Origin of the sequence: Bacillus sp. FSL L8-0099, assembly GCF_038006385.1 — a bacterium.
Lineage (GTDB): Bacteria > Bacillota > Bacilli > Bacillales > Bacillaceae_G > Bacillus_A > Bacillus_A toyonensis.
Genome location: NZ_JBBOVC010000001.1, coordinates 2929630 through 2987300, shown reverse-complemented (window position 1 = coordinate 2987300; position 57671 = coordinate 2929630). Strand labels below are relative to the sequence as shown.

The 57671-nt window shown below is 33.8% G+C and carries 53 protein-coding genes, 6 pseudogenes and 1 other annotated feature (1 of these 60 running past the window's edge); of the genes and pseudogenes, 45 read left to right on the top strand and 14 right to left on the bottom strand.

The window, feature by feature from the left end; translation table 11 throughout:
- A protein-coding gene (locus MHH42_RS15145; RefSeq protein ID WP_097838345.1) for a DUF4240 domain-containing protein crosses the window boundary here: on the bottom strand, nucleotides 1–67 show its 5' portion. It extends 725 nt beyond the left edge of the window; 67 of the gene's 792 nt are visible here — the first part of the coding sequence; its start codon is at nucleotides 65–67; its stop codon lies beyond the left edge, outside the window.
- Between the two features lie 194 nt (nucleotides 68–261).
- On the opposite strand from MHH42_RS15145, the gene MHH42_RS15140 reads away from it, so the two are divergent.
- A complete protein-coding gene (locus MHH42_RS15140; protein WP_070173396.1) occupies nucleotides 262–729 on the top strand; it encodes an NUDIX hydrolase in 468 nt (155 codons plus the stop codon).
- Between the two features lie 22 nt (nucleotides 730–751).
- The gene (locus tag MHH42_RS15135; protein WP_070173395.1) at nucleotides 752–1396 is read left to right on the top strand and encodes an alpha/beta hydrolase; all 645 of its coding nucleotides are present in this window, start codon (nucleotides 752–754) and stop codon (nucleotides 1394–1396) included.
- Nucleotides 1397–1442: 46 nt separating this feature from the next.
- Here MHH42_RS15135 and MHH42_RS15130 read toward each other — a convergent pair whose 3' ends face one another.
- Complete coding sequence (locus MHH42_RS15130) at nucleotides 1443–3386, bottom strand: elongation factor G (RefSeq protein WP_070173394.1); 1944 nt, start codon at nucleotides 3384–3386, stop codon at nucleotides 1443–1445.
- 264 nt (nucleotides 3387–3650) lie between these two features.
- On the opposite strand from MHH42_RS15130, the gene MHH42_RS15125 reads away from it, so the two are divergent.
- The 23 genes and pseudogenes from MHH42_RS15125 (at nucleotide 3651) to colA (ending at nucleotide 23966) form a co-directional block, all read left to right on the top strand.
- The gene (locus MHH42_RS15125) at nucleotides 3651–4079 is read left to right on the top strand and encodes a MarR family winged helix-turn-helix transcriptional regulator (RefSeq protein WP_000204162.1); all 429 of its coding nucleotides are present in this window, start codon (nucleotides 3651–3653) and stop codon (nucleotides 4077–4079) included.
- A gap of 18 nt (nucleotides 4080–4097) precedes the next feature.
- Nucleotides 4098–4736: a nitroreductase family protein gene (locus MHH42_RS15120; protein ID WP_000185391.1), complete on the top strand. Its 639-nt coding sequence runs from the start codon at nucleotides 4098–4100 to the stop codon at nucleotides 4734–4736.
- A gap of 38 nt (nucleotides 4737–4774) precedes the next feature.
- A complete protein-coding gene (locus MHH42_RS15115; RefSeq protein ID WP_070173393.1) occupies nucleotides 4775–5068 on the top strand; it encodes a putative quinol monooxygenase in 294 nt (97 codons plus the stop codon).
- 213 nt (nucleotides 5069–5281) lie between these two features.
- Nucleotides 5282–5557 (top strand): TIGR04197 family type VII secretion effector, encoded by a 276-nt coding sequence (locus MHH42_RS15110; RefSeq protein WP_097838343.1) that lies wholly within the window; start codon nucleotides 5282–5284, stop codon nucleotides 5555–5557.
- Between the two features lie 40 nt (nucleotides 5558–5597).
- On the top strand, nucleotides 5598–5960 hold the full coding sequence (locus tag MHH42_RS15105; RefSeq protein ID WP_070173391.1) for a DUF3958 family protein: 363 nt from the start codon (nucleotides 5598–5600) through the stop codon (nucleotides 5958–5960).
- Nucleotides 5957–7600 carry a T7SS effector LXG polymorphic toxin gene (locus MHH42_RS15100; RefSeq protein ID WP_070173390.1) on the top strand — a complete coding sequence of 548 codons (1644 nt, stop codon included), beginning with the start codon at nucleotides 5957–5959 and terminating at the stop codon, nucleotides 7598–7600. The genes MHH42_RS15105 and MHH42_RS15100 overlap by 4 nt, the downstream gene beginning before the upstream one ends.
- A 27-nt stretch (nucleotides 7601–7627) precedes the next feature.
- Entirely contained in the window at nucleotides 7628–8875 is a 1248-nt protein-coding gene (locus MHH42_RS15095) for a PoNi-like cognate immunity protein (protein WP_070173389.1), read from the top strand.
- A gap of 297 nt (nucleotides 8876–9172) precedes the next feature.
- The gene (locus MHH42_RS15090; protein ID WP_240515298.1) at nucleotides 9173–9889 is read left to right on the top strand and encodes an HNH endonuclease; all 717 of its coding nucleotides are present in this window, start codon (nucleotides 9173–9175) and stop codon (nucleotides 9887–9889) included.
- A 14-nt stretch (nucleotides 9890–9903) separates the two neighbouring features.
- The gene (locus tag MHH42_RS15085) at nucleotides 9904–10371 is read left to right on the top strand and encodes a DUF6985 domain-containing protein (RefSeq protein WP_016108672.1); all 468 of its coding nucleotides are present in this window, start codon (nucleotides 9904–9906) and stop codon (nucleotides 10369–10371) included.
- 489 nt (nucleotides 10372–10860) lie between these two features.
- The gene (locus MHH42_RS15080; RefSeq protein WP_306472114.1) at nucleotides 10861–11100 is read left to right on the top strand and encodes a GH-E family nuclease; all 240 of its coding nucleotides are present in this window, start codon (nucleotides 10861–10863) and stop codon (nucleotides 11098–11100) included.
- Between the two features lie 16 nt (nucleotides 11101–11116).
- Nucleotides 11117–11656, top strand: a complete 540-nt coding sequence (locus tag MHH42_RS15075) for an ankyrin repeat domain-containing protein (protein WP_016108671.1) — start codon at nucleotides 11117–11119, stop codon at nucleotides 11654–11656.
- Nucleotides 11646–11979: pseudogene (locus tag MHH42_RS15070) on the top strand (DUF2185 domain-containing protein); the annotation flags it as partial. The gene MHH42_RS15075 and the pseudogene MHH42_RS15070, both read left to right, overlap by 11 nt.
- 107 nt (nucleotides 11980–12086) lie before the next feature.
- Nucleotides 12087–12818 carry a PoNe immunity protein domain-containing protein gene (locus MHH42_RS15065; RefSeq protein WP_016108668.1) on the top strand — a complete coding sequence of 244 codons (732 nt, stop codon included), beginning with the start codon at nucleotides 12087–12089 and terminating at the stop codon, nucleotides 12816–12818.
- Nucleotides 12819–13116: 298 nt separating this feature from the next.
- Nucleotides 13117–13819 (top strand): annotated as a pseudogene (locus MHH42_RS15060) (cytoplasmic protein); the annotation flags it as partial.
- Between the two features lies 1 nt (nucleotide 13820).
- Nucleotides 13821–14255 (top strand): SMI1/KNR4 family protein, encoded by a 435-nt coding sequence (locus MHH42_RS15055; RefSeq protein ID WP_033668590.1) that lies wholly within the window; start codon nucleotides 13821–13823, stop codon nucleotides 14253–14255.
- Between the two features lie 526 nt (nucleotides 14256–14781).
- Nucleotides 14782–15162 (top strand): annotated as a pseudogene (locus tag MHH42_RS15050) (sugar-binding protein); the annotation flags it as partial.
- 5 nt (nucleotides 15163–15167) lie between these two features.
- Entirely contained in the window at nucleotides 15168–15665 is a 498-nt protein-coding gene (locus MHH42_RS15045) for an SMI1/KNR4 family protein (RefSeq protein ID WP_016108665.1), read from the top strand.
- Nucleotides 15666–15800: 135 nt separating this feature from the next.
- A pseudogene (locus MHH42_RS15040) lies at nucleotides 15801–15974 on the top strand (signal peptidase II); the annotation flags it as partial.
- Between the two features lie 183 nt (nucleotides 15975–16157).
- On the top strand, nucleotides 16158–16664 hold the full coding sequence (locus MHH42_RS15035; protein ID WP_000843837.1) for a DUF3902 family protein: 507 nt from the start codon (nucleotides 16158–16160) through the stop codon (nucleotides 16662–16664).
- A 258-nt stretch (nucleotides 16665–16922) separates the two neighbouring features.
- Nucleotides 16923–18089 carry a serine hydrolase domain-containing protein gene (locus MHH42_RS15030; protein WP_016108664.1) on the top strand — a complete coding sequence of 389 codons (1167 nt, stop codon included), beginning with the start codon at nucleotides 16923–16925 and terminating at the stop codon, nucleotides 18087–18089.
- Nucleotides 18090–18445: 356 nt separating this feature from the next.
- Entirely contained in the window at nucleotides 18446–20200 is a 1755-nt protein-coding gene (locus MHH42_RS15025; protein ID WP_097838342.1) for an adenine deaminase, read from the top strand.
- Nucleotides 20201–20313: 113 nt separating this feature from the next.
- Nucleotides 20314–20826 (top strand): hypothetical protein, encoded by a 513-nt coding sequence (locus MHH42_RS15020; RefSeq protein ID WP_070173387.1) that lies wholly within the window; start codon nucleotides 20314–20316, stop codon nucleotides 20824–20826.
- 503 nt (nucleotides 20827–21329) lie between these two features.
- A complete protein-coding gene (gene colA, locus MHH42_RS15015) occupies nucleotides 21330–23966 on the top strand; it encodes a collagenase ColA (RefSeq protein ID WP_070173386.1) in 2637 nt (878 codons plus the stop codon).
- 218 nt (nucleotides 23967–24184) lie between these two features.
- Here the strand turns inward: colA and MHH42_RS15010 are convergent, their stop codons facing one another.
- Complete coding sequence (locus MHH42_RS15010; protein ID WP_001003627.1) at nucleotides 24185–25564, bottom strand: catalase; 1380 nt, start codon at nucleotides 25562–25564, stop codon at nucleotides 24185–24187.
- Nucleotides 25565–25838: 274 nt separating this feature from the next.
- Here MHH42_RS15010 and MHH42_RS15005 point away from each other — a divergent pair, with 274 nt between their 5' ends.
- The 3 genes from MHH42_RS15005 (at nucleotide 25839) to MHH42_RS14995 (ending at nucleotide 30214) form a co-directional block, all read left to right on the top strand.
- Nucleotides 25839–27056 carry an aspartate aminotransferase family protein gene (locus MHH42_RS15005; RefSeq protein ID WP_070173384.1) on the top strand — a complete coding sequence of 406 codons (1218 nt, stop codon included), beginning with the start codon at nucleotides 25839–25841 and terminating at the stop codon, nucleotides 27054–27056.
- A 238-nt stretch (nucleotides 27057–27294) separates the two neighbouring features.
- The gene (locus MHH42_RS15000; RefSeq protein ID WP_001186948.1) at nucleotides 27295–28746 is read left to right on the top strand and encodes an MFS transporter; all 1452 of its coding nucleotides are present in this window, start codon (nucleotides 27295–27297) and stop codon (nucleotides 28744–28746) included.
- Between the two features lie 98 nt (nucleotides 28747–28844).
- Nucleotides 28845–30214, top strand: a protein-coding gene (locus MHH42_RS14995; RefSeq protein WP_087949097.1) for an IS3-like element ISBth167 family transposase whose coding sequence is annotated in 2 segments (ribosomal slippage) — nucleotides 28845–29310 and nucleotides 29310–30214 — 1371 coding nt in all. Because the reading frame shifts where the segments join, the coding sequence is not laid out codon by codon here.
- 57 nt (nucleotides 30215–30271) lie between these two features.
- Here the strand turns inward: MHH42_RS14995 and MHH42_RS14990 are convergent.
- The 3 genes and pseudogenes from MHH42_RS14990 to MHH42_RS14980 all read right to left on the bottom strand — a co-directional run bounded on the left by MHH42_RS14990 (nucleotide 30272) and on the right by MHH42_RS14980 (nucleotide 33447).
- The gene (locus MHH42_RS14990; RefSeq protein WP_016108659.1) at nucleotides 30272–31381 is read right to left on the bottom strand and encodes a DUF4018 domain-containing protein; all 1110 of its coding nucleotides are present in this window, start codon (nucleotides 31379–31381) and stop codon (nucleotides 30272–30274) included.
- Nucleotides 31356–32519, bottom strand: coding sequence for a DUF58 domain-containing protein (locus MHH42_RS14985; protein ID WP_070173383.1), 1164 nt, complete (start codon nucleotides 32517–32519; stop codon nucleotides 31356–31358). The genes MHH42_RS14990 and MHH42_RS14985 overlap by 26 nt, the downstream gene beginning before the upstream one ends.
- Nucleotides 32516–33447, bottom strand: a pseudogene (locus MHH42_RS14980) (AAA family ATPase). Before MHH42_RS14980 ends, MHH42_RS14985 begins: the two are co-directional and overlap by 4 nt.
- A 206-nt stretch (nucleotides 33448–33653) precedes the next feature.
- Between MHH42_RS14980 and MHH42_RS14975 the strand changes: the two are divergent.
- Both MHH42_RS14975 and MHH42_RS14970 read left to right on the top strand, forming a co-directional pair.
- Entirely contained in the window at nucleotides 33654–33971 is a 318-nt protein-coding gene (locus tag MHH42_RS14975) for a PadR family transcriptional regulator (RefSeq protein ID WP_016108656.1), read from the top strand.
- Between the two features lie 7 nt (nucleotides 33972–33978).
- Entirely contained in the window at nucleotides 33979–34515 is a 537-nt protein-coding gene (locus tag MHH42_RS14970; RefSeq protein ID WP_033668588.1) for a DUF2812 domain-containing protein, read from the top strand.
- 349 nt (nucleotides 34516–34864) lie between these two features.
- Here MHH42_RS14970 and MHH42_RS14965 read toward each other — a convergent pair whose 3' ends face one another.
- Nucleotides 34865–35113 (bottom strand): hypothetical protein, encoded by a 249-nt coding sequence (locus MHH42_RS14965; RefSeq protein WP_000433610.1) that lies wholly within the window; start codon nucleotides 35111–35113, stop codon nucleotides 34865–34867.
- 284 nt (nucleotides 35114–35397) lie between these two features.
- On the opposite strand from MHH42_RS14965, the gene MHH42_RS14960 reads away from it, so the two are divergent.
- The 6 genes from MHH42_RS14960 (at nucleotide 35398) to MHH42_RS14935 (ending at nucleotide 38426) form a co-directional block, all read left to right on the top strand.
- Nucleotides 35398–35781 (top strand): VOC family protein, encoded by a 384-nt coding sequence (locus MHH42_RS14960; RefSeq protein ID WP_001049858.1) that lies wholly within the window; start codon nucleotides 35398–35400, stop codon nucleotides 35779–35781.
- A 14-nt stretch (nucleotides 35782–35795) separates the two neighbouring features.
- Nucleotides 35796–36341, top strand: a complete 546-nt coding sequence (locus MHH42_RS14955) for a GNAT family N-acetyltransferase (RefSeq protein ID WP_000395622.1) — start codon at nucleotides 35796–35798, stop codon at nucleotides 36339–36341.
- The gene (locus MHH42_RS14950) at nucleotides 36338–36919 is read left to right on the top strand and encodes a kinase (RefSeq protein WP_340893532.1); all 582 of its coding nucleotides are present in this window, start codon (nucleotides 36338–36340) and stop codon (nucleotides 36917–36919) included. Before MHH42_RS14955 ends, MHH42_RS14950 begins: the two co-directional genes overlap by 4 nt.
- Nucleotides 36920–36943: 24 nt before the next feature.
- Entirely contained in the window at nucleotides 36944–37522 is a 579-nt protein-coding gene (locus MHH42_RS14945; RefSeq protein ID WP_001024225.1) for an HAD-IA family hydrolase, read from the top strand.
- A gap of 226 nt (nucleotides 37523–37748) precedes the next feature.
- The gene (locus MHH42_RS14940) at nucleotides 37749–38021 is read left to right on the top strand and encodes an Mpo1-like protein (RefSeq protein ID WP_000347330.1); all 273 of its coding nucleotides are present in this window, start codon (nucleotides 37749–37751) and stop codon (nucleotides 38019–38021) included.
- Nucleotides 38022–38114: 93 nt separating this feature from the next.
- The gene (locus MHH42_RS14935) at nucleotides 38115–38426 is read left to right on the top strand and encodes a hypothetical protein (protein ID WP_000845545.1); all 312 of its coding nucleotides are present in this window, start codon (nucleotides 38115–38117) and stop codon (nucleotides 38424–38426) included.
- 40 nt (nucleotides 38427–38466) lie between these two features.
- Here the strand turns inward: MHH42_RS14935 and MHH42_RS14930 are convergent, their stop codons facing one another.
- Both MHH42_RS14930 and MHH42_RS14925 read right to left on the bottom strand, forming a co-directional pair.
- Nucleotides 38467–38682 carry a helix-turn-helix domain-containing protein gene (locus MHH42_RS14930; protein WP_000974611.1) on the bottom strand — a complete coding sequence of 72 codons (216 nt, stop codon included), beginning with the start codon at nucleotides 38680–38682 and terminating at the stop codon, nucleotides 38467–38469.
- Between the two features lie 10 nt (nucleotides 38683–38692).
- The gene (locus tag MHH42_RS14925; protein ID WP_000809100.1) at nucleotides 38693–39175 is read right to left on the bottom strand and encodes a DUF2975 domain-containing protein; all 483 of its coding nucleotides are present in this window, start codon (nucleotides 39173–39175) and stop codon (nucleotides 38693–38695) included.
- A 320-nt stretch (nucleotides 39176–39495) separates the two neighbouring features.
- On the opposite strand from MHH42_RS14925, the gene MHH42_RS14920 reads away from it, so the two are divergent.
- The 4 genes and pseudogenes from MHH42_RS14920 to MHH42_RS14905 all read left to right on the top strand — a co-directional run bounded on the left by MHH42_RS14920 (nucleotide 39496) and on the right by MHH42_RS14905 (nucleotide 43197).
- Nucleotides 39496–41169, top strand: a complete 1674-nt coding sequence (locus MHH42_RS14920; RefSeq protein ID WP_340893531.1) for an alkaline phosphatase — start codon at nucleotides 39496–39498, stop codon at nucleotides 41167–41169.
- A 167-nt stretch (nucleotides 41170–41336) separates the two neighbouring features.
- Nucleotides 41337–41552: pseudogene (locus tag MHH42_RS14915) on the top strand (VanW family protein); the annotation flags it as partial.
- 352 nt (nucleotides 41553–41904) lie between these two features.
- Entirely contained in the window at nucleotides 41905–42936 is a 1032-nt protein-coding gene (locus MHH42_RS14910; RefSeq protein ID WP_000174972.1) for a fatty acid desaturase, read from the top strand.
- A 117-nt stretch (nucleotides 42937–43053) separates the two neighbouring features.
- Complete coding sequence (locus tag MHH42_RS14905; RefSeq protein WP_000058621.1) at nucleotides 43054–43197, top strand: hypothetical protein; 144 nt, start codon at nucleotides 43054–43056, stop codon at nucleotides 43195–43197.
- Between the two features lie 10 nt (nucleotides 43198–43207).
- Here the strand turns inward: MHH42_RS14905 and MHH42_RS14900 are convergent, their stop codons facing one another.
- Nucleotides 43208–43555, bottom strand: a complete 348-nt coding sequence (locus tag MHH42_RS14900; protein ID WP_016108653.1) for a VOC family protein — start codon at nucleotides 43553–43555, stop codon at nucleotides 43208–43210.
- A 382-nt stretch (nucleotides 43556–43937) separates the two neighbouring features.
- Nucleotides 43938–45362: an amino acid permease gene (locus MHH42_RS14895; protein WP_070173380.1), complete on the bottom strand. Its 1425-nt coding sequence runs from the start codon at nucleotides 45360–45362 to the stop codon at nucleotides 43938–43940.
- A gap of 264 nt (nucleotides 45363–45626) precedes the next feature.
- Between MHH42_RS14895 and MHH42_RS14890 the strand changes: the two genes are divergently transcribed.
- A complete protein-coding gene (locus tag MHH42_RS14890; RefSeq protein ID WP_000250754.1) occupies nucleotides 45627–46376 on the top strand; it encodes an IclR family transcriptional regulator in 750 nt (249 codons plus the stop codon).
- 76 nt (nucleotides 46377–46452) lie between these two features.
- Nucleotides 46453–48093, top strand: a complete 1641-nt coding sequence (locus MHH42_RS14885; RefSeq protein WP_070173379.1) for a M20/M25/M40 family metallo-hydrolase — start codon at nucleotides 46453–46455, stop codon at nucleotides 48091–48093.
- A gap of 218 nt (nucleotides 48094–48311) precedes the next feature.
- On the opposite strand, the gene proC is transcribed toward MHH42_RS14885, so the two are convergent.
- The gene (gene proC, locus MHH42_RS14880; RefSeq protein ID WP_070173378.1) at nucleotides 48312–49130 is read right to left on the bottom strand and encodes a pyrroline-5-carboxylate reductase; all 819 of its coding nucleotides are present in this window, start codon (nucleotides 49128–49130) and stop codon (nucleotides 48312–48314) included.
- A 340-nt stretch (nucleotides 49131–49470) separates the two neighbouring features.
- Nucleotides 49471–49681: a binding site (T-box leader), on the top strand.
- A gap of 143 nt (nucleotides 49682–49824) precedes the next feature.
- Between proC and proB the strand changes: the two genes are divergently transcribed.
- Together proB and MHH42_RS14870 are read left to right on the top strand one after the other, a co-directional pair.
- Entirely contained in the window at nucleotides 49825–50928 is a 1104-nt protein-coding gene (proB, locus tag MHH42_RS14875; RefSeq protein WP_000744733.1) for a glutamate 5-kinase, read from the top strand.
- A gap of 105 nt (nucleotides 50929–51033) precedes the next feature.
- Complete coding sequence (locus tag MHH42_RS14870; RefSeq protein WP_016108649.1) at nucleotides 51034–52281, top strand: glutamate-5-semialdehyde dehydrogenase; 1248 nt, start codon at nucleotides 51034–51036, stop codon at nucleotides 52279–52281.
- A gap of 80 nt (nucleotides 52282–52361) precedes the next feature.
- Here the strand turns inward: MHH42_RS14870 and MHH42_RS14865 are convergent, their stop codons facing one another.
- Both MHH42_RS14865 and MHH42_RS14860 read right to left on the bottom strand, forming a co-directional pair.
- Nucleotides 52362–53555: a NupC/NupG family nucleoside CNT transporter gene (locus MHH42_RS14865; protein ID WP_340893526.1), complete on the bottom strand. Its 1194-nt coding sequence runs from the start codon at nucleotides 53553–53555 to the stop codon at nucleotides 52362–52364.
- A gap of 212 nt (nucleotides 53556–53767) precedes the next feature.
- Nucleotides 53768–55003, bottom strand: coding sequence for a helix-turn-helix domain-containing protein (locus MHH42_RS14860; RefSeq protein WP_000995839.1), 1236 nt, complete (start codon nucleotides 55001–55003; stop codon nucleotides 53768–53770).
- Nucleotides 55004–55139: 136 nt separating this feature from the next.
- Between MHH42_RS14860 and MHH42_RS14855 the strand changes: the two genes are divergently transcribed.
- A complete protein-coding gene (locus MHH42_RS14855; protein WP_097980536.1) occupies nucleotides 55140–57431 on the top strand; it encodes a glycoside hydrolase family 3 C-terminal domain-containing protein in 2292 nt (763 codons plus the stop codon).
- Nucleotides 57432–57671 lie beyond the last annotated feature (240 nt).

Here is a 57671-nt window from a genome sequence, read left to right as displayed (position 1 = left end):
TTTCTTTCACAACGATTTTCCAAAACTTATTCGATTTCTCATTTTGCTGGATTAATAACGTTTCCATTCGTACCCCAATCATGCTTTTCTAGTGTGCACTGTGATTGTAACATATGCATATACACTTGTAATGATGAAGAATAAGAGTTTAGAAAATTCAAAAACGATTGAATGAAGTGAATAAATTTAGTAACCTTATTTGTACAGTAATTACATAATTGTTTTGTAATAATTGGATATTTATATAAAGGGGCGTTACGGATGGATCTTACGTTTAAAGTAGAGGAAACATGTTTTAATTACCGCGTTGGAGCAATTTGTAAACAGGATAATAAAATACTTATTCTTCAAAACAAAGGGGAAGATTATTGGTATGTACCAGGCGGAAGAGTGAAAATGCTAGAAAATAGTGAAGATGCGTTAAAACGAGAACTTGCAGAAGAACTAGGCGTTCCTATTAAAGGGAAGAGATTAATATGGTCAGTAGAAAATTTCTTTACACTTTCTGGACGGAAGTTTCATGAGATTAGTTTTTATTACGAAGTAGAATTGCATGAATTACCCGCGAATGGAGCGGATCAATATATTTTGGAAGAAGAGGGTAGAACGTATTTGTTTAAGTGGGTGCCAGTAGAAGAATTACATGCATATAACGTACAGCCAGCGTTTATAAAAGAGAAAGTAAAGGATATAGCAGTTCATACAGAGCATATTGTTTTACAAAAATAAACCGTATTCGGAGGGGAAAACAGTGAAGGGGACTAAAAAAGAGATACGTATAGACGGAACAGTAATTCCATATACACACATTGAAAACGGTTCTAATACAATGTGCTTTATGTTATCAGGCTCAGGTTACAATTATGATAAACCGTTATTTTATTATGCAACGATGCTTATGCTTGAAAATAAAATAGATGTAGTACATATTCATTATTCCTACGATGGACAATTATTGGAAAAACCAATGGAAGAAATAACGAAAGTAATGATGGATGATATAAATCCCGTAATAATTGAAGTGTTAAGAAGTGGGCAATATAGCAATTCAATGTTTTTAGGAAAGTCACTCGGAACAATTCCAATTGCAAATGATTTAATGAAGAGAGAAGAATTTTCACAGTCAAAAATGGTACTACTTACACCTTTACTAACTTTTGATTTCGTTTTTGATTCTATTTTACATAGTCGTCACGAAGGGCTTTTAGTAATTGGGGATAAAGATCACCAATACAATGCGGAGCAAATTGATCAGTTACAAAAAACGAATTTAACGATTGATGTTGTTAAAAACGCAAATCATTCTGTAAATGTTGGGGAATATGAAACAAAGAATTCAATTGAAGCGATAGCAAATATAATAGAAAAGCTTAAAGAAGTTGTTAGGAAAAACTAACTTATCAATACATGCAAAAAGAGGTGCGAATTGCACCTCTTTTACTTTAATAAGCCTTCAACACATGAAGTAAATAATCCTTACGATGCAGCGGATTATAATCAACACGTTTTCGAGTAGGGAAGGGAGCCATAAGCTTTGTGAAACCAGCTGGCTTCGTTGTAAATATGCCTTCTCCTTCTGTAAATGAATGTAGTATTCGTTTGAAACTCTCTGTTTTCGCAACAGGTAATGATCCTGTTAACTGATAAGAATTATTATTGAATATAGGCTCTGCAAAAGTTGCTGGAACGGCAGCGAGTTTATACATTGCAGTACTAATTGCGTACTCCGGTACAGTTAATTCAAACTCATTTACTGGTTCATATACATATGTTTCAGCTTTCTTTAAAGCATCCATTAATACGAGTGGTGTTAAGTTTCTAAAGTCACTCGCTGTTGTAACAGGACTAGCATAACCAGTATGTGTTAACGTGACGATAATATCTGTAACTTCCCATCCATATAATCCTTGTTTTAACGTTTGAAATACCGTATCCTCAATCGCTTTATGAAATGCTAAAGGTAGTGAGCCGAGTTCAACGCCTAATGTATATGTTATGCCAGAATTAAGTTCACCACGTTCAACTTTGAATCCGACTGTTGCGTAAAATGGATTCGCTTTTTCATCCATTACTTCGACGGAATTTCCAATGCCAATTGGTTTTTCAATACATACAACTCGCGTATTTGAAAAAGTAACCTGCAAATTATATTTCTCATAAAGTGTTGTTTCAATTACTTCTTTTTGTACCTCACCGAAAAGGCGAATGTATAGTTCATTATGAACATCATCTTTCCACACTTTAATAAGTGGATCTTCTTCACATAGTTCCATAAGTGCAGTGTATAAATCATGAATTCTTTCTTTTGATACTGCATCAATGGCCGCTTCCATTTGTGGTTCGGCAAAGTGAATATCTTTTATATAATCCGTACGTTCACCAATAATATCACCAATTTTAATATCATTCAGTCCCCACACTTTACAAAATTCACCGCTAGGAACGGTAGAAGTTTGAACGGCATCTCCATTATGAAACAGGCACATTTTTTTTATCTTTTCTTTATGGGATAGAGACTTACTGCGCTGTATATCAACATATTTTCTAACATGTAAGCTACCTGAAAAAACTCTTATATAAGCAACCTTTTCTCCAGAAGGTTCACGTTCAATTTTAAAAACAACACCGGATAATAGTTCCTCTTGTGCCGATGTAAGAGCTGGCATTAGGGCCGGAAGTTTTTCAAGTAGTTCAGTTACTCCTATACCTGTCATTGCTGAACCGAAAAAGATTGGATACACATTTGCTTGCTGTATTTGCTGTTCTAGTTTTTCTCTTAATAGTGCGTCCGGTATTATTTCGTTATTTACATATGATTCAAGTAATGATTCATTAAATGGTGCTAACAGTTCCATACAATCGTCATATGATTTGTATTCAATGATCCGGGCTTCTTTCGTTCCTTCGTTTAGAACAGAGTAGAAGGGGAATGCTTCATTTGAAAGAACCTCTTTTATTTGTTTCATAACTTTTTCAGTGTTTGCGCCACTACGATCAATTTTATTAACGAATAAAATAGTCGGTATGTTTAGTTTCTGTAATGTTCGCATTAAAATTTTTGTTTGTGCTTGCACACCTTCAACGGCAGAGATAACTAAAATCGCACCGTCTAGAACGCGGAATGATCGCTCCACTTCAGCGATAAAATCAGCGTGTCCAGGTGTATCAATGACATTTACTTTTACATCATCAATAAAGAAAGAAACGACAGATGCTTTAATCGTAATTCCGCGTTGTCTTTCTAATTCCATTGAGTCAGTTTGTGTATTACCACTATCTACTCGGCCAATTTCTTTAATCACATTCGTTTCATAAAGAATACGCTCAGTCAAACTCGTCTTGCCAGCGTCTACGTGCGCGACAATCCCTATATTTATTGTTGTCATTTGTGAATATCCTCATTTCATTTTCCATTTTCATTTCCTCATTTCTATTTGTGTATTGCCGCATTACAATCACTCTCCAGTCATTTAAATTATTACTATTATAATGTAATTTACATTTTTTGTAACGCTACAAAGCGCCTTAATTTGGAAAAAATAAAATGAAAACAAAATGCTTGCATTCTAAATCGATATAGATTATATTGATTGACATATCAACTATTGATACATCAAATGTTTTTATTTTGATTGTAAAGGAGGGTTAATTTGACAAGTTCATGCTCAAAAGAAGCGATTATTTTATATAAATTACACTTTCTAAATAAAGAAGTAAGTTCGAAATTTGAAGGGTGTACGGGTATGAGCCAGTCTCGATTAGAGCTTATACTTCAATTATTTGAAGTAGGTGAAATTAGTCAAAAAGCACTTCAGCAAGAAGTGAATATTGATAATGCTGCGATAACAAGGCATTTAAAGCAGCTTGAGGCCAATGAAATGATTGTAAGACGTAAAAATCCAGATGATAACAGAATTACGTTAGTTTCTCTTACTGAAGAGGGACGAAATAAAATTCAGGCGTTTCAAGAGGAAAAAGAACGTTTTGCAGCATCTGCATTTAAAGGATTAAGTGAGGAAGAACGCGATAATCTTTTAAATATGTTAAATCACATTCAAGAAAATATAAAAGAATTATAAAAAAGGGAGAATTCAACTATGACTAACTCAGTAAAAACAAATGATTTTAACGAAATTTTAACAGGACGTCGTTCAATTCGTAAGTACGACCCTTCAGTGAAAATTAGCAAAGAAGAAATGACAGAAATTCTTACAGAAGCAACACTTGCACCATCTTCAGTAAACATGCAACCATGGAGATTTGTAGTGATTGAAAGTGACGAAGCGAAAGCAACACTTGCGCCACTTGCGAAATTTAATCAATCTCAAGTAGAAACGTCTTCAGCAATGATCGCTTTATTTGGTGACTTAAACAACTTTGATAACGCAGAAGAAATTTACGGTACAGCAGTAGAGCGTGGACTTATGCCAGCAGAAGTAAAAGAAGACCAAATGAAAAAACTTTCAGCTTACTTCTCAATGGTTACACCAGAAGTAATGAAAGATACAGTATTAATTGACGGTGGTCTTGTAGCGATGCAATTTATGCTAGCTGCTCGTGCTCACGGTTATGATACTTGTCCAATTGGTGGATTTGAAAAAGACCAAATTGCAGAAGCATTTGGACTAGATAAAGAACGCTACGTACCAGTAATGCTAATTTCAATCGGGAAAGCTGCTGACAGTGGTTACCAATCAGTACGTCTTCCAATTGAAAAAGTTGCTGAGTGGAAGTAAATTTAAAGAAATAAGTGGAATATGAGAGGGGAAGCACCATGATTATTATTCACGCAATATTTCAAGTAGATCCAGCAAAACAACAATCATTTTTAGAAGAAATTCAGCCACTCATTCACGGTTCAAGAGAAGAAAGTGGAAATGTATCTTATGACTTATATAAAGATACAGAAAAAGAAAGTGTTTATACGATGGTAGAAGTATGGAAAGATGAAGAAGCAGTTGCGAGTCATAATACGAGTGAACACTTCACATCTTTCGTTAGTAAAGCAGCACAATTTTTAACTGCTCCGCTTGATATAAAAGCTTATAATGGAGAGTTAGTGAAATAATAAGTTAGAAAAAGATGACTTTAGCGAATGGCTGAGGTCATCTTTTTTTGTATAAGTGGAAGCGACTTTCGAAACAGTTATGTTGAAAGATAAGTGTTGCTTTTCTCCTTACTAACATCGATGAATTGAATGTCAAGTTCGAACATTCAGTTTATTAGAATATTTTTCCATGGTATAATTTTCTTGTGAATAAAAGGTAGAGGGGAGTAAGTGATGGGAGAATTTCAAAGTAATTTGCATAGAGCAACGCAACTTGCAACGAAAATGAGAACTGCTTCAAATAGAATGCAAGGTGCTACTAGTCGCTCTATAAATAAGGCAACGCGTACTACACTATCTGTGAACTTCAAAGCACAAGAAGCAAATCAACAAAATTTGCAGATCACGAAACAATTTTGTGCTGCTTTTCAACAAACAATTGATAATATCCATTCCGTAGCAAATGAATTTGAGAAAATGGATACAGGACTTCAAAAGACTTTTCAATAATGTAACAGCCTACGTAAAGGGGAAAAGATAGGGAGAAAAGATGAGTCAAGAAATTGAAACGAGAATGAGTCAATGTAATCAAAAATTACGAATTATGTTTGAAGAACAAAATGAAAACCGAATTGCGCTGCAAAATCAAGAACGAGCTGAGGCTAGTTTTCATGAATGGAAAAATAGAAGTAATCGTTTATTTAACCGAATACTAGAAACTTGGCACGGCGACAAAGAAGTGTTTCACCTTTTTACGAATATGCGGCAAGAAATCGGACAGTATGAAAGAAAACTTACATTCGAATTAGAAAATGAAAAAGAGACGTTGCTTAAAGAAAAACGGCATCTCAGTGAGAAAGAAAACGACCTTTCCTATGAACAGCAGCAACTACAAAGGGAGGCCAATACATGAGTTTAAACATGTATTTGGGAGAAGTACAAAGTCAAACTCAAAGTATGAACGCTATATGTAATGCTACGATTCAAAGTATGGAACAAGCCATTCAATCTATTGATGCATTTGCGGTAGATACAGTATTACAAGGACAAACATACAGTAGTGCAAAAGCCTACCTTGTCCAAACATTTCGGCCATTAGCGCAAGGAATCATATGCTTATGTGAAGAATTAATTCGCCAAAACGAAGCATTTCCAAACGAGTTCCAAGCGAAAGTTGCTTCGACAGATGTGATTGAACAAGAAATAAGAGAACAAATACGGGGAATTAATCAATCGATTACAAGTATAGAAGCAATAGAAGTACTTACACCAATGCCCGGAGTAAGTGCGATTGTAACGGTATTAGGTGCAATGAGAAAAAAACTGGAAGAAAAACTAGAGCATTTATATGAATTCAATCATTCATCCAGCAACAACTACAGCACCGCTCTCCAATTAGCAGCTAGCATCACAGCCGGACTCGCTGAAGTGCAAAGCGGGAAAGGTTTTAGTCCTGTGAGTGGGACGTTTAGTACACAAGGATTGAATATGAATTGGGTGAGTTCGATTCAGGGGATTATTGAAGAAACAGCACGAAAAACCGAGATGAAAGAAATTACTTTGCAAAAACAACAAATGAACTTACAAGAACAGGAAGACGATAGATCATGGCATGAAAAAACAGCCCTTTATGCGCAATCATTTTTGCATGGAGTTATCGAATTTTTTCAAGGTGCTGGTGATGCAGCACTAGAAAACTTTGTTGGACTACAACCGCATGAGAATGATAAATTAGAAAGTAAGACAACTTACCAAGCTGGAAGGTTGGCTGGAAATGTTATATCAATAGCCGGGTCCATTGTAGAAATGTTTGAAGGTATCTCGCTCATAGGCGGATCTAATTTCTTAACTATCGTGGCAGAAGTAGGAACTGGGGGGTTAGCATCACCAATTGTTATCCCATTAGATATAGCTGCAACAGCTGCTGGGGCTAGTCTTTTTGCACATGGTGGATTTGTATGGGATAAATCGATTCAAAATGCTAAGGATACTCTTCAAAAAATCCAGTCTTCTGGTGGAGGTAAGGGTGCGAGTAACGGTAAACCTAGCAGTAACAAAAACACAACTGTAGATAATTTTGATGCAAAAACAGCTACAAATAAGCAAAAAGGTAATTATGGTGAAATAAAATCTAGTGATAATTTATTGAATAATCAAAGTTTAAAGGAAGCTGGATTTGATTTAAAGCCAGTCGGAAAAAGTGCGCCATCAGGCATAAATGATAAAATAGTAAAAGGAATTGATGGATTATACGAAAATGCAAATCCAAATTCAAATATTAAATATGTTATTGATGAAGCAAAGTTTGGTAGTTCACAATTGGGGAAAACTAAAGATGGACGACAAATGTCAAATGATTGGTTGAAAGGTTCTGAAACTGGAAAAAGTAGAATATTAAAAGCTGTTGAGGGAGATGAAGTATTAGCTGAACAGATTACGAAAGCCTTGCAAAGAGGTAAAGTTGAAAGAGTATTATCAAAAGTTGATAGTAGTGGAAAGGTTAAAACATTTAAGATAGATGCAAAGGGTAACATCGTTGGAGAGTGGCCATAATTTAGAAGCGAGGAGGAATTAAAAAGAATGAGAGATCATTTATGTATAGAAGAAAAATGTAAAAGGGGAATAGAATATCATAAAGAGTTTATCGAAGAAAATAGAGAAGAGATTAAAAGTTTAGAAGAAGATGAAAAAAATGGTATTCAAAGATATCCTAATGATAACAAAAGTATTATATTAGAAAATTATTTGTCGAACTTTATACATGAGATGAACGACATTAGGGCAATGTATTCTTTAGGAGAAGACATTAGTAAAATGGAAGTGTATTTTTATAATGCGATAGATGATTTAGAGCATACAGGGACTAGCAAAGTGGGTTATATATATATGCTTTGGGTAATCTCTTTAGGAATTTTGTTAGAAACGAATAAAAAGAATATAGAAAGATTAAAAAAGATAGTTGATAAAAAAAATATGAACGACGCAGTAATTGATTTCCTCTTATGCGCTAGTGATATCGGATACACAAACATGACGAACAGATATTATAAAGAAAATCCATATGCAAAAACGAAAGAGATTATAGAACTTGCACAAACAGATAAAAAAGAAGCGTCTAAAAGATTACAAACGTATATGGAGAAAGAATGGTTTAAAGGCCATTATGATTATGAATGGAAAAATGCACACAAAGAACCTGGATATGTGGGGTACTGGAGCTTTGAGACAGCTGCAATAGTAAAGATACTCGAACTTGATGATATAAGTTTAAAAGATAATAATCATTATCCATATGATTTGGCACATTATAAAAATGAAATGAAATTTAAGCATATAGACCTAAGTGAATATCACTATGAAGATGAGACAGAAGAAATTGAGGAAATAGTAGGAGGAATTGAAAATAATCCTGCATTGAAAAATATTATTCCACCAAAATGGCATTCATTGGTCAATGAATTGATCCATGACTATGAGAATATGGAGGATAGTAGTTTTTATGAAAAATACAAAAAAACGATAGGAATAGGTCAAGTGTGGTTCTTACCACAAGAGTATGAAGAAGAAAATGAGCAAAAAAATCTATTAGGAAGTTTAATTGTGTTTGCCCTGACGGTAAGAGATTATATATTACAACTGGACTATAAAGAAGATTTAGAAGACTACATTGATAATCTTAAAAATTTCTGGTATGGATCAGAAACAAAGTTAATTCAATTTATGTTAGAGAATGATCAAAATTATTATGCATGGGTACCAAAAGAAGCAAACATCCCAAATATGTATGAAGTGAAGATTGAGAGTGTCGATGTAGAGGAAGTTCTATAACGAACAAATCGAAATATTACGCATTATGAGTAACGTTGAAAAACTAATTTATACGGAATTTAATGAATTAAGAGGTTAAAAATAGTGGTAGTTTGGAGAATCCAACTGCCACTATTTTTGTGTTTACGAATGGTTCTGTAAATTAAGTAGAGTATTTCAGAGTATATATATTATGTAGGAGAAGTAAATAAGTTAAAGGCGCTAAAGAAAATCGGTCATATCGCAAAGACATCAAGTGGAGTAAGTACATTTGCTAATGCAGTAAAACTAGCAAAAGAATTGAAGCCTACGCTTGAAATGTTACAATCATTTAAGAGAGAGGCTTCCTATGCATTCTCTAGTGTTGGTGGAACTATCATAACCAAAATACCTCAAGGCGAATTAATAGAAGCTTATTATAAGTTTGCGAAGCCTAAAGATGGTGGTAAGGGTACGGGTAATAGAGAGGCTGAAGTTCCACCTGCTTTTAGACAAACTGATTTTGCTAGTTCTTATGAAGCAAGGTATAATCAGACACCTTCACCAGTTAATTCGAAGGTTGAATTTGAAGGAATCAGAGGAGAATCTTTAAGTACACTTAAACCACCACCAGACCCTAAATTGAAACGTTTATTAGATGAAGCTGGCATTAAAGGTATTCAATATAAAAATGGAGTGCCTGATTTTTCGCCAGTATCAAAGGCTCAAATTGAAATTGACTATATGCTTGGAGGAAAAGGTAATTATGGTACAAAAGCTAGGACATACAATTTTGCTCAAGCAGATCAAAAGTTAGCAGATAAGCTAAATGACTCAGTTGAACTAGCTCGCCAATTTGGAATGGAACCTGGTGGGATTACCGCGAAAGACATAGACAAATATCGAACAAAAAATCAATTAACATGGCATGAAGTAAATGATGTGAAAATAATGCAACTTGTACCGACAGAGATAAATAAAAGATTTGGGCATCTTGGTGGAGTAGGTGAGATAAACGCAGGTGCGTTTGAGCCGGGAGAATTTGCTAATAAATAAAAAGGAGAAGTAAGATGAAAATAAATGATGCGATTTTTGGTGAGCTTGAATATGATTTTGTGTGGTCTAAGGATACTAGCATTAACTTTTTTGGACATGAAGTCGAGATAGCGCTAATAGTAAAAGGTGATGAGGATGGTAAGTTTGATGAAGAACAGTATGTAGCATATACTTCATTTATGCAAAATTGGGAACAATTACAACAAAGCTTTTTGCAATCAGTATTAGACTATTACAAACAAGAGCGTCAGGAACTAGGTTATGATATTGAAGTAAATGAAAGTTATCCATTAGTTGAAACAACTAATGAAATATTAGAAATGATAAGTTTAGATGGGATTGTTGTTCCCTATGCAGGTATTTTTGACGGTCGGGATATTGGAATTACATTTAATTGTACATGGGATACAGAAAATGGGCTAGGGATTCGTTTGTTAAATGAAAAAGTAACTGAAGTAGGTTATCAAGACGTTGCGATTTAAAATAGGCTGTTAAAACGTTAAGACTCATGATGGTAATACCATCATGGAGTACTATGTGCAATGATAGAATTGAAAAAGAAGTACGAGCTTAGGCAAGATGACATTTTATCAGGCGATGAATATAAACACATGGAATGTATATGAAACTAACGAAATCGTACAAACTCGTAAGTTTTAACATAGTAGTTGTCACGATATATAAAAGTTGTCAAACGGTTACTATAAAATTTACAAATTTGTGCTAGTTAAAAACAAATGAACTTAAAGCACTTGTCGCCTTTGGGCAACAAGTGCTTTTTATTTTAAGATTACGATATAGGGTACGGGTGATATTGGTGAGATAGCTAGTGGAGCTAATATAAAGAAATTAGATAATTTTTCAGGCCCTTTAGAAAATGGTCCATATATTAAAAACGGAAAAGCTAGGGGGAGACCACAGTTATCTGGGAAAAAGAAACTTGAATTTGAATAAGATGATTTAATAAACAGATAGACCCAGATGGGATTTTACGAGACCCTAACACTAGTGAGACATTTGACTGGAAACCTGGAAGACTACGAAAAGGTAAAGTGGATTTTGGTCATACAGAAGGAAATTCTTGTAAGGAAATGTTTGAGAAGTATAAAAATGGTGAGATTACTCTTGAAGAATTAAAGGAATTTCAGTTTAACCCAGATAATTTCAGATTAGAAACCCCTTCTGCAAATAGGAGTCATAAATATGAGTAGTTAGGAAGCTGATGGAATGAAAATATTAAATGTTTTTCATGCGGTTAGAGAAGGAACTTTTGAAGATTGTAAACAATTTTATGATGGTAATATTAATCAAATTGATAGTGATTTAGATATCAATTTATTGTGCATGGCAATGACTAATAATAAAAATTCTAGTGAAAAACTTAAGATTATCAAATTTTTACTAGAAGAGGATATTGATATTAATTACACTACAGCTAAAAATAAAAGGAATGCATTGCATATGTTTTATTTTTGTGTTTTACGTCCAACAATAGAATATGAATTAGAGATAACAAGGTTACTTATTGATAATGAGATTAATATCAATGCTTTAGATAAATATAATGCTATCCCTTTGAAGTATGCTATTACGATAAATAAATTGTCTACAGAAGATAATAAAGAGATGTATAAACTACTTATTAGTAGTGGCTCAAAGTATAATTTGAAAGGTGAATTTGGAAGATCATGTGTGGATTATGCCAAAGAGTATTCTTGGAGAAATGATTTATTAAGTATTATTGAGGAGTGTAAATATGAAAGTTAATAGTTCTGACTATGGAGGTTTTATTGTTTCTAAGAATGTTGTAGCTGGAAAACCAATACGTTATACATTTAGAGAAAAATCAGAAGTTCCTCAATTAATTGGGTGGACTATTTACTCTTCAGAAGATAATGATGAATATGTAAATGATTCTAGTAACTTTCAAGTTTTAGGAGCAAACTCTGTATTAAAAATAGCCCCGGTTATGTTAGAAATTTTTGATGCTCCTTATGGAACAGACCTATGTTGGTTGTATAAAGAAGGTGTTCATGTAGGTTTATGATTTGATAAGTGAAGATGAGAAAGATATTGGTCAAATTGTGGAAGAGATGTTGCTGAATCCAGAAAATGTTCAAAGAATTGTTATTCAAGTTATGCCTGATGGAACGATTGTGAAGAAAATTCTTGAAGTATAAAAGGTGGAAAAGAAATTATGCTAAGGGATAAAATCAAAAATGATATATATTTTAACAAATTTATCAATTATGAGGAAAAGAGAATAGAAAAGTTTTTATTATTGGTTGAAAAGGTTATTGAGGAAAGAGGCAAAGATGATAAAGGTGTAAAGAATGGATATATAGCGTTACAAGGGTATCATTTTAATAAATTAAGGGCAATGTACTCTGCGGGTTGTTCTATTCAAACTATTCGTGATTTTTTACCTGAAGTAATAAATATAATGGAAAAAGTGTGGAATAAAGAAAGTGGATATATACGTATGTTATGGATGATATCTATAGCAGTAATGCTAAATGTTGAAGATAAAGAATTTAATAGACTAATAGCAATGGTAAGGAAAGAAGGATTAAATGATTATTTGATTAATTATTTTATTGCTTTTAGAAATAGTGAGCCATCAGATTTTTATGAGCAAAGTGAGTTTTATGTACAATATCTATATTTCAAATTAAAAGAAGTAATTGAGAGTAATAAAATTTCACAAGAGAATTCTATAAAAAATTTAGAGAAATATATAAAGGAGTATTGGTATAAGGGACATTTAGAAGAAGCATGGTACGATGCACATGAAAATAAACATGACATTTATAGTGGTTACTGGAGTTTTGAAAGTGGAGCAATCGCTAAAATTTTAAAATTAGATGATTCAACCTTGAAAGATAGTTCATATTACCCTTATGATATGGTGCATTGCCAAGAAAAATAAATGTTGGAATCCACAGTGATAAATTTTTACACTGTGGATTTTTTAGTTTATATTAAAGTAGGTATAAGGGTAATGTTGGTAATGGATCCAGTGAGCTAGATGTAAGATTGATACAGAACTAATTAGGAAATATGTACGAGATGTTGAAACGCAGACGAATTATGAATTATCATTGGATTTTTTTATCTAAATATCCATAATATCTAATTGAATGTTAGTAAATTCATAAACATATTGTTATCACCATATATTTATATCTTTATATATAAATTAATTGAATAATTTAACTAAATCTTCAATAGGCCATATCGCAAAAGGAGCAAAAGTATCAAGTGGAGTAAGTACATTTGCTAATGCAGTAAAACTAGCAAAAGAATTGAAGCCTACCCTTGAAATGTTACAATCATTTAAGAGAGATGCTTCTTATGCATTCTCTAGTGTTGGTGGAACTATTGTAACCAAAATATACCTCAAGGCGAATTAATAGAAGCTTATTATAAGTTTGCGAAGTCTAAAGATGGTGGTAAGGGTACGGGTGATGTTGGTAAGGGCGTCAGTGGGGCTGGAAGTAAGATTGATGGAGAACTAATTAGAAAATATGTACGAGATATTGAAATACAGACAAATAGAAAAATACAAAAAAACCAAATGGAAGAATTAAAAAGTGCATTAAGAAATACAGAATATAAAAAGATGACGTCTTCAGAAACAAAGAGATATAGACGAGAGTTTAATAAAATTAAGAATTCATTAATTGATGAATGGGAAAAACAAACTGGTCAAAAATGGCCAACTTATACAGAAGATGTGATTTCAGAGAAAACAGGAAAAATCTTAAGAAAAAAAGAGAACCTTATGATGCTCATCATAAAATTGAAAACTCTTATCGTGGGGAACATGAATGGTGGAATATCCATCCTGCTAAATTTCCTAATGAGCATCAAGGTGGTATTCATGGTTCAGGTTCAACAGGAAATAAACTTTTTAATGGAGGTAAATAATATGAAGTATGATTATCTAGTATCAAATAAACATAATAGCTTTTATCCAGTAGCATTAGAAGAGATAGAAGAAGTGGAAGAGGTATTAGGTTTGAAATTTCCAAAAGAACTAAAAGATTTCTTCTTAAATGTTGGGTATGGCTTTATCAAAGGTTCTAAGTACAATATTAATCGTATTATGGCCCCTTATTCTATTAGAGATTTTCAATTAAAGCAAAATGATTATGAATTTTTTCCAGACATTGAAGTTTATGATGATCTTGAAGAAGAAATAATCTTTTTTGAAGGTAATGAAACAGTTTTAATTTCAATTAAATTAACAAAAGAAGAGAATAGTGGGATTTATTATGATGAATTTAAAATTGCCGATTCACTAGAAGATTTTCTTGCAAAAATATCAGAAAATGATTCATATTATATGGATTTAATTGATTGAAATAAGAAGAAATATTTTTATCAAATAATCACAGTTCAAGAACGTAGTCTTATTGAAAAGAGGGTAGAAGCTCGTTCGATTAGGAAACGGCTTTTGTAATCGGATGAATGATAAAAACTATAGTGTGTATTAAGATGAAAACTCCAGTGATTTTATGAATCATCACTGGAGTTTTTTTATCCAAATATCCATATTTTGAGAGTGTATATAACCTTCCATAATATCTAATTGATTGTTAGCAATTTCATCAATATATTGTTTTAATTCCTTGTTTATATCCATATATGGAAAGCGATTGCAGAGTTTAGCTAAGTCTTCAATTGGACATATCGCAAAAGGAGCAAAAGCATCAAGTGGAGTAAGTACATTTGCTAATGCAGTAACACTAGCAAAAGAATTGAAGCCTACCCTTGAAATGCTACAATCATTTAAGAAAGATGCTTCCTATGCATTCTCTAGTGTTGGTGGAACTATTATAACAAAAATACCACAAGGCGAATTAATAGAAGCTTATTATAAGTTTGCGAAGTCTAAAGATGGCGGTAAGGGTAAGACTACAGAACCATACGATGTAGTACCGTATAGACCAAGCAATTCACCATTAGAAAATCATCATGGCGTTATGGATGTATGGGCTAAACATAATGTCCCTGATTATGTTAGTAGAGGGGCGAATACTCCAAATATAGCTTTAACTAAAGAGCAACACAATGATACTAAAGCTGTTTATAGACAATGGCTCTTTGATAAAACAGGGAAAAAGGTTGGAGGTAAAGTAGAGTGGAAATCTGTTTCAACAAAGGAAATACAAGAATTGACGGAAAAAAAGTTTGATGCTGCGAATGTACCACGTTTAGCTAAGCAAGAGTATTATAGGGCTTTTAATCAATATAATTTTAGGGAGTAATTCAGATGGAAAATATTAATCAGTTGATTAAAAAAGTAAAATCATTACCTAATTGTCGAGTTCAGGAGCCTACAGAATTACCGTTAATTGATAAGAATAAGCATATGCTACCAGGTGATTTAAAAGAATTTTATAGTCTTTGTGGTGGTCTAACTTTATTTGAAAATGAGGAATATCCTATTCATATTGTTACCCCAGAGGGGTTTATTTTGGCTAATCCCGTAATTGTAGGAGAGTTATGTGAAGAAGATATTTCATCAACTTGGTATATTATATGCAATGATGGCAAGGATGAATATTTAACAATAGATCTTAGTGAAGAAAGACTAGGTAGATGTTATGATAGTTTCTTTGATCGGCATGGAATAGTTGGGGAGTCGCAAATTATTGCCACTTCATTCACTGACTTACTTGAAAAACTTATTAAGAATAATGGACAATATTGTTATTGGCTAAAGAGTGAATTTGAATCACTGGGTGATGCTTATGATGATCAAGAGTGAAAAGAGAATCTTTAAGTGAGATAGGAAAGTGACAGGGTGTTTGAAAATACGTATTCTATGATGGTTGAACCATTATGGAGTACTATGTGCAATTATAGAATAGAAAAAGAAGTACGAGTTTAGGTGAGATGAGACCATGAACAGAGAAGATTCTCTGAAACGATGTAACAATGGCAAAAGAGAATTTGTAGAACGAGAGATATTATTCCGTTATATGAGTCTGTTCGTTATGGTGAAAAGACGTATACGGATTTAGATGTGGAAGAAATAATGAAGTGGATAGAGGGAGATGGGAAGGTGGATACATAAATATCCACCTTTTCTTTTTTTATACGGAAATTTGATTAACATGAATTATTTTCTTATATGAAACCGTCTTCAAATAGGTAAACAAAATTAACTTTATTTACTTATACTTTATTACATGTTAACCTATACTTAATTTTTATAAATTATAATTAATTTTTGATTTTTTAAGGGTGTGAAAATGTAATGAAATCGGTATTAAAAAGCATACTTATTTCCTTTGTTTTTTCTGCAGTAGGTATGTGTTGGTTACTGTACGTATTATTCAAAGGGGACGGAGACTGGTTATTGTCTTGGATAGGTGTATTAATGGCATATTTATCTTTATATACTTTAATAGATTTATATTGTAAAAATACATACGATAAAAAAATAAATAAATGGCTTATAAAAACATCGGTGACTAGTTTTAGTTTTGCTGTATTAGGAATCTCATTTTGTATCATACATGAGCTATTAACACCATGGAGTCTTAGTTTAATGGTGTGGTATTGGTTGCTAATGTTAGTATTATTTTTAACGACTATAATATCATTAATCAGTTTAGTATTTGTTAATCGTAAAAATCACAATTTCACCGTTGGATATAAAATGCTCATACTTCTAAATGTATTTCTTACATTGGGACCAGTATTATGGCCGCTATTACTTTCTATTATTGGAAATGGTATGAATGCTAGTGCGGGCTGGTAAAAAGGAATTTAGATTAGTTGTGCAAAGAATAGGATGACAAGTTGATATAGAATTTTAAATGTTTATGAGAACATGTTTACATAAAAAATGAAAACATGTTCTCTTTTTATTTGCATGCATAACTCTTCCTCAGTTTACCGTATTTAAATTTAAACGTAAGTATTTCGTAAGGAATGGATAAGAAAAAAGAGAGATTTATCATATAGGATGAAAGTATAGCTTGAATCAATCCGATATTAATGGAGGAGAGAAAGCCTTATGAAAAAATGTAATTCAATTAAGTTAGCAAGTTTTGCAGTTTTATTAACGGGTACTGCTCTATTCACACCTGATTTTACTGTGACTGCAGAGTCAACTCAAAATATTTCTAGTTCGTCACAAGTACATGATCAAAAGAATCGTAATGGCTGGAAACAAGTAATGCAGGAAACAGTACAGCTTGGCGCTCCAGGGATATTAGCTAAGGCGTATAATAACGGAAAAACGAGTAGTTATACTGCTGGCGTAGCAGATTTAAGTACAAAGAAACCGGTGAAATCAGATTATCGCTTTCGGATTGGTAGTGTGACGAAAACTTTTACTGCCACGACTGTTCTACAATTAGTTGGAGAAAATCGCGTTCAACTTGACGATTCAATTGAAAAGTGGCTACCGGGCCTCATTCAAGGAAATGGGTATGATGGTAATCAAATTACGATACGCCAACTTTTGAATCATACGAGTGGTATAGCTGAATACTTAAAGTCAAAAGACGCTGATATTATGAATTCGAAAAAAACGTATACAGCAGAAGAAATAGTGAAAATAGGCCTTTCTCTGCCTCCAGATTTTTCACCAGGTAAAGACTGGTTGTATTCAAACACAGGATACGTCATATTGGGAATGCTTATTGAAAAAATAACTGGTAATAGTTATGCGGAAGAAATCGAAAAGCGAATTATTGAACCTTTGGACCTGTCAAATACATTTTTACCAGGAAATTCACCCGTCATTCCAGGAAAGAATCATGCTCGTGGCTATGTGAAAATGGAAGGAACAAGTGAGTGGAAAGACATTACGTATTATAATCCAAGTTTAGCCAATGCAGCTGGAGATATGATTTCTAATGCGGACGATTTAAATACGTTCTTTTCGTCTTTACTCGGTGGTAAGTTACTGAAGGAACGCGAGCTAAAAGAAATGCTTACTACAGTTCCTGTAAAAGGAAAAGAGGTTGGGGATGGATATGGTCTTGGAATATATGAGACTAAACTCCCAAACGGTGTTTCAGTTTGGGGGCATGGAGGAGGAATTCCTGGATTTACAACTTTTGCTGGGGGAGGAATTGGAGGCAAACATACATTGGCTATCAGTATTAACTCTATAGGTGGGATTGATGTTGTTCCACAGTTTAATAAAATGATGCAAATTGAATTTAAAAAATAGATGAAAAGAAAATGAATGGGATTTTGTTATAGTTGTATATGAAAGAGGTGCTTTTTAAAGTTCGCAACTATGGACAGTAGTTGCATTTATGATATGGCATCAAGTGTATTTCAAAGTGAAAATCAATCTTAATGCTTACGATAAAAATAAAAAGGATGTCAGTTACATGACATTCTTTTTATTTTGGATAAAAGAGGTATGTGTATGATTCTGAAAATTGTTATTTTTGAAATCATTCCATATAATGAAGGATATAGGGGCACCAATAGGGGAGTTATGAGTAGAAAATACTTTAGTTAGTTAAGTATTTCTCGTTTTAATCAAAATAATTATGAGTTGATTTGGAGTTGAATAAAATGGAACAAAATCATTTTAAATGGACTAATAAGCAATTACGAGAACATGTTGAAGTACTAGATGATAAGAGAAGTCCACACATATTATTAAAGAATGCAACATATTTAAATTCCTATATGCGCGAGTGGATGACAGCGAATATTTGGATATATAATGATCGAATTGTATACGTAGGAGAGCAGCTGCCAAAGCAACTAAGTGAATGTGAAGTGATTGATTGCGATGGAAAGTATGTAGTTCCTAGTTACATAGAACCACATGCACATCCATATCAATTGTATAATCCAGAGACGTTAGCGAATCATGCGATGCAATTTGGGACGACAACTTTTATTAATGATAATTTAACTTTATTTTTCACATTACAACGTGAAGAAGCATTTCGTTTATTAGATGAATTTAAAAAGATTCCGGCAAGTATGTATTGGTGGTGTCGTTTTGATGGACAAACTGAGCTGCAAAACGGGGAATCTGTATTTAATAGTGAAGAAATAATAGAGTGGCTAAAGCATGAAGCAGTTCTTCAAGGCGGTGAGTTAACAGCATGGCCAAAACTATTACATGGCGATGATGAAATGTTAACTTGGGTGCAGGAAACGAAGCGGTTACAGAAAAAAGTAGAAGGACATTTTCCAGGGGCATCTGAAACGACTTTAGCAAAGTTAAAGTTGTTAGGTACGGATTGCGATCATGAAGCGATGACAGGACAGGAAGCTTTCACTCGTCTTATGCAAGGTTACACTGTTTCCCTTAGAAATTCTTCAATCCGTCCAGATTTAGAAGTTTTATTGAAAGAATTACTAGAATTAGGTGTTAAGCAATTTGATAGATTCATTTTTACAACAGATGGTTCACATCCGTCATTTTATGAAAACGGAATGACGAATAGATTGATAGAAATAGCGATTGAGCAAGGAATTCCGGCAATAGATGCTTACCATATGGCAAGCTATAACATTGCTCGTTATTATAATATGGAGCATTTACATGGCTCCATTGCGACAGGGAGAATCGCCAATATTAATATTTTGGAAAGTAAAGAAAATCCGGTGCCAATTAGTGTAATTGCAAAGGGAAAATGGGTGAAGCGTGACGGAGTAAACAAAAATAAATCATTACATATAAACTGGAGTGAATTTAAAGTAACCCCATTATCATTAGACTGGTCTATAGAAAAAGAACATATGATTTTTTCTAATAAAACGGGTATACACTTGTTAAACAATGTTATAACAAAACCATATGTTAGCGAAATCGACTTAGACTGTGATGAACTTTCCATGGAACATGATGAATGTTTTCTAATGATGATTGCCCGCGATGGTACTTGGCGAGTGAATACAGTTGTGAAAGGTTTTGTAAATGAATTAGGAGGTCTTGCAAGTTCTTATTCTGGTACAGGCGACATCATTCTTATCGGAAAAAGGAAAGAAGATATGTTTACAGCTTTTCGTAGAGTAAAAGAGCTCGGTGGTGGAATGGTCATAGCAGAAAACAATGAAGTGTTACACGAAATTGCATTACCGTTGCTCGGGATTATGTCCGATTTAAAAATGAGCGAATTAATACAAGAAGAGAAAAAGATGGTGAAATTACTACAAAAGCGTGGCTACGTGTATGATGATCCGGCATTTACAATTTTATTCTTTTCTGCGACGCACTTGCCTTTTATACGAGTAACACCTATAGGATTATATGATGTGAAAAGTAGTAAGGTAGCTGCCCCGCCCGTGAATTTGATAAAGCAATATTAAAAGGAAAGATCCTATAAAAATTTTATTTTATAGGATCTTTCTTATTATTAGTATAAGAATATTGTAAGCCTCAAATGATATAGTATCTAAATCATTTGAGGTGATATGTAAATATGAAAAAAATATTTTACATTTTAAGCATATTTATTCTGTGTGTATCGATACAACACGTTGTACATTCCCAATCAGATGCACCAAGGTTATCTTCGGATTGTCTCGAAGAAAGGAAAATTCGAGATGAAAAGTATGTGAAGAATATAATACAGGACATTAAATCCACATTTAAATTAAATATTGATGAACATACTTTTTGGGAAGTAAGTAAAAGAGATTTGGAGGCTGCCCATTTGATGTATGGTGGAAAGGAAAATGATTCTTATTATAATTCGCTAACTAAAATTTATGATAGTGGTGGATTTAGCGAGCAGCCGAGCTTATTTGTAAGGGCGCAAGAGGCATTTTTACTTTATAAAGAAAACGATAATATCAATGTAATGAAACGCCTAAAACTAGACGTTGAAAAAGGAGAATGGCTCGTTATAAAAACGAAAAAGAAGAAAGGGAAAAAAGTGAAATTCAAACCGTTACAATGTGAAAAGGATTATCTGAAAAAGAGAAATGAATAACAAAATACGTATTAATGCTGCTTTTATTCAACGATATCTTGCTGTTGATTTGAAATCGGAAAAGGTAAACAAACATATTAGCTTTATGGAATATGTTTGTTTACCTTTTTTGAGAGATTTAAAAATTTGCGATGTTGTTAGTTGAAAATTATGTACTTGCTAATGAACTTATAACATTCAATGAATTTGTTCTTCATAAAAATTAGATTTTGTGTCAAATGATTTATACATTGTCGAACCACCTATGTATATTTTATTCTACAGTATTTATAAAAGAATGTTGGCTATTCATAAGAAATATGATTGGCACAGTTTTTGCTTGTATTACATGTAAGGAAGGGAGATTGTATATAAGGAATCTGTACTCGTAATAGTATAAAACAAGCTACTATTGCATTATTGATCATAGTTGTATTTATAGCGGAACTGTAAATACATATAAATAAGTAGTTTTTTGATTTTAAAATTCAGAATTTTCTTTAAAATTATTAGGGGGCAATGGTATGGTTAAATATTCGAAAATTTCTAAGTGGATTCTTGGTGTTGGACTAGTGACAATAACATGTAATGGTTTGCAAATTCAAGCAGAGACAAAAGAGAAAAATGTGAAGAACGTATTACAAATGGAGCCGGTTGGCATACAGAAATCTGTTGATGAATTGGCGCACCCTTCAAAAGTACAAGAAAATGCATCTTTTACAAAACGGTTAAAGTTAGCGGATTTATCGCAGCGTCCACTAGCACCAACCGATAATATTAAACCGTTAGCTGAAGAAAAAAAGTATTCGATGGCTGAGTTAAATCAATTAAGTAACAAACAATTAACTGATCTTCTTGTGACTATTAAATGGTATCAAATTCCGGAATTATTTCAGTTTAATAGTGATAGTCTTAAATTCTATCAAGATGATAGCCGAATGCAAGCGATTATTAATAAACTAGCAGAACAAGGACAAGCTTATACGAAAGATGACTCAAAAGGGATTGAAACATTAGTAGAAGCGCTACGTGCAGCATTTTATTTAGGTTTTTACCATGATGAATTAAGCAAACTAAATGAGCGTAGCTACCATGATAAATGTTTACCAGCTTTAAAAACAATTGCAAAAAATCCAAATTTCAAACTTGGTACATCAGAACAAAATAAAGTAATTTCATCATATGGAAAATTAATTGGAAATGCATCAGCAGATGTTGAAACGGTTTTATATGCAGGTGAAATTTTTAAACAATATAACGATAATCTTGCAACTTTCATTGAAGACCGAACAAAAGGAGACGCTATATATGAGTTGATGAAGGGAATTGACTTTGATATTCAGACGGATATGTACACGACTGGAAAAGAGCCGAAAGATACGATATGGTATCGAAATATCGATAACTTTATTAATGAAGTAAGTCGTTTCGCACTACTTGGTACTGTATCAGATAAAAATGGATGGTTAATAAATAACGGAATTTACTATGCTGGCCGATTGGGCAAGCTTCATAGCACGCCGACAAAAGGACAACAAGTTGTTACAGATGCAATGCGAATTTATCCATTTTTAGGAGAGCAATACTTTGTTGCGGCAGAACAAATTACTACAAATTACGGAGGAATAGATGCGAACGGAAAAACTGTAAATTTAGATCAAATTCGAGAAGAGGGTAAAAAGAAATATTTACCGAAAACGTATACGTTTGATGATGGAGCAATTGTCTTTAAAGCTGGGGATAAGGTTAGTGAAGAGAAAATTAAGCGACTATACTGGGCAGCGAAAGAAGTACGTTCTCAATTTTATCGTACAGTTGGTAGCGATAAACCACTTGAAAATGGACATGCGGATGATGTGCTAACGATGGTTATTTATAATAGTCCAGATGAGTATCAATATAATCGTCAACTGTACGGATATGAAACGAATAATGGTGGAATTTATATTGAAGGAACGGGAACTTTCTTTACATATGAACGTACACCAGAGCAAAGTATTTATAGTTTGGAAGAATTGTTCCGCCATGAATTTACACACTACTTACAAGGAAGGTACGAGGTTCAGGGATTATGGGGCCAAGGGGAAATGTATCAAAATGAACGTTTAACATGGTTTGAAGAAGGAAATGCAGAGTTCTTTGCAGGTTCAACGCGATTAAATAGTGTAGTACCGCGAAAAAGTATAATTGGTGGGTTATCTAATGATCCTGCAAAACGCTATACAGCATCACAAACATTAAATGCGAAATATGGAACGTGGGATTTTTATAACTATTCGTTTGCATTGCAATCATATATGTATAATAAACGTCCTGAAATGTTCGATAAAGTGCATGATTTAATTCGTGCAAATGATGTTTCAAGTTACGACGCATACCGTTCTGCATTAAGCAAAGATAATAACTTAAATGAAGAATATCAATCTTATATGCAAATGCTTATAGATAATCGCGATAAGTATACAATCCCACAAGTATCAGATGAGTACTTAGCGCAGCATGATCCAAAATCGCTTTCGGACATTACTTCAGATATTACGAATGAAGCAAAGTTAAAAGATGTGAAAGTAACAAAGAATAAATCACAATTCTTTAATACATTTACACTACAGGGGACATATACTGGAAGTTCAGCAAAAGGAGAGATTGAGGATTGGAAAGTAATGAATGAAGCAACAAATGAAATGTTGAAACGTATTTCAGGAAAAGAGTGGACTGGATATAAAACATTGACTGCTTATTTTATAAATTACCGTGTTAATCATGCTGGACAATTTGAATATGATGTTGTGTTTAGCGGAGTAAATACGGAAGAAGGTACGGCTGTAGAAAAAGAACCAAATAATTCATTTGAAACAGCAAACCCACTATCTTTGAATATTTTGTTAAAAGGAACCTTGAGCGATCAAGATCAGGGAGATAAATTTGTTATTGATGTAAAGGATCAAAAAGATTTACAAATTTCTGTTACGAACGAACAAAATCTTGGACTGAACTGGGTATTATATTCTGAATCAGATCTAAACAATTATGTAGCTTATGCAACAAAACGTGATGGAAACAAATTGCTTGGAAATTATAATGCAAAGCCAGGGAAATATTACTTAAGTGTATATAAGTATGGTGGTGGAACAGGGAATTATACGGTACAAGTAAAGTAGTTTACTATAGTTTGTTTTGAAAGGCTACTTATTGCATTTTTTAGCGAAATAAAGTATTTAATGTTAAACATTAAACTACTTCAATATATCCCTGTTCTAATTATAGAACAGGGATATATTGGCTTTACATTTTTTAATTAAATAAACTCATTGGATTTTGACAAGAAAATAATTAATATAGATTTGAATTCTCATTCGGAAAGTATGTTTTAATCTTCTTAATGCTCTTTCATTTTTGTCTCAATTTTTGTTTTCAAATCAGTGGATACTCGATTGAAATACTCCAAAACGATCTTCCTAATATCATCAGATATACCTTTCAAATCATTAGCTAAATTTTCAGCAAGATATTCTTTTTCTATTGGTTTTAACTGCGTATAAAATTCACCAGCCTGCGTAAAGTCATTCTGTTTCGTTATAGGAGCTCTTTCAAGTTTACCTTCAACATACCTTCCATCACCGCTTGTTATTTGATTAGCAGGTGTCCAATTTTGCTGTTGGTTAATCGCTAATTTTCGAAATTCGGGTCCAATTCTTCTTCTTTGAGAATCGCTATAAATGTTAGCACGCCCTTGCAACATTTTATCATCAGATAGTTCTGCACCATCTAGTAAATTAGAAGGGGAGAAGGCGACTTTTTCTACTTGTTCCATATAATTTTCAGGGTTTTTATTTAATACCATTTTACCGACTGGTATAAGAGGGTACATCTTTTCATCCCATACTTTTGTATCATCTAGCGGATCATAAGAAAGATGTACTTCATCTTTTGGATCCATGAGCTGGACATATAAACCATACTCCACGGATTTACCAGCCTCAATTGCATCATATAAATCTTTCCCACTATAATCCGGATTTTCAGCAGCTAGTTTAGTAGCTTCCTTACTAGTAATGAATTGTACACCTTCAAAAGGATACCAATGATACTTTACGTACTTTCGATTGCCTTCAGCATTTCTCCAAACGTATGTATTTACACTATGTCCTGGGATGTGACGAAGACTTTTTACCGTACCGACATTAGAGTATAAACGGACAACAAAATGAATGGATTCGGGTGCTCTAGCGACAAAATGCCAAAATCTATCCGGATCTATTAAGTTATTTTTAGGTGAAGGCAACAACGCTTTAATCGTTTCAGGGAAACGCATCGGATCACGAACGGAAAAGACAGGAATGTGATTACATAAAAGATCGAAAACGCCTTCTTTTGTATAAAATTTTGTGGAAAAGCCGCGTACATTTCTAGAAGTATCTGGTGTTCCTTTCGTACTAACAGCTAACGAAAACCGTACCATAACAGGAACTTTCTCATTAGAATGTTGTAAAAAACTTAGCTTTGTATGTGCAGACATCGGATAGATCGTTTGAAAATAACCGAATGCCCCAAAACCTTTTACATGAACAGGTCTTTCTACAATTTTTTCATGTATAAATTCTTGTAACGTTTCATGCAGTACACTATCTTGCTTGAGAACAGGTCCACGTGAACCGACTGTTTGAGAGTGAAGTGTAGCTTGTTCATTAAGTTCTCGATTTTGATTAAGGTCTTCTCCTAATAAGGGTTGCCTCTTTTTATTATATTTTTCATTCATCGATATAGCCTCCAAATTTTTTCTTCGATTGTTACTAAATATGATTCTATAGCCTTGATTATGTATTACATACAAAGTTCAAAGTAGTAACATACCGCTAGATGAAAAAAACGCATATAGAGTGGACCTGTTGAAATAGAAGAAATTATGGAAAAATGAATATCGGAAAGAGAAAACACACTATTAAAATTTTAATCTTAAAAATTAATTGATAAATAACTTTATAGATAATGGTCATTAAAAAAATAGTAAAAATAACTAGGAGGAAATGAACATGTCGGATTGGTTTCAATTAGATAAAGAATATATGATGCCTACGTATTGCCGTACGGAGGTTGCAATAGAAAGAGGAGAAGGTTGTCAACTGTATGATGTGAATGGAAAAGAGTATTTAGATATGTTTTCTGGCGTAGGAGTAAATGTATTAGGATACAATCATCCTAAAATTGTGCAAACGACAATGGAGCAAGTTACGAAATCGTTGCATCTTCCATTTCACTTTTTAAACCCAGTTGCGATTGAGTATGCAAAGAAATTAGTTGAGTACTCTTTAAAAAACGGCAAAGTATTTTTTACAAACTCTGGTACGGAAGCGACAGAAACAACGTTGAAATTAATTGATAAATATAGATCTATTACGAATGAAGAGCGAGAAGGTGTCGTTGTGCTCAAAGGTAGTTTCCACGGGCGAACGTTAGGGGCACTTCATTTTACGAGACAAGAAAATGTATATCAAAGTTTCCCTAAAACATCTATTCCTGTATACGAAGTAGAGCGTGAGAATATAGAGCAATTAGAAGAAACAATTTTAAATGAAAAGCCTATTGCAATTATGTTAGAGCCTGTATTAGGAAGTGGCGGGATATATCCTTTATCAAGTGAATATTTATATGGTGTTCAACATCTTTGTGATAAGTATAATGTGCTGCTTATCGTTGATGAAGTACAAAGTGGTATGGGTAGAACGGGGAAATTGTTCGCTTATCAAAATTCTAATATTACACCGGATATTATTCAAATGGGTAAAGGCGCAGGAGGAGGGATACCGCTAGGGGGAATTATTGTAGGTGAAAAGCTATGCGATGTATTTTCACCAGGAGATCATGGCACTACATTTGCTCATTCATCAATGGGAACAGCTTTAGGTTTAACGGTATTAAATACATTACTTGATGATGGGTTAATGCAAGAAGCTTATGAAACGTCACTATATTTGAATGATAAACTGCAAGACATTCAGAAAGAAAATTCTTATTATATTCAGGAAGTTCGTCATGTGGGGATGATGTTTGGGATAAGTGTGAATGACACGAATGAAAATGTGAAGAAATTACAGATTGAGCTAATGAATAAAGGAATGTTAGTCGATGTAACACAAGGGAATATTATTCGATTACTTCCGCCGTATATTATTACGAAAGAGGAAATTGACGCATTCACTTATGAGTTTATTTCCTGTGTTCATAGCATAGCAGCTACAGCAAGTATTTAAAAAAATATAAAAAAATATAAAAAGCTGAAGAAGGCGCTATTTTAGCGCCTTCTTCAGCTTTTTAAAATAGTAAATTACTTAACATAGAGAGCATCTCATTGGACAAATAATTAATTATGTGAAACAATAATAACAGATAAGGAGACATTAATTTTCCTTAAGTGCTTCGAATTAATTTTATTCAATAAGAGAAGGTGTGCTTAAAGAAGTTAAATTAAACAAGGAGCTGTTTTATTATATGCAACAAAATAATGATTTAAATTTTGAACCTCAAGACGTTAATATTGTCAATCCTAAACAAGCCAGGAAAGCAGTGGTTGCTACTGGTATAGGGAATGCAATGGAGTGGTTTGACTTCGGATTATACGCGTATTTAGCGGTAATTTTAAGTCAATTATTCTTCTCAGGTGTTAATAATAGTGGTTTGCAGCTTGTACTTACATTTGGTACATTTGCAGCGGCCTTTCTCGTTCGACCAATCGGAGGTGTATTCTTTGGTAGAATAGGAGATAAGTATGGCCGAAAAATCGTATTAAGTACTACTATTATTTTAATGGCACTTTCTACATTATTCATCGCATTACTACCAACCTATGAACAAATTGGTGTATGGGCACCAATACTACTTTTAGTTGCCCGAATGATTCAAGGCTTCTCTACAGGCGGCGAATATTCAGGAGCAATGGTTTATATCGCAGAATCTTCTCCAGATAAAAAGCGTGGTATACTCGGTAGTGGTCTTGAAATTGGAACACTCTCAGGTTACATTGCTGCTTCGGTAATTGTTACCATTTTAACGTTATTGTTAACAGATGAGCAAATGCTCAGCTGGGGCTGGCGTATTCCTTTCTTAATAGCTGCACCAATAGGCTTGGTCGGTTTATATTTACGCCGTCATTTAGATGAATCTCCCATCTTTGAAGAGATGGAAAAAGCACAAGAGGAATCTGAAGACAATGAACAATTTTCATTTATGGATATTATTAAATATCACAAAAAAGACTTCTTATTAAGCACAGTAATTGTCGCCTTCTTTAATATTACGAATTATATGATTCTTTCGTATATTCCTTCTTATTTAACTCAAGTACTTAAAGTCAAAGAAACAACTGGCTTATTAATTATTTCAATTACGATGGCACTTATGATTCCATTAGCACTTTATTTCGGTAAATTAAGTGATAAAATTGGTAATAAACGCGTCGTGCAAATTGGTTTACTTGGTTTAAGCGTATTTGCAATTCCAGCATTTTTACTAATAGGTAACGGACATATTGCAGCTATATTTGCAGGTATTTTCGTATTAGGTTTCTTCCTAAGTGTGTATGAAGGAACACTACCTTCGTTATTACCATCACTCTTTTTCACCGATGTACGTTATCGAGCACTCTCGATCTCCTTTAATATTTCTGTATCTATATTCGGTGGAACAACACCGCTCGTATGTTCATACTTAGTTCATGCAACCGGTAATCCGCTCGCACCAGCATTTTATTTAGCAGGTGTAAGTATAATTGGATTAGTCGTATTTAGTGTACTATTCGTTACAACATCAGGACGTGCGCTAAAAGGTTCATATCCTACAGTAGAATCGAAAAAAGAAGCACGCCAAATTGCTAAAGAGGATCCGGAAGAAACACTTTGGTGGCATGAAGAATCTTTAGAAATTGAAGCAGGAAAAAAAGCATAATTTGTGAAAAGCAACGTGGACTTTTACAAAAAGACTCCTAGTTTTGAAGTGCACCCCAATTGTTAGACACATAATTAACAATTGGAGGTGCATTTTTTATGGCTAAATTTTCTTCAAAAGATAAAATACAAGCAGTAAAACGATATCTAGAAGGTACGGAAGGCGGAAAAACCATTGCTAATTCTATAGGGGTTCATCCTAGAGAACTTTATCAATGGATTAAACGGTTTGAATTTTCAGGGGAAAAGGCGTTTGAAAAACGCTATACAACTTACTCTCTCGAGTATAAACTAGATGTAATTCATTATATGAATGAAAATGGGACATCTCTGAGAGAAACAGCTGCTTTTTTTAATATTCCTTCTTGCGAAACACTCCGAAAATGGAAAGTAGCATATGAAACAGAAGGATTAGATGCCCTAAAATCAAAGAAAAAGGGGCGTCTAACCATGGCCAAAGAAAAAGCTAAGCTACAACATTTAAAACAAAACGAAGTATCTCTTGAAGGTTCTATAGAAGCGCTACAAGCAGAGAATGAACGTCTGCGTATGGAAAATGACTATTTAAAAAAGTTGAATGCCTTAGTTCAAAAGAAGAAAACATCACAGACCAAGACAAAGCGCAATTGATTTATGAATTAAGGCATAAATACAAGGTCGTTGACCTTGTGAAAGTCGCTAATATCGCTCGTAGTACGTACTATTACTGGATGAAACAAGCGAAACGTCCAGATAAATATAAGAAAGTTAAAGAATTAATTAAAGAGATCTTTAGTGAGAATTTTGGGAGGTATGGTTATCGTCGTATTACATTGGAATTACGTAATCGAGGCCATGCATTAAATCATAAAACCGTTCGACGTTTAATGAATATCCTGGGATTAAAATGTCTTGTTCGATTAAAAAAATATCGTTCATATAAAGGGACTGTCGGGAAATTCGCTCCTAATATTTTAAAACGTAATTTTCACGCATCAAAACCAAATGAAAAATGGGTAACAGATGTGACGGAGTTCCACTTACATGGTAAAAAACTATATCTATCACCCATTTTAGACTTATATAACGGAGAAATTATAGCTTACAATATAGAACATAGACCTGCCTATTCCCTTGTTTCTAAAATGTTGAATAAGGCGTTTCAACGTTTGAATGATAAGGAAACTCCTATTTTACACTCGGATCAAGGTTGGCATTATCAAATGCGACAATATCATCAGTCGCTTAAAAAACATAACGTTATCCAAAGTATGTCCCGTAAGGGAAATTGCTTAGATAATGCAGTCATGGAAAATTTCTTTGGCTTATTAAAGTCTGAATTACTTTATCTTAAAGAGTTTGAAAGTATGGAACAATTTAAGCAAGAACTAGAAACTTATATTCATTACTACAATCACAAAAGAATTAAAACAAAACTAAAAGGATTGTCCCCTGTGCAATACAGAGTTCAATCCTTAGTAGCTGCTTAATATATTTGTCTAATTTTTTGGGTTCAGTTCAGTTTAATAGGAGTCTTTTTGTATACATCATTTTTTCTTTTTCTTCAAACTCTTCTCATACGCATAAAGCTTATGAACCTCTTCTTTAAATTCATTCAGAAGTACAATGTTTTCACCATTTGAATAACGTACTGCATTATACGCATCTATAATAATATGCCTCTGAATATGTATACCTTCATCATCATGAATTCTTTCTAACCATACTTCAACTGTTTCTCCTCGTTCCCGGTTTAAAGGAGGGGATAATTTACTTTCCAGTTTGAAAATTTCTTTTCGAATTTCATTATGTGGTGGTTTATTTCGCTTCATTCGTTTTTGGCTCATACCTTCTTTATCAGTAATGATTGTAGATTCGAAGACTGGTATATTTGGTAAACTTAAATGTTTTCGATGTTTTATTATTTTCCAAACGATATAAATGGCGATGGTGGTACAGACTATTATGGTTATGCTATTTATAAGAGTTGGATCAAAAGGAAGTGGCTCCAGATCATCTTTAATAGTAGGATCTTTTAGATTCCCTTTATTCGACCAAAAATCATCTGTTTCTTTTAATGCAGCTGCCGAAAACAACGGATTGATAGCGTATCCGAATCCTAACGCAACTACTTGAACGATATAAGAAAAAACAAGACGAATATAAGGGAATACCGGAATAAGTAAAGCACTAATTGTTCCAATAGCAATAATAGAAGTGAAACGTAATAGCTGTTGATTACGATTTGAACCTGTTTGCCAAAATGTAATCATAATGTGTAAAACTAATAATAACAATTTCCATAACGGTGGAAAAGGGGCATGAAATATAGCTGAAAATACAAACCATAAAATACCGCTTAACGACTTTTGCACCGGATACCCAGGTCCAATTGCATGTACGATAAAGAAGAAAAGCGGTAACATAATTGTGCCAAAAAGAGAAAAAGGTAGGATGAAAGAACAACCGACTATTTGAGCAACTAACAGTATTACAAATCCTGTTGTTTTTTTCTTCATTAATTTATTAATAAGAAGTACTCCTACATAACCGGTCGCTAAAAATATAGCAATACCAACTATTTCGTCTCTTTCCGTTAATAACGAAAGGAGAAGCAGCAGAATAAAGTCATTAACGTGATAGAGCCAAGTTTTCAACTGCTTCCACCATCCCTTCAATATTTATGAGAAATGTAGGTTGCGTTAGAAGAGGGAGCTCATTCTTCTGTATACCGATGTAAATCATCGTAGACGAGCGTTCTCTTTTTCTCGTTACATAGTGAAGAAATCCTTGTTTTGGAAGAAGTGTACTATCATCTGAAATACGTGCCAATTCCTCTAATGCCTTCCCATAATGCATTTGTCCTTCGTTTAATGGTAAGTGCAGAGGGCCACCTTCTGCTAATACACTAATAAACAATTCAAACGGAATTTGCTGCTTCGTTGCGTACTGGCAAATATATGTTGCATATGAAATAAGTTCTTCTACATCATCTCTCCAACCAAACCCGCGATTAGCAGCTAAAGAAAGACAAATCGTCCAGCTATAATTTTTTACTGGTTCATATTGTTTTGCTTGTAATTCCTGCATTTTAGCAGATGCTTTCCAATGAATAGAGCGGAATGATTCACGTTCATATCGTTTCACACCGATAATAGATGTTTCATCATTGTAAAAAGAAAAATTCGTTCGATATGAACCATTTAATAGTTGCTGAAGTTCTTGCAAACCTGCTACTTCTTTAGGAGAAGGATACACAATAATTTCGGTCTTTAATTCATCAAAAACAGGTAAATGTACATTCAATTGATGAAATGGATCTTTTAATACACATTCGAACTGTTCAATTTGAAACACACCGCGCTTCGTCGCAGTTAATGTTAAATCCCATTTTTGCGCTGAATGTGCAGGTTGTGAAAATGGAAAGGAGAATAATGTCTTTGAAATTTGTTCAATTCCTTGATCTTTATGCGGTATAAGAGATGAATGTAAATGAAAATAACAAACCCCATTCACGAGTGGTATGCTTGCTCCATTTTTTAAATGAATAAAAAATGGTCCAGTTTCATCAGGAAATAGCCGAGTCGTCTGTTTCTCATTTATAACTTGAAACTTTTTCTCTATGAAAGCGACGTATTTATAAATGAAAATCGCAAATAAATAATAGAAGAAAAAGAGAAACATAAACATTCGTTGCGGGAAAAAGAATGTGAAAAGTAACGCGACTGGCACAGTTAATTGAATAATATGAAGCTGGAAAAATAAAGGTACAGTTACAACGCGTTGACCATTCATGCTTGTTCAATCTCCACAGGTACATCAACTTCTTTTAAAATCCTTTGCATAATTTCATTTTTTGTCGTGCGTAATGCACCTTCCATTGATAAGACGATACGGTGATTCCAAACAGAAGGAACTAAAAATTGAATATCTTCAGGCGTACAATATTCTCTGCCACGTAAAAAGGCTAATGCTTGAACTGCGCGCACTAAAGCTAAAGTGGCACGTGGGCTTACACCGTTAGCAATGTAATCGTGATTTCGAGTAGCTTGCGCAAGTTTAATTATGTAATGTTCTAACGGTTCTGATACGAAAATTTCTTTTACTTGTTTCTGCGCTTCTAAAATGTCTTCTAAAGAGATAACAGATGTAACACTTTCTAATGGTGTATCGTTACGAAAACGTCGCATCATTTGTAACTCATCTTCTGGGGCCGGATAACCAATTGCAATTGTCATTAAAAAGCGATCGAGCTGTGCATCAGGAAGAGGGAAAGTTCCTTGTGATTCAATCGGATTTTGCGTCGCAATAACAAAGAACGGTTTCGGAAGAGGAGTAGACTGTTTTTCAAGCGTTACTTGTCGTTCTTCCATTGATTCTAACAAACTAGACTGTGTTCTCGGCATTGCACGGTTAATTTCATCTGCTAGTAAAATGTTCGTCATAACTGGTCCGAGTCTTAATTCGAATTCGCTTGTTTTTGGATTGAAATATTCAATACCTGTTACATCACTCGGAAGTACATCAGGGGTAAATTGAACACGAGAGAAATTACCACCAATACTTTTTGAAAGTGTTTTCGCCAGCAACGTTTTCCCGGTACCAGGCACGTCTTCACAAGTAGTACATGTCCATCAGCAAGTAGAGAAACGAGTAGTAGATCAATAACATTTTCTTTACCAACAAACACACACCCTATATTTTCTTTTAATGTATGAATCATATGTATCATTCCTTTCATTATAAAAGAGTTAATGTTTCTATATTTTAACAAATTATTCTGAAAATAGGTATGATTTTTCAATTTAAAGAAATGGATATTTAATTATTAAATTATACTTGTATATTTTGGAATATGATTATACAATATCGTTATACAATATATCGTTAATCGATATATCATAAGACGATGTATCGGAGGTAGATATAATGAATGCAAAAGCACAAAAATATATTCCGTTAACAGAGGCGACGTATTACATACTTTTGTCATTAGTGAAACCAATGCACGGATATGGAATTATGCAAATGGTGGAAGAGATGACAAAAGGGGAAGTAAGGCTCGGTCCTGGTACTTTATATGGGAATACGACGAAGTTACTAAAAGAGAAGTTAATTGTTGAAGTGGCCTCTACAGATAGAAAGAAGTGCTATGAGTTAACGCCGTTTGGAAGAGAAGTGGTAGAGCTAGAATATACGAGGCTGCAGAGATCTGTAAGGAATGGACATAGTATATTAGGGGAGTGAATGAATGTTGGAGACAAGGAAAGTATTTAAATTTTTTGCTGGATGGAGTTTAGAAAAAGAGGAAGCCTTTTTAAGAAAAATGCATCAACAAGGTTGGGCATTACAAAAATACAATATAATGTATACGTTTAAGGAAACAGAACCGAAAGATGTAATATATAAAGCAGATTTTAGGTTAGATTATAAAGATACAAAAGAAAAGCAAAAAGAATATATTGAAATATATGAAATGTGTGGATGGAAACATGTAACGAGTTTTGCAAAATGGAATTATTTTTGTAAAGAAGTAGAAGAAGAAAATGAGTTGCCTGATATATATTCAGAAAAGGATACGAGGATACAAAAACTAAATGAGTTATTACTATTCTTTGTAATTGTGTTTGTAACGATAATGCCAACGTTTTACTTATGTTTTCTTGGACCATCAGAATCTAGAATTCCTTATATATTTAAAGGTATGGTAGGGTTTATAGGTTGTATGTATTTATATATATTTATTAATATAACTTGGAAGATTAAACAGTTGAAAAAGGAAATATTGTAACAAAGAGTGGAATTATTAAAGAAGGGGGATATGGGAATTATCTTCTTTAATTCTTATATATTTTTATTTTTGTTCGCTATTTTTTACACAATAAAAATATGTGTATTCAAGGTATAGAACGAACAATTGTAGATGGAGATATCCCGTAACAATACCTAAAAAATCATAAATAAGGAACTACTGATTAACAATATTTTATCCCGCATTAACGGGCAGTAAGACCCCCAACTCAAAATTCAGCGAAAGCAAAAAAGTTAGGTGGGGGATCAACTACCCGTAAAATCCCGATTGGTGAAGGCTAATAATCAGTGGGGGATGAACAAAACCTCCACTGATTTAAAGTTTCACTTTATGAGAAAGACTGATTTTGAGCAGGTTTAATAAATTGTTCAGGGTTTTCAACAAGTCCGCATACAGCGCATTGGACTCGGTATGTAGGTCCTTGATAAGCCATATGAAAAGCATTCATCGTTTCATTAGTATACTCTTCTTCTACTTGACCAGTTTGAGGATTTAACTTTACTGGTTTTACTTGTTGCTCAAGAATGTTAAAGCGAGTACGATTTGTTTTACAGCTTGGACAAAGCATTGGTTCCATATGTATACACCTCCATTTGTAGCATTTCTTAAACAGTATAATTTTATGCAAGTAAAAAAACTTTCTCAATATAAATAGGTGTTTAAAGTATTTAAAATTCAGAAAAAATAAAATATAATAAAAGTACGAACTGGTTATGTCCAAACCAAATCTCCTGTTTTATGCCAATAAGCTGGGAGGCCGAGAAATCGGCCTCATTTTTTTATGTTCATTTGTAGGAAGAACAAGGTTTTTTTGTAGTTTTTGTCGAATTTTTAGGGATGAATACAAAAGGGGGATGTAACATGAATTTAAAAATGAAATACATCATTTTATATGTAGAAAAGTTTGAAGAATGTTTAAGATTCTATAAAGATACTTTACAGTTACCTATAAAAGCTGAGCATGGTACATATATTGAATTTAATACTGGATCTACAATATTAGCGATGAATACACGAGAAGACGTGAAAGAATTAACAGGACTACCGCTTACAGAAGGTGAATTACAATCTTCTCACTTCGAATTAGGATTCGTAGTTGAGAATGTACAAGAAACAATTGAGCAATTCAGAGAGCAAGGTATTAAAGTTTTAGTAGAACCAATTGTGAAACCATGGGGACAAACAATTGCCTACATTGCTGATCCAGATGGAAATTATATTGAAATTTGCAGTTCATTAGAATAGAGGGAGAAAAAGAGATGGAATTTCCGAAACTAGAAACAGAACGTTTACTTTTAAGAGAACTTACACTATTAGATGCAGAAATGATGTTCCAATATTTTTCGAAAGAATCTGTTATACGATATTTCGGAATGGATTCTTTCGAAAATATTGAGCAAGCGAAAACAACGATTCAAACGTTTAAAAATCGTTATGAAGAAGGCAATGTGTTTCGCTGGGGAATAGAGAAAAAAGGGACGGACCAATTAATCGGAACGTGCGGATTTCATTTAATTAACAATCATCATAAACGAGCTGAAATTGGTTATGAATTAGATGATATATATTGGGGAAAGGGATATGCATCCGAAGCATTACAAGCCATCTTAACTTACGGATTTGAAAAGCTGCAACTTATAAGAATCGCAGCTGTCGTATATGTAGAAAATAAGGCATCTCAAAAATTGCTAAAAAAAGCAGGGTTTCAAGAAGAGGGATTACTTCGAAAACATATGATTCAAAATGGAGTTGCTCATGATACCATTTTATTTTCTTTATTAAAAGAAGAGTGGAAGAAGCAATGAGTACGAGTGAAATTATAAGTATAATGAAGAAACATAAAGAAAACCGATTCATTATCGGAATAGATGGTTTAAGTCGTTCAGGAAAAACAACATTCGCAACAAAATTAAAAGAAAATATGAAACAAGAAGGCATTCCGTTTCATATTTTCCATATTGATGATCATATAGTGGAGCGTAATAAACGATATCAAACAGGATATGAAGAATGGTATGAGTACTATCATTTACAGTGGGATATTGCATACTTGCGGCAGAAATTTTTTCAAAAGTTACAACATGAAACGAAATTGAAATTGCCTTTCTATTATGATGATACAGATTCATGTGAAATGAAAAAAGTCCAGATCCCTATTGTAGGTGTAATTGTAATTGAAGGAGTTTTTCTACAGCGAAAAGAATGGAAAGATTTCTTTCATTATATGGTGTATTTGGACTGTCCAAGGGAAACAAGGTTTCAGCGTGAAAGCGAAGAGACACAAAAGAAACTTTCAAAGTTTCAAAACAGGTATTGGAAAGCAGAGGAGTATTATTTAGAAATGGAATTGCCGAAGGATAGGGCGGATTTAGTCATACAATGATTCGAAAATAGAAGGGTGAATACAATGAATATTTTGTGGGATTTTGATGGGACGTTATTTGATACGTATCCTGCATATACGAAGATGCTTTCTGAAATATTAGGTGATACAGTAGATGAACAAGAAATATACAAAAACTTGAAAATATCATATTCTCACGCAATTCATTATTATAATATTTCATGTGAGCAGGAAGAAAAGATTAAAATTTTGAAGAAGAAATTTACTCCAAAAGATATGAAGCCTTTTGCTGGTGTCGAAAAGGTTTTGAAATTTGCAGATAAAAATGTAATCATGACCCATAAACATAAAGCAGGGGTTATGGAAATTTTAAAATATTACGGATGGGATAAATACTTCGTCGATATGGTTACAATTGACGATGGTTTCCCTCGAAAACCGAATTCTTTAGCGTATGATCATTTACATAGGAAGTACAATATTGATTTAGCTATTGGAGATAGAGAGTTAGATTTATTACCTGCAAAGGAATTAGGTATTTCAACATGCATGTTTCAAGGGATTTGTGATGTAGCGGATTATTCTTTGGCACATTACTCGGAATTTTTTAAGGTAGTGGTTGATAGAGAGGTTTCTTTATAAATGGTTTGAAAATAACCTTTACTTTTCATACAAAAAGTAGAGGTTATTTTATATGTAGTAGGTTAATTATTTTAGGAAGCTTTTTCAAGAGCTTTATTAGTTTCTTTAAAAGGATTGGCTTTACAGGTTATACATGGTACACCTGCATATATATTAGTAGAAGAAAATTTACTTTCGTTAGTTTCAAATTAAAATAAGATTTTTAATAATGGAGAGGGGTTAAGATATGGACTTTCAAAAAATGTTTAAAAAATATCGAGACGACCATCAACATCCAATGAATAAATTTTTTCACTTTATTGGTATTCCTACAATTATCATTTCTATATTCATTTTATTCGTGAATTGGAAATTAGGGCTATCATTATTTATATTAGGATGGATTTTTCAATTTGTAGGTCATGCAATTGAAGGTAAGAAGCCGACTTTCTTATCAAACCCAGCATATTTGGTAGTAGGTCCAATATATTTTTTAAAAAAAGTATTAAAAAGAAATTAACTCAATAAAAGTGCTATAGGCGGTAAAATAAAACCAAATTATAGTTATTCGTGCTAGTATGAAATCATAGCTATACAGAAGGGGTGGGTTATGATGAAAACCGAAATAGTCCTCAAAAAGAAGTACAGTATAATAAGCTATATATCTTTACTTATTGGAATTTTGTGTTTTTTATTCGTTTTTATAACTCCAACGAGGATAGCGAATGCGGGTAATATAGTGGGAGATTATATTACTATTGCTCTTACAGGCGTAGGTATCATACTTTCAATAATTATAATGACGAAAAAAACAGAGAAGAAGGGGATAGGTATTCTTTCATTCATACTGTCCTCATCATTTTTTATATTTTGGATTATCACGATTATCTTATTGTTTACTGGTCAAATTAATTTCGCACCGTAATGTGCAATAAAAAGAGTCCTTCATGTGAGAAGGACTCTTTTTATTCGGTATCTTCAGGTTGATATTCTAAAATATCTCCTGGTTGACATTCTAATGCTTTACAAATTGCTTCTAAAGTTGAAAATCGAATCGCTTTTGCTTTTCCGTTTTTCAAAATAGAAAGGTTAGCCATTGTAATTCCAACCTTCTCCGAAAGCTCTGTTACACTCATTTTTCTTTTCGCTAACATTACATCAATATTAATTATTATTGCCATATTATTCACCTCAGACCGTTAAATCATTTTCTGATTTTATATTAATAGCATCTTTTAATAGTCTTTGGAGAACGGCAGCAAAGACAGCGATAACCAATGAAGCAAAAATCATAATCATTCCAATAATAATAATGCCCGGGGCGTCATCTCTCTCTGCCACGAGATAGAAAAGCGGCATGCCTAATACATATAATACACTAATTGTTAATGCACTGTTCTTAATATTTTTCAACGCTTTTACAGACAATTTTGAGAATGCGTTGTTTTTGTCAATATAGTTTAACAGCTTAAACGTTTGGTACAGTGCGAAATAGTAAGGTATTGCTGTTGCGTATAAGTTGATAAATACAAGATATTTAATATATGCAATATCAGGATATAATTCTGCAGCGAAATTCCCTATTTTAGGAACTAAAAAAATGCACATAGCAAGAACAGGAATTCCCATAAGAATAACAGCCGTCTTTAAAAAGAGTGTTGATCCTTGTTTCATAAAAAGCACCTCATTTAATTATTATCTATATAATTTAACATGTAATTTATTGTTTAACAATAAACTTTTATTTAATTTAATCGTGTTTTTATTGATAAACAAATTTTTATATGATGAAGAGAATAATGACACTTTAATAGTAGAGAATATAGGGCTGTGACATATAACATTATTTAATTAATGAACGAAAGTGACGGTAATTGTTGTTAGCTTTATGACAATAGGGAACTAATAAAAAAGAACATATATAAGTTTGTATAAACGTAATGGAAAATTGGATCTTGTATATAAAAGAATGTGAAGTTTATGGAGGAACAAAAATGATGAAATTGAGTAAAAAAGTGAAGGGGATATTATTAGTATCAACTGTAACATTAAGTGTATTAAGTACTGAAAGCATGATGAATTATCAGGCGGCCGAAGCTAAGGTGAAACAAGTAGAACATCAACCAAAAAATATAATTATGATGGTTATGGATGGAACGAGCTCTTCAGCAACAACGTTAGCTCGCTTGTATAAAGGGGCACCGCTTGCATTAGATGAAATCATAACGGGAGGTGTTCGCACATATTCAGCAGAATCCGCTATTACAGACTCAGCCCCAGCAGCTACAGCTTTAGCAACAGGGAATAAATCAAATTCAGGATATGTAGGTGTATTGCCATCTATTGTGAATTCACCTAGCTTAAAACCAATTAAAGAAGAGGAGAAGCTGCGGCCAGTTGCGAACGTTCTAGAAGGTGCAAAGCGCTCTGGTCGCGCAACTGGAATTGTTGCTACATCTGAAATTCAACATGCTACTCCTGCTGGGTTCTCTGCCCATCATGCTAACCGCAAGCATTTTGACATAATTGCGAAGCAGCAAGTGTATCAAAATATAGATGTCGTATTAGGCGGGGGAAAAGCAGTACTACAGCCTGTGAAAAGAAATGGAATCCGTAAAGATGGTGAAGATTTAGTTAAAGTGATTCAAGATAAAGGATACGACTTAGTTGAAACAAAAGATGCATTATTGAACTCTAAATCTGATAAAATTTGGGGCTCTTTCTCACATAATGCCCTTGCGTTCGATATGGATCGTGAAGTAACAAATCCAGAGCAACCAACACTTTCTCAAATGACGGAAAAAGCAATTCAAACATTATCAAAAGATAAAGATGGCTTCTTTTTATTTGTAGAAGGAAGTAAGCCAGATTGGGCAGCCCATGCGAATGATCCAATTGGGATTATTAGTGATGTATTGGCATTTGATAATGCGGTTGCAGAAGCATTAAAATTTGCGAAGAAAGACGGTAATACGATGCTCATTGCTGTAGCTGACCATGGCAACAGTGGTATCTCTATTGGCAATATGAATACGACAAAGGGATATAATACTACACCTGTATCTGCATACATTGCCCCATTGAAAAAGGCGAAAATGACACTTGAAGGGACTACAAATAAACTGAAATCTGATTTATCAAATGTAGAAGGTGTAGCTAAACTATACGGTTTGGACAATCTAACTCATGATGAAAAAGAAAAGTTAAAAGCGGCAAAAAAGAAAATGGATGTAGGTCGAATCCTTACTACGTTATTGGCTAATCGTGCAAATATTGGCTTTACGACAGGAGGACATACAGGTGAGGATGTATTCTTATACTCTTTTGGACCACAAAAACCAGAAGGCTTAATCCAAAATATAGACATTGCGAAGACGATGGCGAAAGCAATGGGCTTTAACTTAGAAGAAGTAACAAATAAAATATTTTTAGAGAGTGAACAAGCCTTTAAGAGAATTGGTGCCACTGTATCAATCGACAAAACCGATGTAGCAAACCCAGTGCTCGTAGTAAATCATAATAAAGTGGAAGCTCAATTAAGTGTTAATAAAAATATAATTCGTATTAATGATAAAGAGTATGAATTAGAAAGTATTATTGTAGAGAGTAATGGGAAGTTCTATGTACCGGAAGAAGCAATTCAATTATTTGTAAAGCATTCTCGTTAAAAAATTGCCAACTAGTTAACCTTGCTAAGCTAACTGGTTGGCAATTTTTTGTGTTTTGTCCTGTAAATAGTGATGTTTGGATTCTGCCGCAAAGTTTTCCAGAAGAGACTTATATAAATGCAAAAGGGAAATTTTATTTTTTTCTTAAAATAAAGAATTTCGTTTGTAGAACAGTCTCTCCGCAACTTTATCAATATGAAGTTTATGAAAAAGAACACGCCATTCAGCCTGCATACTGGGGTGGTTATATACGACATAATGTGATTCAACGCAGAGTATATAATCAACAGAAGCAGTTTATAGAAGATCAATATGTAACGGAGAATCACGCTATAATGATGTACGAACCACTTTTAGCTTGTAATAATGAAAATATTGAGTAATATGGTAAACCCATAGATTATATAGTATAGAATGTATGTAATTGTTATTTTTATCAAAAAAGTATAAATCCTAAAGTTACTTGGTTTTCATTGGAATGAAAATAAGAAACACAGATGTGAAAAAGCACTGTGTTTTTTTTATGTATTTATTGGAAAAAAACTCGAATTATCGGCACAAATGCTCCTTCTTTATTATTATAGAAGCTATTTTGGACGTAAGTAATTTGTAAGAAATGAGTAAGAAAAAAGAGATTTTCATTGTATAAAATATTTATTATATCTACACATAACACCTGATACTAATAGTATGCTATAATATGAATTAGCAACATACAGGAAAGGAATTAGAAAAATGACCTTACAAAATACTAAAAATTTAAAAAAACAAGTTGCTCCTTTTGAAAAATCAACGATTAAAAAAAGTGTTTGGCAACTTATCAACACAATAGTTCCATTTATTATTTTATGGTACCTTGCTTATAAAAGTTTGTCAGTTTCTTATTGGTTAACATTAGTTCCATCTCTGTTAGCCGCTGGATTTATGACACGAATTTTCATTATTTTTCATGATTGCACCCATTATTCCTTTTTTAAAAGTCGACGTGCAAATAGAATAGTTGGAACATGTATGGGTGTTTTAACTTTATTCCCATTTGATCAATGGGGGCATGAGCATTCTATTCACCACGCTACGAGTGGTAATTTGGATAAGAGGGGTACAGGGGATATTTGGACGCTTACAGTTGATGAATATGTAGCTGCACCATTTAGACTTCGTTTAGCATATCGTTTATATCGCAATCCATTCGTTATGTTTGGATTAGGTCCGATTTATGTTTTCTTGCTTAAAAATAGATTTAACCGAAAAGGTGCAAGACAGAAAGAACGTATGAATACTTATTTGACGAATATATTAATCGTTGCTTTAATAGGGGTACTTTGCTGGGCAATCGGATGGCAATCGTTCCTTTTCGTACATGGTACTATATTCTTAATAGCAGGCTCAATAGGTATTTGGCTGTTTTACGTACAGCACACATTTGAGGATTCTTATTTTGAAGAGGATAAAGATTGGGAATATGTGAAAGCGGCAGTGGAAGGAAGTTCTTTTTATAAGCTTCCAAAAATTTTGCAATTCTTAACTGGTAATATTGGATTCCATCATGTTCACCATTTAAGCCCAAGAGTACCTAACTATAAACTAGAAGAGGCACACAATAATACGCTTCCGTTAAAAAATGTACCAACGATTACGCTTGCTACAAGCTTACAATCACTACGTTTCCGTCTTTGGGATGAGAAAAGTAACAATTTTGTTAGCTTTAAAGATGTCAAAAATATAATTAAAAATAATGTTTCTGTTCGAGTGAAATCTGAACTATAACTTCATCGCATATGAAAAACTCCCCTTAATCATTTTTGATTTAAGGGGAGTTTTTGTTTAAATAGTAGATGATTGATGAGGAGGGGATTTCAAATTGTAATTACGAAGGATTAGGAAATGTCGTTAAGGATAATTGATTCTCGTTTAAATGAAAATGATGAAGTGAAAATAGAGCCTGCTACAAATTTGCAACAGGAATCTATTATGGATAGCCGAAGACATCGGCTGAACGAAATTATCCGTTATCTTAATAGCGAATGATTACAATCGACTATTTCTCCCAAAGCTCGATGAGTCGTCCTTCAGGATCTTTAATCCAAATAAACTTTCCAAATTCACTAACCTCTTCTTTCTTTTCAAGAGGTATACCAATTTGTTCAAGATGCTGAATAGTCTCATGTAGATTATGTACTTGGAAATTTAACATCACTTGTTGTTCTGTTGGAAAATAATTGTCATCTTCGTTGAAGAAAGAAAAGATAGTCTCAGTTCCTGATTCGGGTTTAATCACAGTCCCATTCCAATTTTCTATTTCAATCTTCAATACTTCGCTGTACCATTTTTTTATAACATCAATATTTTTAGTTCTCCAAAATATTCCTCCGAATCCTTTGATCATCTTATATAACTCCTGTCTATTTTTAAATTTTTAATGTGACGTAGTATAAATTTAATATATCAAAACAAAGTGGTAATAGTAAGGAAAAGCATCAACTTATGAACAATAAAAAAATAATAATTGCTAACAGCATTTCCTACATTAATTATACCGACATCATCTTTGAAACCAAAGTAAAGGAATGTAGCAATACTGACCCGTTTGAGTATAACACTTGAACGCAAAAACCTCCTGAACAATTCAAAACACGAAGTGCTATAAATAATCATTTCAATAGTATAGAAGAAATAGGGGAATTGTTCCTGAGAAAATGAATGAAGGAATGATAAAAGACCGCACATGAAGTGAAATCCATGCGCGGTCTTCTCTGTATCGTACAGTACTACAAAGGTTCGCTAATTTTAGCTTCTTTATGAGTGCTACTGGTGATTTTTTTCTTAATCTTAAAGTGATAGTAAGTGTAGCAAAAGATGATAAATGGTACAGTACAGTAGATTCCTAGTCTTTGATCGGGGATAAAGATAAGACTTACTAATATAATGCCATACAATCCAAAACCAAGAATGGGTACAAGTGGATAAAGTGGTGTTTTGAATTTTAAGTCTTCTAATTTTCCACCTTCAGCTAAATAGCGTTTACGGAAAAAGAATTGAGAAACACAAATTGACATCCAAACAATGATTGTAATGACTCCAGAAATCGAAATAAGCCATAAATAAACCGTTTCAGCAGCTACCACGCTTGTCAAAAGAGAAAAAGCAGAAATAGCTATCGTCAAGATTAAAGCGTTTAGTGGTATTCCTCGTGATGATAATTTCTTTAAAAAGGCTGGCGCCATTTCATTTTTTGATAATGACCAAAGCATGCGAGTTGCGGCGTACAGTCCTGAGTTTGCGACAGAAAGAACAGCAGTAAGAATAACAAAGTTCATAATATCAGCTGCATACGGAATACCGATATTATCAAAAACAGCAACGAATGGGCTCTTTGTTAATCCTGCTTCTTCCCAAGGAATTAAAGCTACGAGAACAAAAATTGCTAAAACGAAGAAAAACATCGTGCGCCATATAATATTTCTAATAGAACGAGGCAAAGTCTTTGCTGGATCTTCACTTTCACCAGCTGCGATTCCGACAAGTTCTGTACCTTGGAAGGAATAATTGACCGTAACCATTGTTAATAGAATAGCGGCAAGTCCATTCGGGAATAAACCACCGTGATTTACGAAATTTGAAAGAAGCGGAGCTGGTTCGTCTCCTTTTAAGTCAATAAAACCGAACATAGCGGCGCCACCAAGAATAATGAAAGCGATAATGGCAGATACTTTAATGCTTGAAAACCAAAATTCTGTTTCTGCATAACTACGAGCAGATAATGCGTTTATAGTGAATATGGTAACGCCAAATATTAAACACCAAACCCAGACGGGAATATCAGGAAACCAGCGCTGCATCGTAATACCGGCAGTTGTAAATTCAAGACCGGTCGTATTCGCCCAGCTTAACCAATACAACCAGCCGATTGTAAACCCAGTTGCAGGGCTAATAAACTTGGTTGCATATTCCTGGAAAGAACCTGAGACAGGCATGGCTACAGCAAGCTCACCAAGACATAGCATAACGAGATACATTAATAATCCACCGGCCATAAAGGCAAGTACGGATCCGCCAGGTCCAGCTTTACTTATAATAAAACCAGATCCGTTAAATAACCCCGTTCCAATCACACCACCGAGTGCAATCATAAATAAATGTCTACTTTTCATTGTGCGCTTTAATTCATTGTTTGTATTGTTTACTTGCGTCATTGTTTTCCTCACTTTCAAAATTGGTAGTATGAAAATTGATGTTTTTCCGTATTATGGAATGTATTCCGTGATGTGAAAACTTGTTATAATTTTCAGATAATTGAAAAGAAAAGTCAATATTTTTTTGTTTGCGTTTTCAAAATGTTGATAGCGTATCTTTTGTTTATTTTGAAAATTAAATAAATTGATTGATTTCAGTTTGAATTTTTGATAAATTGATAGTTAATTAGGCTAAACATACTACAAGTAAAGTTGAGGCGAATTATGGTACAGTCCATTGATCGAGCGATAAGTATTATTAAGCTATTAAATTCTACAAATGAAAAAGAGTATTGGGCTATTTCTGATATAGCTGATGGAACACATCTTCCGGTTAGTACAGTACATAGATTACTTAATTCTCTAATGGAGCATGGGTTAGTTACACAAATTTCAGAAACAAAGCAGTACAAGATTGGGCCAATGTGGATGGAAATAGGATTACGTCAATTGGAGAAGGTAGACTATAGATCTGTTGCAAGGGAAGTGATGAAGCGATTGGCCGCTGAAGTGGAAGAAAGTGTCTATTTGAACATTCCAAATGGAACTCATTCTATTATTATTGAAAGAATTGATAGCCCTTTAAAAATTCGGGTTATCGATAACTTAGGGGAACAGATTCCACTTTCGATTGGCGCCGCAAATAAAACGATGCTTGCCAATATGAAAACGAATGAAATGGAATACATTGTAGAACAATTGCTTTCTTCTTTACCAGAACAAAAGCAAATTCTTCTTAATCAAATAAAACAAATAGAAAATGAAGGATATGCTGTAAGTTATGGTGAAAAAACAGAAGGGACAGCTTCAGTAGCTGCACCTATTATCGGATTCAATCATAAAGTAGTAGGAGCATTAAGTGTTGGGTTAATTAGTCATCGTATTAATGATGATCGACTATCTTTTCTTATTAGTAAGGTAAAAGAAGCAGCTCATGAAATTTCAATAAAAATCGGCAGTACATCAGAATTATAATTTTGATAACTGTCGTCAGTTTTTTATTCATATATTGGAATTGGTTTTCATAATGCGGAAAAATAGGGGGATTACTATGTCAAAGTGGCAATCAAAAGAACAATTGATTCAGTTATTAAGCAATCTTGTTGAAATTCCTAGTATTACAGGTTCAGAAGCTGAAGTTATATTACCAGACTTTGTTGTAGAACAATTATCTGACTTACAGTATTTCAAACAAAATCCGCATCATTTGCAAAAAAATCCGACAGGGGATGGACGATATTTTGTTACCGCTCTAGTAAAGAAAAGTGATAGTACGAAAAATACTGTAATTCTTGTTAGTCATTTTGATGTTGTAGATGTACAAGATTATGGAGTGTGGAAAGAAGAGGCATTTCATCCTAAAAAGTTAACATCTATGTTTTACTCCCATAAAGATGAACTACCAGATCATGTACGTGAAGATATAGAACAGGGAGATTGGCTATTTGGTAGAGGGACAATGGATATGAAATGTGGTCTAGTTTTACAAATGGCAATGGTTGAGCAAGCTTGTGAAGGAAGATTTGATGGGAATGTTCTTTTATTAGCTGTTCCAGATGAAGAAGTGAACTCCGTAGGGATGAGAGCAGCTGTTCCGAGATTATTAGATTTAGCAAGAGAACATGATTTAGAATTTAAAACGGTTCTAAATTCAGAGCCTATGTTTTCAAGGCATCCTGGGGACCAAAATAAGTATATTTATACTGGTTCTATTGGGAAGGTGTTACCTGGTTTCCTTTGCTATGGAAAAGAGACACATGTAGGCGAACCTTTTGCAGGCTTAAATGGGAGTTATATGGCTGCATTATTAACAGCAGAATTAGAGTTGAATACGGACCTTTGTGATATTGTAGATGGTGAAGCGAGTCCTCCACCAACTAACTTGCTTCAAAGAGACTTAAAAGAGGACTATTCTGTACAAATTCCGCATCGTGCAGTCACACTATTTAATTTGTTTTTACTAGAAAAATCGATGACAGATGTCGTTTCGTTGCTGCGTCAAAAAGTAACGAAAGTAGCAGAGAAAATCGAAGAGTCTTACGAGAAGCAAGCGTATCGTTTTTCTAAATATAATCCGTTCATACCTCCTAATCTTAAAGTAAATGTATTAACGTATGAAGAGCTTATCGCGTATGCAATTGAACAACATGGAAAAGAGACAATAAATGATATTCAATCTAATATTATAAAAAATAGAGAAGATAAAGATGATCGTGCAGTAACAATCGATTTAGTTGATAAATTAGCTATATTATGTAAAGAAAAAGCGCCGATGATTGTACTTTTTTTCGCTCCGCCGTACTATCCAGCTGTGAGTTCACGCAACAATCCTTTCATTAAAGAGGTAGTTGTAGAAATGGAAAAGTATGCCCAATACAATCATAGCATTACATTTGAAAATCAAAATTATTTTGGAGGAATTTCAGATTTAAGCTATGTGGGCTTACAGAACCCATTGGATTCAATGAGTTCTCTTGTAGACAATATGCCATTATGGGATAAAGGCTATTCAATTCCACTTCAGGAATTAGAAGAGTTTGACGTTCCGGTATTAAATATGGGGCCGGTAGGAAAAGATGCACATCAATGGACAGAGCGTCTAGACGTAAATTACGCATTTGAAACGCTATTCGATATGTTACCGATATGTATTGAAAAATTACTTGTATCTAATAAAATTACACAGTCATAGTTAGGTGTGTATAAAAGTGAATGAATGGAAAACATAACATTCTTAGAGAAGGTATAGAAATAGAAGCCAAAAAGAGGATTTGAATATAATTATTTTAATATAATAAAAACAAAACGGGCAAACTCAATCATTTATGAATTTGTCCGTTTATCTTTTGGCGAAAATAGGGGTATGTAAACTACATGTGTATATAGTCAAAAACAGTTTGTAATTAGTGTTTACTTTTTAGTTTGATTAGATAATTCAATAGACTTTTGCGTGCAACGTTGCATAGCTGAAATGATGGCTGTTCGTAAGCCTTTTTCTTCTAATGTTGCTACAGCCTCTATTGTCGTTCCGCCTGGGGAACAAACCATATCTTTCAATGCACCTGGATGTATTCCTGTTTCCAATACCATTTTTGCAGAACCTAACACAGCTTGAGCTGCGAATTTATATGCTTGATTTCTTGGCATACCATCTAGTACAGCAGCATCTGCCATCGCTTCTATAATCATATATACGTATGCTGGCGAAGAACCACTTACAGATGTTACAACATCCATTAATTTTTCGCTTACGATCTCTGTTTGACCAAAACTATTGAAAATGTTTAGTACATCTTCTAAATCTTTTTCTGTAACCATTTCGTTAGGGCATAAAGCAGACATTCCTTCTCCAACAAGAGCAGGAGTATTAGGCATTACTCTCACAACCTTTAATTTTTTATCAAAGGCATCTTCAGTACTATTAATGCTTTTCCCTGCAGCGATTGTTACGATGATAACGTCGTTTTTAATCACTTCTTTTATTTCATTAATTACGGAGGAGTATAAGTCTGGTTTTATTGATAAAATTAAAATATCAGCCTTTTTAGCTACTTCATTGTTGTCAGTAGTTGTAGTTATCCCGTATTTTTCACTAGCATTTTTTAAATTCATAGTGTTCAAATCTGAACACATGATTTTATTTGAAGATACTATATTATTGTTTATCATACCGCCAATTATAGCCATCCCCATATTTCCGCATCCGATGAATCCAATTTGTTTGTTCATAATAACTCGATCTTGCTCCTTTTATAATAAATTATATCGGTTTGATATTATTATCTTAGAATAAGAATAACATCCCTGTGCAATATAAAGAAACATTCTAAGAGAATATATTCCTTTTTGCAACACTAAAAGATAAAAATTAACTATATTCGACATTATGTAAATATATACACTATAATTTAAGGTTTTATGCTTATGAATATGAGTTAAACTTATATCAATTTTTATTTTCATTCAGTAGGGCGATAATTTCATACCAGTAACTTGCGGCTCTATTTATTTTTAAAAATACCTCTTGACACCGAATCGAACTATATCGCATAATATAAAAAAATCAGATTGAAAATCGTTGAAGGGAATTAGTACATATGTCTTCTTACGAAAGAGAGTGGAATTCACCGGCTGAAAGATTCCTCGTATAGAATGTATCGAACCTATCCCTGAGTCTTAAATGAAAGTTTAGGCGTTCGCCTGCGTTATAGGCGTCAAGTGGATATCTATGTATATCAATCAAGGTGGTACCGCGGAACAATGACCGTTTCGTCCTTATTATTTTATTAAGGGCGAAGCGGTCATTTTTATTTTGCTCTTTCATACTACAGGGCAGCATGGATGAGAATAAATATAGCTGCAAACTGAATGAATAGAAGTGTAATGTATAAAAACTTTGATTTTAGACTTGGGGGTTACAAAAGTGAAAAAACAACGAATTGTTGTAAAGATAGGGAGTAGTTCCTTGGCAGATAGTCATGGAGGCATTTCTAAAGAACAACTTTCAGATCACGTTGCCGCATTGGCACGACTGAAACAGGAAGGGCATGAAGTTTTGTTAATTACATCTGGAGCCGTCGCAGCAGGTTTTTCTGCTCTTGGGTATCCTAGCAGACCAGTGACAACTAAAGGGAAACAGGCTGCAGCAGCTGTCGGACAAAGTTTATTAATGCAGGCGTACACAGAGGAGTTCCGTAAATATGATATTGTTACTGCACAACTTTTATTAACGAGAAGTGATTTTTCTAGAAAAGAACAATACAGTAACGCGTACGCTACTTTAGGAGAGCTACTAAACCGTTCCGCTCTTCCTATCATCAATGAAAATGATTCCATTTCTTTAGAGGAGCTGACGTTCGGTGATAATGATATGCTGTCAGCTTTAGTAAGCGGACTTGTGTCGGCAGATATGCTTATGATTTTTACGGATGTGAACGGTTTATATGACAAAAATCCTCAAAAAAATACGGATGCGAAAAAATATTATTTTCTTCCTGAAGTTACGGAAGAAATCGCTTCTCTTGCTGGAGATGCTGGTTCAAAACTTGGAACTGGCGGTATGAAATCAAAAATCGATGCTGCAAAGACGGCACTATCTCTTGGAGTGAGTGTATTTATCGGAACAGGACGTGGACAGGAAAAGTTTTTAGATGTTTTGAAGGGCAAAGGTGATGGAACGTATATCGGTAATGCTCCTCAAAAAGTAATTAAAATGAACAAGCAATGGATCGCCTTGCATTCGCTTGTTAGCGGTCAAATTGAAGTAGATGCCGGGGCAGCTACTGCTATCATTCAACATGGAAAGAGCCTTCTTCCTGCTGGTGTTACAAATGTGTCAGGATTTTTCCAAGTGGGTGAAGTCGTGGAAGTAATTACGCAACAAGGGCGCGTAATAGGAAAAGGACAATGCACATATAGCGCGGAGGAACTAAGGAATTTAAAAGGTATGCAAAGCCAAGATATTCAAGCAAGAGGCGAAAGGCATAATTATGAAGTCATCCATAGAGATCATTGGGTTTCATTTTAAGAAAAGAGAGCACGCAAATTTGAATGGGCAGGTAAGTTTTAGATACTCGTGTTAAATGGTTCTCAAATAATATACTGATTAACCTTTAAAAAGGAGGAAATAAAAATGAATGAAGTGTTGGCAAAGGGGAAAAAAGCGAAAGAGGTTGCTAGAGAACTTGTGCTTACATCTACAAATCAAAAAAATGAAGCACTTACCGCAATTGCTGATCAGTTGATAGTAGAAACAGCTTATATTGTAGAGGAAAACAAACGGGATATTGAAGAAGGTAAGGCAAAAGGATTTTCTGAGTCACTCCTTGATCGTCTTATGCTGAATGAACAACGTATCATTGATATGACTGAGGGAATTAAGCAGCTAATTGATTTACGTGATCCTGTTGGGGAATGTGTAAGTGCATGGGAAAGACCAAATGGACTATCTATTCAGGAGATGCGAGTACCACTTGGTGTTGTCGGGATGATTTACGAGGCAAGGCCGAATGTGACAGTAGATGCTGCTACAATTTGTTTGAAAACAGGAAATGCAGTCATATTGCGTGGTAGTTCTTCCGCTATCCATTCTAATAAAGCGATAGTTGCTGTAATTCACCGAGCGCTCAAACAAACGAGCTTGCCTCAAGAAAGTGTACAGCTCATAGAAGATACGACGCGGGATAGCGCGAAGCAGTTATTTACATTAAATGACTACTTGGATGTTCTTATCCCAAGAGGTGGCAAGCAATTAATCGATACTGTAGTAAGAGAAGCGTCTGTTCCAGTACTTGAAACAGGTGCGGGAAATTGTCATATTTTCATTGATGAAACAGCGGATAAACAAATGGCATTTAATATTATTATAAATGCAAAAACGCAGCGTCCATCTGTATGTAATGCAATTGAAACGATTATACTTCATGAAAAGTGGGCGCAGCAATTTGGTAGCGAACTGTTTTCTTTATTGAAGGAAAGAGGCGTGGAGCTACGTGGTGAGAAGAAAGCATTGGCAATTGATTCTTCTATTGCATTAGCTTCAGAAGAGGATTGGGAAACTGAGTTTTTATCTCTCACGCTAGCAGTTAAAGTCGTTTCTACAGTAGAAGAAGCGATTCATCACATAAATACGTATGGATCCATGCATTCCGAAGCGATTATTACAGAGAACGAGGAAAACGTCAGCAAGTTTTTCACATCCGTTGATGCCGCAGCACTTTATCATAATGCATCGACTCGTTTTACGGATGGATCTGAATTCGGATTTGGCGCAGAAATTGGCATCAGTACGCAAAAGCTACACGTAAGGGGACCAATGGGACTTCCTGCATTAACTTCTACAAAATATGTGATTCGTGGGAATGGACAGATTCGGGGATAAAAATTATAAAGGAAAAAGTGAAATAATAACGAAAGACACCCAATTTCATTTAGGTGTCTTTCGTTATTATAAGTATTGATTTACCACACAAAAAGCCCCACGAGCATAGCGCTTAACAAGGAAACAGCCATTCCGCTAACAAGAAGCTTCCAAACATTTTTACCGATTATTGATGATTTTTCTCCGCCAAATAATGAATTGTAAGTTCCGTATATCATACCTACTGTACTAAAGTTAGCAAAAGAGGCTAGAAATGTAGTTGCAACAGCAATCGTATGCGGTTGTAAAGACTTTAAGTTTGATTTTAAATCCATCATGGCAACAAATTCATTCGTTGTGATTTTGATTCCCATTAATTCAGCTACATACATAGCATCTTTACCTGTTAAACCGAGTAAAAAAGCAAAGGGGCTAAAGATAATGGAGAAGATTTTTTGAATTGTTAAACTTGCTACAAAAAAGCTTAAAATACCATTTAAACATGCTGTTAAAGCTACATATCCAATTACCATAGCTAAAATAACGATTACCATATTCATTCCGACTAACATACTGTTTGAAATAGTAGAAAAGAAATCTTTTTTTTCATTTTTTGAAGGTTTATAAACAACATCTTCTTCTTTCGTAACTTCAATAGGATTTAAAACATTAGCTAAAATTAATGCGTTAATACAGTTTAAAGGAATAGCGCTGAAAATATATGTTGCTGGAACCATTGATAGATAAGCACCAAGAATGGATCCGCTGACACTACTCATACTCATAATTCCAAAAGTCAACAAACGATTTTCTTTTAAAACAGATAATTGATCACGAACAACCGCAAGTGCTTCCGTATTTCCTAAAAACATCATTTGAATGGAAAAGAAACTTTCTAACTTTGGTAAACGAGAAATCTTAGAAATAAGTGCACCAACTTTATCAATGATCCAAGTTAAGACTCCAAAGTAGGAAAGGATATCAAAAAAAGTGATAACAAAAATGATAGGAAGTAAGGCGCTAAAGAAGAAATCAACTGTTTGATTTTCCATAGCTGAAGGAAATGCAAAACGAATACCTTCATTCGCGCACGATAGTAGCCAACTGAAAAATGACGCAATTTTATTAATAATAATACTGCCCAATTTGGTGCCTAACATAAACCACGTAATAAAAAGCTCCAATATGATTAGAATAACGATTGGTCTCCATTTTATTTTTCTTTTATTAGGCGAACAAAGGAAGACGATTAATATTACAACAAAAATCCCTAACATATTTAATATGAAATGCATGTCAACAACTCCTTGAGGCTTATTATTTGTATATAAAAAAGCCTCTATTCTTCCAAATTTGGATTATAATCAGGAGTTATGAAGAATGTGAATTATGTTTAGCATTCATCTATTTCAATTAATGTACTAACAATTAATGTTTTCGCTTTATAAAGTATATGTATTAGGAATGTAAAGCAACAAATTAAATCTATTGACGGAACGGAGGATAACTAATAACTGCATCCATTTTTAAATTGTTTAGGCGAAATACCAGTATGTTTTTTAAATACCTTTGTAAAATGACTTTGGTCGTGAAAATTTAGTACTGTAGAAATTTCGGATATAGAATGTCTCGTATATGTCATTAACTTTTTTGACTCATCGACTTTCGCACGCTGAATATATTCATTTAAAGAAATTCCAACTTCTTTTTTGAAAAGGGAAGATAAATAACTAGGGTTTAATGTGACTATTTCTGCAAGGATATTTAGTGTAATATCACCATAAAGATGAGTGAATATATAATTCTGACATACGTTTATATGTTTTGAATGTTGCTGCACTGTACTATTTTTGACACGTTCTGCAAACTCAAGTAACGCATTCTCTAAAAAAGGGGGAATTGCTTCATTTTTATGTATTTCTTCGAGTTTTTGTATAAATAAATCACTAATAGTATATGCGATTTCAGGGAAAACTCCACCTTCAATAGCAGATCTAGTTGCAAGTGTAATAGCTGCAATGGCAGAATTCTTTTGGCTTCGCAGGTGACTTGTCTTTGATAACACCCCAAGTTCTCCTGATTCAGGTAATCTCCTTAGATTTTTAATTAACTCCTCCTTTTTCCCTTGCTTAATACATTCAAATATTTTCCTCTCGGCTAGTGGATCGATATGAGTTAATGTACTTTGTCGTTGCTCTGATATATGTACATCAGGCTGTTCAATTTCGAATTCCGCCTTTTTTATTAGCATGTTTTTTTGCAGTATATCAGCTATGTCCAACTGTTTCTGATATAGCATGTAATAAAGCACTAAACTTACATTTAAAAAACTCATATTATTTAATACGGGTAGAGAACGATAATATCGAATCATTTCTTCTTTGTTTATTTTTAGTTGAAGATCATTAACAATGCCATTAATTGATGTTTCTGATAGCCTGGAATAAAGGACTGGTCCAACAATTATATTCCCACTAATTTGGTCGTTCAAACGCAGATGAATTGCGAAAAAGTTTTCGAGAAAGGCGGTCTCTACTAGTGACGGAAAAGTATAGGAAGGCTGTTCCTTATATAGTTCATTCAGTATTGCCTCTTTGGAAGAATACATAGGGTTATGCAGAATATTGGACGAGATTTCAAATACTAAATCTCCTTTGTTAGTAAGGAAATAGATAGGTGTTTTATGTAGATCAAAGACTAGCTTACAAATATAATATAGATCTTCTCGTTTGGAGCAATTCATTATTTTAACCTCTATTCTTTAAAAAACAGCTAAAATTTTTACAAGTAGTCTAAAAAATATACCATAATATCTGAAAGATAATAACTATAATATCATTAAGAAAGCGTTTACTTATATGTTTTTTAGGAGGGCTATCATGAAAAGAGATATTAAGAAAATCATTTCTGAAATGACGCTAGAAGAAAAGGCAAGTCTATGTTCTGGATTAGACTTTTGGAATACAAAAGGGATTGAACGATTAGGGATTCCATCAATTATGGTAACTGATGGACCACATGGTCTAAGAAAACAGGCAGAGGGAGCAGATCACTTAGGGATTTATAACAGTATTCCATCGACTTGTTTCCCTTCAGCAGTAGGGCTAGCAAGTACATGGAATAAAGACTTAATACATGAAGTAGGAGTTGCATTAGGAGAAGAATGTCAGGCTGAACATGTAGGTGTTCTCCTTGGACCAGGTGCAAATATTAAACGTTCACCGCTATGCGGAAGAAATTTTGAATATTTTTCAGAGGACCCGTATTTATCATCGCAAATGGCTATAAATCATGTTAAAGGCGTCCAAAGTCAAGGCATTGGAACGTCATTAAAGCATTTCGCAGCTAATAATCAAGAGCATCGCAGAATGTCTGTAGATGCAATTGTTGATGAAAGAACTTTACGTGAAATTTACCTTGCAAGCTTTGAAGATGTTATTAAGGAAGCACAGCCTTGGACAGTAATGAGTGCTTACAATAAAGTAAATGGTGAATACGCTTCGGAAAATAACTATTTGTTACATGATATTTTAAAAGATGAATGGGGATTTGAAGGCTTTGTCGTATCTGATTGGGGCGCAGTAAATGAACGTGTTGCAAGTTTAGCGAACGGTTTAGAGTTAGAAATGCCTTCAAGCTTTGGAATTGGTGAGAAGAAAATTATTGATGCAATTCATTGTGGTGAGCTAAGTGTAGAAAAGCTTGATCAAGCAGTTGAGCGTCTTCTTTACATTATTTTTAAAGCTTATGATAATCAATTAGAAAACGCTACGTATAGTAAGGACATGCATCATCAGCTTGCAAGGGAAGTTGCAAGTGAAAGTATGGTTATGTTACAAAATGAAGATTCCATTCTTCCGCTAAAAAAAGAGGGGACGGTAGCGGTAATTGGAGAATTTGCAAAGCAACCACGTTATCAAGGCGGCGGAAGCTCTCATATTAATCCAACAAAGCTTGCAAGTATTTTTGAAGAACTTGAAATGGTATCAGGTGAAAAAACGAACATTTTATTTGCACAAGGCTATGATCTTGCAAGCGATGACGTAGATGAAAACTTGATTAATGAAGCAAAAAAAATAGCTGAGAGCGCAGATACAGCTGTCCTTTTCGTTGGGCTTCCAGATCGTTATGAATCAGAAGGCTTTGATCGAAAACATTTACAAATGCCAGAAAATCACGTGCAATTAATTGAGGCTATTGCTGAAGTTCAAAGTAATATCGTTGTAGTTTTAAGTAATGGTGCGCCAATTGAAATGCCATGGATAGGTAAAGTAAAAGGAATACTTGAAGGCTATTTAGGTGGCCAAGCATTAGGCGGAGCAATTGCTGATTTATTATTTGGTGATGCGAATCCAAGTGGGAAGCTAGCAGAAACATTCCCGGAAGTTTTAAGCGATAATCCTTCTTACTTAAACTTCCCGGGTGAAGGTGATAAAGTAGAATATAAGGAAGGTGTGTTCGTTGGATACCGTTATTATGATGCAAAAAATATTGAACCATTGTTCCCATTTGGCTTTGGGTTAAGTTATACAAACTTTGAGTATAGTAAACTTTCAATAAGTAAAAACGAGATAAAGGATACGGATACTGTTTCTGTTCTTGTAAACGTGAAAAATGCTGGTAGTATAGCTGGGAAAGAAATTGTTCAGCTGTATATAAAAGATGTTGAAAGTAGTATGATTCGTCCTGAAAAAGAATTAAAAGGATTTGAAAAAGTAGAGTTGCAACCGGGAGAAGAAAAAACGGTTAGTTTTACTTTAAATAACAGGTCATTTGCTTATTATAATGTTGAATTGAAGGACTGGCATGTTGAAACAGGTGAATTCGAAATTTTAGTAGGAAAGTCTTCAAGAGAGATTGTTTTACAAGATAACATATTCGTTCAATCAACGACTATAATTAAAAAAACAGTGCATCGGAATACGTTACTAGGGGACATATTTGCGGACCGAATGTTAGCACCAATTGCAAAAGAGCTTATGGAAAAAGCATTAAAAGACAGCCCGTTTGCAAGTATGGCTGAAGGGGATAGTGATGCCTCTGAAATGATGGATGCTATGCTAAATTACATGCCGTTACGAGCGTTAGTAAACTTTAGTGCAGGCGCATTTACAGAAGAAATGTTAAGTGAAATAATTGAGCTATTGAACGATGCGCAAATGAATCAATAAGCGGCGCATGTGAAGAAGTTAGATGGGGGATTACGGTCTGGAAATACCCGATTGGTTTGGGCTAATATTTTATACTATTAATAAACATAGATTTACAAAAAAGCAAATGAGAGCTAGCATCTCATTTGCTTTTTTTGAATTTATTCAGCTAATGTAAAATCAAATAATTGTCCATTATCTACAGCAGGCCCATTTAGTTCTTTGTAATGTGGGACATTGATATAAAAAGGTCCTTCGGTA

Bases quoted from the DNA above. Each gene is read 5' to 3' on its own strand.
- proC (WP_070173378.1), bottom strand. From the start codon at position 49,130: ATGAACAAACAAATTGGATTCATCGGATGCGGAAATATGGGGATGGCT.
- MHH42_RS14860 (WP_000995839.1), bottom strand. From the start codon at position 55,003: ATGAATTGCTCCAAACGAGAAGATCTATATTATATTTGTAAGCTAGTC.
- MHH42_RS15120 (WP_000185391.1), top strand. From the start codon at position 4,098: ATGACTAACTCAGTAAAAACAAATGATTTTAACGAAATTTTAACAGGA.
- MHH42_RS14925 (WP_000809100.1), bottom strand. From the start codon at position 39,175: ATGAAACAAGGATCAACACTCTTTTTAAAGACGGCTGTTATTCTTATG.
- MHH42_RS15090 (WP_240515298.1), top strand. From the start codon at position 9,173: ATGTTACAATCATTTAAGAGAGAGGCTTCCTATGCATTCTCTAGTGTT.
- MHH42_RS14940 (WP_000347330.1), top strand. From the start codon at position 37,749: ATGGACTTTCAAAAAATGTTTAAAAAATATCGAGACGACCATCAACAT.
- MHH42_RS14910 (WP_000174972.1), top strand. From the start codon at position 41,905: ATGACCTTACAAAATACTAAAAATTTAAAAAAACAAGTTGCTCCTTTT.
- MHH42_RS14960 (WP_001049858.1), top strand. From the start codon at position 35,398: ATGAATTTAAAAATGAAATACATCATTTTATATGTAGAAAAGTTTGAA.
- MHH42_RS14930 (WP_000974611.1), bottom strand. From the start codon at position 38,682: ATGGCAATAATAATTAATATTGATGTAATGTTAGCGAAAAGAAAAATG.
- MHH42_RS15130 (WP_070173394.1), bottom strand. From the start codon at position 3,386: ATGACAACAATAAATATAGGGATTGTCGCGCACGTAGACGCTGGCAAG.
- MHH42_RS15085 (WP_016108672.1), top strand. From the start codon at position 9,904: ATGAAAATAAATGATGCGATTTTTGGTGAGCTTGAATATGATTTTGTG.
- MHH42_RS14950 (WP_340893532.1), top strand. From the start codon at position 36,338: ATGAGTACGAGTGAAATTATAAGTATAATGAAGAAACATAAAGAAAAC.
- MHH42_RS14890 (WP_000250754.1), top strand. From the start codon at position 45,627: ATGGTACAGTCCATTGATCGAGCGATAAGTATTATTAAGCTATTAAAT.
- MHH42_RS14985 (WP_070173383.1), bottom strand. From the start codon at position 32,519: ATGAATGGTCAACGCGTTGTAACTGTACCTTTATTTTTCCAGCTTCAT.
- MHH42_RS14865 (WP_340893526.1), bottom strand. From the start codon at position 53,555: ATGCATTTCATATTAAATATGTTAGGGATTTTTGTTGTAATATTAATC.
- MHH42_RS14895 (WP_070173380.1), bottom strand. From the start codon at position 45,362: ATGACGCAAGTAAACAATACAAACAATGAATTAAAGCGCACAATGAAA.
- MHH42_RS14900 (WP_016108653.1), bottom strand. From the start codon at position 43,555: ATGATCAAAGGATTCGGAGGAATATTTTGGAGAACTAAAAATATTGAT.
- MHH42_RS15140 (WP_070173396.1), top strand. From the start codon at position 262: ATGGATCTTACGTTTAAAGTAGAGGAAACATGTTTTAATTACCGCGTT.
- MHH42_RS15110 (WP_097838343.1), top strand. From the start codon at position 5,282: ATGGGAGAATTTCAAAGTAATTTGCATAGAGCAACGCAACTTGCAACG.
- MHH42_RS15000 (WP_001186948.1), top strand. From the start codon at position 27,295: ATGCAACAAAATAATGATTTAAATTTTGAACCTCAAGACGTTAATATT.
- MHH42_RS15035 (WP_000843837.1), top strand. From the start codon at position 16,158: ATGAAATCGGTATTAAAAAGCATACTTATTTCCTTTGTTTTTTCTGCA.
- MHH42_RS14935 (WP_000845545.1), top strand. From the start codon at position 38,115: ATGAAAACCGAAATAGTCCTCAAAAAGAAGTACAGTATAATAAGCTAT.
- MHH42_RS15105 (WP_070173391.1), top strand. From the start codon at position 5,598: ATGAGTCAAGAAATTGAAACGAGAATGAGTCAATGTAATCAAAAATTA.
- MHH42_RS15115 (WP_070173393.1), top strand. From the start codon at position 4,775: ATGATTATTATTCACGCAATATTTCAAGTAGATCCAGCAAAACAACAA.
- MHH42_RS15100 (WP_070173390.1), top strand. From the start codon at position 5,957: ATGAGTTTAAACATGTATTTGGGAGAAGTACAAAGTCAAACTCAAAGT.
- MHH42_RS14945 (WP_001024225.1), top strand. From the start codon at position 36,944: ATGAATATTTTGTGGGATTTTGATGGGACGTTATTTGATACGTATCCT.
- MHH42_RS15025 (WP_097838342.1), top strand. From the start codon at position 18,446: ATGGAACAAAATCATTTTAAATGGACTAATAAGCAATTACGAGAACAT.
- MHH42_RS14955 (WP_000395622.1), top strand. From the start codon at position 35,796: ATGGAATTTCCGAAACTAGAAACAGAACGTTTACTTTTAAGAGAACTT.
- MHH42_RS15045 (WP_016108665.1), top strand. From the start codon at position 15,168: ATGGAAAATATTAATCAGTTGATTAAAAAAGTAAAATCATTACCTAAT.
- colA (WP_070173386.1), top strand. From the start codon at position 21,330: ATGGTTAAATATTCGAAAATTTCTAAGTGGATTCTTGGTGTTGGACTA.
- MHH42_RS14855 (WP_097980536.1), top strand. From the start codon at position 55,140: ATGAAAAGAGATATTAAGAAAATCATTTCTGAAATGACGCTAGAAGAA.
- MHH42_RS14905 (WP_000058621.1), top strand. From the start codon at position 43,054: ATGTCGTTAAGGATAATTGATTCTCGTTTAAATGAAAATGATGAAGTG.
- MHH42_RS14885 (WP_070173379.1), top strand. From the start codon at position 46,453: ATGTCAAAGTGGCAATCAAAAGAACAATTGATTCAGTTATTAAGCAAT.
- MHH42_RS15065 (WP_016108668.1), top strand. From the start codon at position 12,087: ATGCTAAGGGATAAAATCAAAAATGATATATATTTTAACAAATTTATC.
- MHH42_RS15055 (WP_033668590.1), top strand. From the start codon at position 13,821: ATGAAGTATGATTATCTAGTATCAAATAAACATAATAGCTTTTATCCA.
- MHH42_RS15095 (WP_070173389.1), top strand. From the start codon at position 7,628: ATGAGAGATCATTTATGTATAGAAGAAAAATGTAAAAGGGGAATAGAA.
- MHH42_RS15010 (WP_001003627.1), bottom strand. From the start codon at position 25,564: ATGAATGAAAAATATAATAAAAAGAGGCAACCCTTATTAGGAGAAGAC.
- MHH42_RS14870 (WP_016108649.1), top strand. From the start codon at position 51,034: ATGAATGAAGTGTTGGCAAAGGGGAAAAAAGCGAAAGAGGTTGCTAGA.
- MHH42_RS15005 (WP_070173384.1), top strand. From the start codon at position 25,839: ATGTCGGATTGGTTTCAATTAGATAAAGAATATATGATGCCTACGTAT.
- MHH42_RS15075 (WP_016108671.1), top strand. From the start codon at position 11,117: ATGAAAATATTAAATGTTTTTCATGCGGTTAGAGAAGGAACTTTTGAA.
- MHH42_RS14975 (WP_016108656.1), top strand. From the start codon at position 33,654: ATGAATGCAAAAGCACAAAAATATATTCCGTTAACAGAGGCGACGTAT.
- MHH42_RS14965 (WP_000433610.1), bottom strand. From the start codon at position 35,113: ATGGAACCAATGCTTTGTCCAAGCTGTAAAACAAATCGTACTCGCTTT.
- MHH42_RS15020 (WP_070173387.1), top strand. From the start codon at position 20,314: ATGAAAAAAATATTTTACATTTTAAGCATATTTATTCTGTGTGTATCG.
- MHH42_RS14920 (WP_340893531.1), top strand. From the start codon at position 39,496: ATGATGAAATTGAGTAAAAAAGTGAAGGGGATATTATTAGTATCAACT.
- MHH42_RS15030 (WP_016108664.1), top strand. From the start codon at position 16,923: ATGAAAAAATGTAATTCAATTAAGTTAGCAAGTTTTGCAGTTTTATTA.